Raw genomic sequence first — 54,266 nt, forward strand, 5'->3', positions numbered from 1 at the left:
CAGGCAGGAGCACATGCGCGTGTCGCCGACGGCGACCGCCGACGCGGGCAGGTCGACCGGCACGTCGAGGTCGACGCGGCGGAAGACGATCCCGGTATCGGGCGCGGCAGGACGCAGCACCATGTTCACGCGCTCGCCGGAATGGAGGCCGACGCCGGTCGCGCGAATCAGGGTCTTGAGCGTTCGTTGCTTGAGCATGTGTCTGAAAAATATGGGAAAGCGGCGCATTTTAACATGCGCCACCTTCCCTTTTGCAGAGGTTTTACATCTTCGTTACAACTTGTCCACGACCGTGCGAGCGCAGCTCAGGCGAGGCGCCCCGCAGGAAGTACCCTTGGGGTGCGCGGGCGACCGCCGCATGGCAGCGCCATGCAAGGCCGGCCGCAACGACGCATGAGCAAGCGCAGCCGGTCGCTCAGTCGGCCTGCTTGCGCAGGAAGGCGGGGATGTCGTAGCGATCGACGCCGCTGTTGGCGAGCGCCTCGACCGTCGTGCTGCCGCGCTTCCTGACGATCGCCGGCACGTTGTCGAGGTCGTTGTAGTTGATCGCCGGCGACACCATGGCGGACGCGTCGTGCGTGCCGGTCGCCTGCAGCACCGGCGTGTTGATCACCTCGAAGGTCTGCCGCTTGGCCTGTGCCTGGCCGAGGCCGGTGGCGACGACGGTGACGCGGATGTTCTCGCCCATGTTCTCGTCGTAGACCGCGCCGAAGATGATGTGCGCGTCGTCGGCGGCGAACTCACGGACGGTGTTCATCACCTCGTTCACTTCCTTCATCTTCAGGCCGCGGGTGGCGGTGATGTTGACCAGCACGCCCTTGGCGCCGGACAGGTTGATGCCCTCCAGCAGCGGCGAGGCGACCGCCTGCTCGGCGGCGATGCGCGCGCGGTCGACGCCGGCGGAGGAGGCCGAGCCCATCATCGCCATGCCCATCTCGCCCATCACCGTGCGCACGTCCTCGAAGTCGACGTTGACCAAGCCGGGGAAGTTGATGATCTCGGCGATGCCGCCGACGGCGTTGCGCAGCACGTTGTCGGCGGCCTTGAAGGCATCGTCCATCGACACGTCGTCGCCGAGCACTTCCATCAGCTTGTCGTTGAGGATGACGATCAGCGAATCGACCTGCTTCTGCAGTTCGGCCAGGCCGGCCTCGGCGACCTTCATGCGCTTGCCTTCGAAGGCGAACGGCTTGGTCACGACGGCCACTGTCAGGATACCCAGTTCGCGCGCCACTTCGGCGACGATCGGCGCCGCGCCGGTGCCGGTGCCGCCGCCCATGCCGGCGGTGATGAAGGCCATGTGCGCCCCCTTCAGCGCCTCGGCGATGCGCTCGCGCTCCTCGACCGCGGCGCTGCGGCCGGCTTCCGGCTTGGCGCCGGCGCCGAGGCCGCTCTTGCCGAGTTGGACCTTGATCGAGGCACCGCTGCGCTTCAAGGCCTGCGCGTCGGTGTTGGCGGCGATGAAATCGACGCCATTCACGCCCTCGCGGATCATGTGGTCAACCGCGTTGCCGCCGGCGCCGCCGACGCCGACGACCTTGATCACGGTGCCACTGTCGTTCGTCACTTCTTCGATGTCGATGATTTCAAACATGGTGGGGCCTCCTCTGCAAAAAACCTGTTAATCAGAAATTCTTCTCGAACCAGGACTTCATCCGTCCCAGCACTTGCTTGAAATTGCGCGTCTCGTGCACCTTCTGGCCGCGCTTGTGCTGCGTCTGCGCTTCCAGCAGCAGGCCGTAGGCGGTGGCGAAGCGCGGGCTCTGCACGACGTCGGCGAGCGCGCCCGAATACTTCGGCGAGCCCAGCCGCACCGGCATGTGGAAGATCTCCTCGCCGAGCTCGATCATGCCGGGCATCACCGCGGTGCCGCCGGTGAGCACGATGCCCGACGACAGCACCTCCTCGAAGCCGGCGCGGCGCAGTTCGGCCTGGATCAGTTCGAACAGCTCCTCGACGCGCGGCTGGATGACGTCGGCGAGCGCACGCCGCGACAGCTTCCGGCTCGGCCGGTCGTCGACGCCGGCGACATCGAGCACTTCCTCGGGATCGGCCAGCTGCGACAGCGCGCAGCCATGCCGGCACTTGATGTCCTCGGCCTCGCGCGTCGGCGTCCTGAGCGCCATCGCGATGTCGTTGGTGATCTGGTCGCCGGCGATCGGGATCACCGAGGTGTGGCGGATCGCGCCCTGCGTCCACACCGCGATGTCGGTGGTGCCGCCGCCGATGTCGACCAGGCAGACGCCGAGATCCTTCTCGTCCTCGGACAGCACCGCGTAGGACGAGGCCAGCGGCTGCAGCACCAGGTCGTTCACCTCGATGCCGCAGCGACGCACGCACTTGACGATGTTCTGCGCCGCCGACACGGCGCCGGTGACGATGTGCACCTTCACTTCGAGGCGGAAGCCGCTCATCCCGATCGGCTCGCGGATGCTGTCCTGGTCGTCGATGATGAATTCCTGCGTCAGGATGTGCAGAATCTCCTGGTCGGCCGGGATCGGCATCGCGCGCGCGGTCTCGATCACGCGATCGACGTCCATCGGCGTCACTTCCTTGTCCTTGATCGCCACCATGCCGTTCGAGTTGAAGCTGCGGATGTGGCTGCCGGCGATCCCGGTATAGACGTCCTTGACCTTGCAGTCGGCCATCAGCTCGACTTCCTGCACGACGCGCGAGATCGCGCCGACGGTCTCCTCGATGTTGACCACGACCCCCTTCTTCAGCCCCTTCGATTCCTGCGACCCGATGCCGATCACGTTCAGCCGGCCCTCCGGCGTCACCTCGGCGACCAGCGCGACGATCTTCGAGGTGCCGATGTCCAGCCCGACGATCAGATCCTTGCTGTCTCTGCTCATTGCTTCCCTTTGCTCTCAGTTGCGTGCGCCGCCGCAAGCCGCAGCGCGAATCCGTTGGGGTACCGCATGTCCACGACGCTCGGCCGCGCCCTGGCCACCGTCAGCACGCTCGGGTAGTGGTCGACGAAACGCTGCAGGCGCGCGCGCAGCGGCACCTTCGCCTGCTGCCGCCCCAGTTCGACGACCATGCCGTCGTCCAGCCGCAGCTGCAGCGCCAGCCGCGGCGACATCGTCAGCATGCGCGGCGCGCGCCCGAGCGGCTGCAGCAGCTCGGCCGATTCGCGGTACCAGGCGAGCAGTTCGGCCGCCACCGCCTGCGGTCCGTGCAGCACCGGCAGCGGCTGCGGCGCCGTCATCACCGCCGCGAACACTTCGCCATGCGTGTTCACCAGCTGCCCGGTGCCCTCGCCCCAGAATGCCACCGGCCGGTGTTCCTCGATGCGCACCTCGAGCCCCGACGGCCAGCGCCGGCGCACCTCGGCATGGCGCACCCAGGCCAGCTTCTCCAGCGACTGGCGCAAGGCCTCGACGTTGACGCTGAAGAAGTTGCCGCGCAGCAGCCCGGCCATCGCGCGCTCGACGTCGCTGCGCTTCACCTCGGAAAGCTCGTGCGTGACCACTACCTGCGACAGCCGGAAGTGCGGCAGGCGCGTGAACCAGACGGCGGCCGCCACCAGCAGCGCGGCCGTCGCCGCTGCGAAGAGCAGGTCGGCGACGGCGGTCATCAGCTGCGGCTTGTTCCACATGGTTCATTCGCGCTCCCGCGTTCAGCCCTTCGTCGCCAGCGCCAGCACGCGCAGCACCAGCGCGTCGTAGTCGATGCCGGCGACGCGCGCAGCCATCGGCACCAGCGAGTGGTCGGTCATCCCCGGCGAGGTGTTCACCTCGAGGAAATGCGGGTTGCCGGCCTCGTCCATCAGGAAATCGACGCGCCCCCAGCCGCGTCCGCCGAGCACGCGGAAGGCCTCCAGCGCCTGCCCGCGGATGCGCAGCTCCTGCGCCTCGGGCAGGCCGCAGGGGCAGCGGTACTGCGTGTCGTCGCGGTTGTACTTGGCCTCGTAGTCGTAGAACTCGGTCGCCGGCTCGATCTTGATGATCGGCAGCACCTGGTCGCCGAGGATGCCGACCGTGTATTCGCCGCCGAGGATGCCGCGCTCGGCGATCACCAGCGGGTCGTACTTCGCCGCCAGCGCGTAGGCGGCGGCGAGGTCGCCGCGGCGCTTGACCATCGTGATGCCGATCGACGAGCCCTCGCAGGCCGGCTTGACGAACAGCGGCAGGCCCAGCTCCTCCTCGACCTCGGCGAAATCGCTGTCGGCGTTGAGCAGCGCGTAGTCCGGCACCGGCAGGCCGGCCGCCTTCCACAACAGCTTGGTGCGCCACTTGTCCATGCCCAGCGCCGAGGCCATCACGCCGCTGCCGGTGTAGGGGATGCCCATCAGCTCGAGCACGCCCTGGATCGTGCCGTCCTCGCCGTGCCGCCCGTGCAGCGCGATGAAGACGCGGTCGAAGCCGCGCAGCTCATCGAGCGCGCGCTCGGCGGGATCGAAGGGATGCGCATCGACGCCCTGCCGCTTCAGCGCGGCGAGCACGCGACTGCCGCTGTTCAGCGACACCGCGCGTTCGGCCGAGGTACCGCCGAAGAGCACGGCGACTTTTCCGAAATCCTTGACGTTCATGGCATTCATCTCAGTGGCTCGTCAATTTGCCGGGGACGCCGCCGATCGAGCCGGCGCCCATGGTCAGAACGACGTCGCCGTCGCGGGCGACATCCAGAATCGCTTGCGGCATCACCGCGATGTCCTCGACGAAGACCGGCTCGACCTTGCCGGCGACGCGCACCGCGCGCGCCAGCGAGCGGCCGTCGGCGGCGACGATCGGCGCCTCGCCGGCGGCATAGACCTCGGCCAGCAGCAGCGCATCGACGCCGTTCAGCACCCTCACGAAATCCTCGAAGCAGTCGCGCGTGCGCGTGTAGCGGTGCGGCTGGAAGGCCAGCAGCAGCCGGCGGCCGGGGAAGGCGCCGCGCGCCGCGGCGAGCGTCGCCGCCATCTCGGCCGGGTGGTGGCCGTAATCGTCGACCAGCGTGAAGCTGCCGCCGCCCGGGCAGGCGACTTCGCCGTAACGCTGGAAGCGGCGGCCGACGCCCTTGAACTCGGCGAGCGCCTTCCTGATCGCCGCGTCCGGCACCTGTACCTCGGTCGCCACCGCGATCGCCGCCAGCGCGTTCAACACGTTGTGCAGGCCGGGCAGGTTCAGCGTCACCGGGAAGCGGCTGGTCGTGCCGTTCACCCGCACGCAGTCGAACTGCATGCGGCCGTCGGCGGCGACGACGTTCTCGGCGCGCACGTTGGCCGACGGATCGAGGCCGTAGGTGACGATCTGCTTGGCGACCCGGGGCAGTATCTCGCGCACGTTCGCATCGTCGGCGCAGAGCACGGCGACGCCGTAGAACGGCAGGCGCTGCAGGAAGTCGACGAAGGCGCCCTTCAGCTTCTCGAAGTCGTGGCCGTAGGTCTCCATGTGGTCGGCATCGATGTTGGTGACCACCGACACCACCGGATTGAGGAACAGGAACGAGGCGTCCGACTCGTCGGCCTCGGCGACGAGGAAGTCGCCGCTGCCCAGCCGCGCGTTGGCGCCGGCGGCGTTCAGCCGGCCGCCGATGACGAAGGTCGGATCGAGTCCGCCCTCGGCGAGGATCGACGCGACCAGGCTGGTGGTCGTCGTCTTGCCGTGCGTGCCGGCGATGGCGATGCCCTGCTTCAGCCGCATCAGCTCGGCCAGCATCTGCGCGCGCGGCACCACCGGCACCTTCCTCTCGCGCGCGGCGACCACTTCCGGGTTGTCGGCCTTGACCGCCGTCGACACGACGACCGCATCGGCACCGGCGATGTTGCCGGCGGCGTGGCCGACCTTCACCGCCACGCCCTGGGCGGCCAGCCGCCGCGTCGTCGCGCTCTCGGCGAGGTCCGAGCCGGAGACCGCGAAGCCGAGATTGGCGAGGACTTCGGCGATGCCGCTCATGCCGGCGCCGCCGACGCCGACGAAGTGGATGTGCTTGACCTTGTGTTTCATTTCACCAGCTCCGCGCAGGCTTGCGCCACGATCGCCGTGGCATCGGGTTTGGCCAGCTCGCGCGCGCGCTCCGCCATCTGCAGCAGCTGCTCGCGGCCGTAGTTGCGGATCAGCGCGACCTTCTCCGGCGTCAGATCGGATTGCGGCAGCAGGATCGCGCCGCCGGCGTTGGCGAGGAACTTCGCGTTGCCGGTCTGGTGGTCATCGACCGCGTGCGGGAACGGCACCAGGATGCTGGCGACGCCGGCCGCCGCGAGTTCGGCGACGGTCAGCGCGCCGGCGCGGCAGATCACCAGGTCGGCCCATTCGTAGGCGCCGGCCATGTCCTCGATGAAGGCGACGCAGTGCGCCTGCACGCCGGCGGCGGCGTAGTTCGCCTGCAGCGCGGCGAGGTGCTTCTCGCCCGACTGGTGCACGACGGTCGGCCGCTCCTCCGCGGGGATCAGCGCCAGCCCCTTCGGCACCATCTCGTTCAGCGCCGCGGCGCCGAGGCTGCCGCCCAGCACCAGCACGCGGATCGGGCCGTCGTGCGTCGCGTAGCGCGCGGCCGGCGCGGGCAGCGCGGCGATCTCGGCGCGCACCGGGTTGCCGGCCCAGATGCCGTCCCCGAGCACGTCCGGGAAGCCGGACAGGATGCGGTCGGCGACCTTCGCCAGCACGCGGTTGGCCAGCCCGGCCACCGAGTTCTGCTCGTGCAACGCCAGCGGCCGGCCGAGCAGCGCCGCCATCATGCCGCCGGGGAAGCTGATGTAGCCGCCCATGCCGAGCACCACGTCCGGCTGCACGCGGCGGATCTGCCGCGCCGCCTGCCAGAAGCCGGAGAGCAGCGCCAGCGGCAGCAGCAGCTTCCTGAGCAGGCCCTTGCCGCGCAGCGCGCCAAAGCGCACCGGCGCCAGTTCGTAGCCGCGCGCCGGCACCAGCTTCGCCTCCATGCCGTCCGGATTGCCCATCCAGACGACGTTCCAGCCGTCTGCGCGCAGGTGGTCGGCGACCGCCAGCCCGGGGAAGACGTGGCCGCCGGTGCCGCCGGCCATCACCAGCAGCGTGCGCGATTCGTTCACGGCGGCGCTCATACCTGCCCCCCGCGCATCAGCTGCCGATTCTCCCAATCGACGCGCAACAGGATCGCCAGCGCCACGCAGTTGGCGAGGATGCCCGAGCCGCCGAAGCTCATCAGCGGCAGCGTCAGCCCCTTGGTCGGCAACAGGCCCATGTTCACGCCCATGTTGATGAAGGCCTGGACGCCGATCCAGATGCCGATGCCCATCGCCACCAGCGCCGGGTAGAGGCGGTCGAGCGCGACCGCCTGGCGGCCGATGGCGAAGGCGCGCTGGACGATCAGCGCGAACAGCGCGACGACGGCGACGACGCCGACCAGGCCGAGCTCCTCGGCGATCACCGCGAGCAGGAAGTCGGTATGCGCCTCGGGCAGGTAGAACAGCTTCTCGACCGAGGCGCCGAGGCCGACGCCGAAGATCTCGCCGCGGCCGAAGGCGATCAGCGCGTGCGACAGCTGGTAGCCGCGGCCGAAAGCGTCGGCCCACGGGTCCATGAAGCCGAAGATGCGGTCGCGGCGGTAGGGCGAGACGATGATCAGCACGGCGAAGGCGGCGAGCAGCAGCACGATCAGGATCGCGAACAGCCGCGCGCGCATGCCGCCGAGGAAGAGGATGCCCATCGCGATCGAGATGATGACGACGAAGGCGCCGAAGTCCGGCTCCTTCAAGAGCAGGATGCCGACGAAGACCATCGCCCCGGCCATCGGCAGGAAGGCCTTCTTCAGGTCGTGCATCACCGCCATCTTGCGCACCGTGTAGTCGGCGGCGTAGAGCGCGGCGAACAGCTTCATCAGCTCCGACGGCTGCAGGTTGGCGACGCCCAGCGGCAGCCAGCGGCGGGCGCCGTTCACGTCGCGGCCGATGCCGGGGATCAGCACGACGACGAGCAACGCGACGCCGGCGACGAACAGCCACGGCGCCAGCTGCTGCCAGGCGTTCAGCGGCACCTGGAAGGCGACGGCGGCGGCGACGATGCCGATGCACAGGAAGACCGCGTGCCGCACCAGGAAATACGCCGGTTGATTGCCGGTGAAGCGACCGGCCTCGGCGATCGCGATCGACGCCGAATAGACCATCACCATGCCGAAGAAGAGCAGCAGCAGCGCGCTCCACAGCAGCGTGAAGTCGACTTCGGACGGGGTGCGGCGCGGCGCGTCGAGGGCCTGCATCAGCATGCGGCGCCCTCCCTCGCCTTCACCGCGGCGATGAAGGCCTCGGCGCGGTGCGCGTAGTTGCGGTACATGTCGAGGCTGGCGCAGGCCGGCGACAGCAGCACCGCGTCGCCCGGCTGCGCCTGCGCGGCACAGAAGGCGACGGCGGCGTCCATGTCGGCGCAGCGCTGCAGCGGCAGGCCGCAGCCGGCGATGGCCGCCTCGATCGCCGGCGCGTCGCGGCCGATCAGCGCCACCGCGCGGCCGTGCGCGGCGAGCGCCGCGGCGAGCGGCGCGAAGTCCTGCCCCTTGCCGTCGCCGCCGAGGATGATCGCCAGCTTGCGGCCCATGCCCTGGATCGCCGCCAGCGTGGCGCCGACGTTGGTGCCCTTCGAGTCGTCGTAGTAGTCGACGCCATTGACGCGGGTGACGAACTCGACGCGGTGGGCGAGCCCGCGGAATTCGCGCAGCGCCGCCAGCACGCGTTGCGGCGCGATGCCGACGCCCTCGAGCAGCGCCAGCGCCGCCAGCGCGTTGGCCGCGTTGTGCAGCCCGGCCAGCTTCATCTCGGCGACCGGCAGCAGACGCTCGCTGCCGCGCATCAGCCAGCCGTCGGCCAGGCCGTAGTCGGCGGCGCGCGGCGGCCGGTCAAGGCCGAAGCTGACCAGCGCCTTGCCGCAGCGTCCCATGCCCAGGCTGCGGTCGTCGTCGCGGTTGAGCACCATCACGCGGCAACCCTTGAAGATGCGCGCCTTGGCCGCCGCGTAGTCGTCGAGGCCGGCATAGCGGTCGAGGTGGTCCTCGCAGATGTTGAGCACGGTCGCCGCGTCGGCATCGAGGCTGTGCGTCGTTTCCAGCTGGAAGCTCGACAGCTCCAGCACCCACAGCGCCGGTAGCGCGTTGCCGTCGAGCGCCGCCATCAGCGCGTCGAGCGCCGCCGGCGAGATGTTGCCGCAGGCCACCGCCGGCACGCCGGCGGCATTGGCGAGGTGGGCGGCGAGCGCGGTCGTCGTCGTCTTGCCGTTGCTGCCGGTGATGGCGACGATCCTGGCCTGCGGCGTGCGCGCATGCACCGCCCAGGCGAACAGCTCGATCTCGGACACCACCGGCACGCCGGCTGCGATCGCCGCCTGCACGTTGGCCTCCTGCACCGGCAGGCCGGGCGAGATGGCGATCAAATCGACGCCGGCGAAGGTCGCCGCGGCGAACGGGCCCGCGACCAGCTCGGCCGCCGGCACCGCCGCCCGCAACTCGGCGGCATTCGGCGGCGCGGCGCGGCTGTCGGCGACGCGCACGCGCGCGCCTTCGCGCGCGAGCCACTTCGCCATGGCCAGCCCCGTTTCGCCGAGGCCGAGCACCAGTGCCTGTTTACCCTTGACGTCCATGTCCGTCCATTTAGCGCAGCTTCAGCGTCGACAGCCCGAACAGCACGAGCATGATGGTGATGATCCAGAAGCGGACCACCACCTGCGTTTCCTTCCACCCCCCGAGTTCGTAGTGGTGGTGCAGCGGCGCCATGCGGAAGATGCGCTTGCCGCCGGTGAACTTGAAGTAGAGGACCTGCGCCGCGACCGACAGCGTCTCGGCGACGAAGACGCCGCCCATGATCGCCAGCACGATTTCCTGGCGGACGATGACGGCGACGGTGCCGAGCGCGCCGCCCAGCGCCAGCGCGCCGACGTCGCCCATGAAGACCTCGGCCGGATAGGCGTTGAACCACAGGAAGCCGAGCCCGGCCCCGGCCATCGCGCCGAGGAAGATGCACAGCTCGCCGGCCCCCGGGATGTAGGGAACGAACAGGTACTTGGCGTACACCGCGTTGCCGGCGACGTAGGCGAAGATCGCCAGCGCCGCGGCGACCATCACCGCCGGCATGATCGCCAGGCCGTCGAGGCCGTCGGTCAGGTTCACCGCGTTCGAGGTGCCGACGATGACGAAGTAGGTCAGGATCATGAAGCCGATCACGCCGAGCGGGTAGGCGACGCTCTTGAAGAAGGGCACGATCAGTTCCATCTGCGCCGGCAGCGTCGCCGTCATGCCGAGGTAGACGGCGACCGCGGCGCCGATCACCGACTGCCAGAAGTACTTCCAGCGCGAGGCAAGCCCCTTCGGGTCGCGGTACACCACCTTCTTCCAGTCGTCGTACCAGCCGATCGCGCCGAAGCCGACGGTGACGATCAGCACCACCCAGACGTAGCGGTTGGAGAGGTCGGCCCAGAGCAGCGTGGTGATCGCGATCGCGATCAGGATCAGCACGCCGCCCATCGTCGGCGTGCCGGATTTCGCGAGGTGCGTCTGCGGGCCGTCGGTGCGCACCGCCTGGCCGATCTTCTTCGCCGCCAGCCAGCGGATCACGCGCGGACCGGCGATGAAGGAGATGATCAGCGCGGTCATCGCGGCGAGCACCGTGCGCAGCGTGATGTAGCCGAAGACGTTGAAGGCGCGCACATCCTGGCCGAGCCACTGGGCGAGCATCAAGAGCATGGGGGGTTCTCCGTCGGCAGGGCGATGGCGTCGGCCACGCGCTCCATGCGCATGAAGCGCGAGCCCTTGACGAGGACGGTGGTGTTCGCCGTCAGCTCGGGCTTCAGCGCCTCGATCAGGTCTTCGATCTTCTTGTAGTGGTGGGCGCCGTCGCCGAAGTTGCGGGCGGCGATCGCGCTCGCCTCGCCGAGCGCGTAGAGCGCATCGACGCCGGCGCTCTTGGCGTAGCCGCCGACCTCGTCGTGGTACTGCGCGGCGGCGTCGCCGATCTCGCCCATGTCGCCGAGCACGAGGATCTTGCGGCCGATGGTCGAGGCCAGCACGTCGATGCCGGCGCGCATCGAATCCGGGTTGGCGTTGTAGGTGTCGTCGAGGATCACCGCACCGTTCGCGCCGGCGCGGCGCTGCAGGCGGCCCTTGACCCCCTTGAACGCGGCCAGACCGGCCGCGATCGCGGCCAGCGGGACGCCGGCGGCAAAGGTCGCGGCGACCGCCGCCAGTGCGTTGCGCGCGTTGTGCGCGCCGGGCAGCGCCAGATCGACAGCGCCTTCGCCCGCCGGCGTGATGAAGTGCAGCTCGGTCTCCAGCCCGTGCAGGCGCACGCGCCCGTGCACGTCGGCGGCGCCGTCGAGGCCGAAGCTGATGACGCGGCGGCCGACGTTCATCGCCTGCCACAGCGGCGCGTGCGGATCGTCGGCATTGATCACGGCGACGCCGTCGGCGGCGAGCCCGTCGTAGATCGTCCCCTTCTCGCGGGCGATCGCGTCGAGCGTGCCCATGCCCTGCAGGTGCGCGCGCTGGGCATTGGTGACCAGCGCCACGGTCGGTCGCGCGAGGCGCGTCAGGTAGCCGATCTCGCCGGGGTGGTTCATGCCCATCTCGACGATCGCCGCCTGGTGGTGCGCGCGCAGCTGCAACAGCGTCAGCGGCAGGCCGATGTCGTTGTTGAGGTTGCCCTGCGTCGCCAGCACGTCGCCGCCGAACGCCGCCTGCAGGATGCAGGCGATCATCTCCTTGGTCGTCGTCTTGCCGTTCGAGCCGGTCACCGCGATCAGCGGCAGGTCGAAGCCGGCGCGCCAGTGCGCGGCCAACGCGCCGAGCGCGAGCCGGGTGTCGGCGACGGCGATCAGCGGCAGCCCGACATCCTTCAGCGCTTCCGCCGCATCGGCGGCGACGACGGCGCCCACCGCGCCCTCGCTGGCGACGGTGCCGATGAAGTCGTGGCCGTCGAAGCGCTCGCCGCGCAGCGCGACGAACAGGTCGCCGGCACGGATCGCGCGGCTGTCGGTGGATACCGCGTAGAAGCCGGCGTCGGCGCCGATCAGCCGGCCGTTAAGCGCCGCCGCCGCGGCCGAGAGTTTCAGCATCGTGCTCATGCGGCCTCCTGGCGAGCGGCCAGCGCGGCCTCGGCCTCGCGCAGGTCGGAGAAGGGATGGAAGGTGCCGGCGATTTCCTGGTAGGCCTCGTGGCCCTTGCCGGCGAGCAGGATGACGTCGGTCGGCGCGGCGCCGCCGATGGTCGCCGCGATCGCCTGCCGGCGGTCGACGATCACTTCGGCCTGCGGCGCGCCGCCGCGGATCGCGTCGACGATCGCCGCCGGCGATTCGCTGCGCGGGTTGTCGCTGGTGAGGACGACGCGGTCGGCGCCGCGCGCCGCCACCTCGCCCATCAGCGGCCGCTTGCCGGGGTCGCGGTCGCCGCCGCAGCCGAAGACGCAGACCAGCCGGCCGCCGCGCGCCGCCGCTTCCTCGCGCAGCGCGGCGAGCGCGTTGTCGAGCGCGTCCGGCGAATGCGCGTAGTCGATCACCACCAGCGGCTGACCGTCGCCGCCGACGCGCTGCATCCGTCCCGGCGGCGGCTCCAGCCGCGCCAGCCGCGGCGCCAGTTCCTCGAACGGGAGGCCGCCGGCGAGCAGCACGCCGGCGACGGCGAGCAGGTTGGCGACGTTGTAGCGGCCGACCAGCCGGCTCTCGATCGCGGCCGTGCCCTGCGGCGCGCGCAGCGTGAACGCCATGCCGGACGGCTCGACGCGGATGTCGCTGGCGGCCAGCAGCAGGTCGACCGAGGCGGTGGCACCGGTCATCGTGTAGCCGACCTTCAGCCGCGCGTTGCCGACCTTGGCGAGGTGCTCGCCGAAGGGGTCGTCGAGGTTGATCACCGCGGCACGCAGGCCGGGCCAGCGGAACAGCTTTTCCTTGGCGGCGGCGTAGGCCTTCATCGTGCCGTGGTAGTCGAGGTGGTCGCGGGTCAGGTTGGTGAACGCGGCGATGTCGACATGGGCGCCGTTGAGCCGCCCTTCCTCGATGCCGATCGAGCTCGCCTCGAGCGCGCAGGCTTCCGCCCCCTGCTCGAGGAAGGCGTCCAGGCAGCGCGCCAGCGTCGTCGCCTGCGGCGTCGTGAAGCCGGTCTCGTCGAGGTCGCCGGGGAAACCGGCGCCGAGCGTGCCGACGATCGCGCAGCGGCGCGGGTGCGCACGGGCGATCCATTGCGTGCAGCTGGTCTTGCCGTTGGTGCCGGTGACGGCGATCAGCGACAGGCGCTCGCTCGGCTCGCCGAGCACTGCATGCGCGACGTTGCCGGCGAGCGCGCGCAGGTGGCGGACGGCGATCGCCGGCACCGCAGGCGCATCGAGGGACGCGCCCTCGGCCTCGTAGAGGATGGCCGCGGCGCCGCGGGCGATGGCGTCGGCGACGTAGCGGCGGCCGTCGGCGGCGTCGCCCGGGTAGGCGAGGAAGAGGTCGCCCGGACGGACCAGGCGCGAATCGTCGGTGACGCTGGCCGGCTCGACGCCGAGCGCGGCCAGGCGGCGCAGCAGTTCGGCGGCGGCGCTCATAGTTTCTCCTTGGGCGAGGACGCCTGGGCGACGGTCATCTGCGCGTCGGGCGGAACGCCCAGCGTGCGCAGCGCGCCGCCGGTGATCGCCGAGAACACCGGCGCGGCGACATCGCCGCCGTAGTGCCTGCCGCCGGACGGCTCGTCGATCATCACGGCGACGATCAGGCGCGGGTCCGACACCGGCGCGAAGCCGACGAAGGACGAGACGTACTTGTTGGCGTAGAGCCCGCCTTCGAGCTTGTGCGCGGTGCCGGTCTTGCCGGCGACGCGGTAGCCCGGCACCTGCGCCTTGGGCGCGGTGCCGCCGGGGCCGGCGGCCATCTCCAGCATCGCCCGCAGCTCGCGCGCGGTCTGCGGCGAGAACACCGGGACGCCGGTCACCGGGCCGTCGTCGATGCGCGTCAGCGACAGCGGCAGCAGCTCGCCGTCGCGCGCGAACACGGTGTAGGCGCGCGCCAGCTGCATCAGCGACACCGAGATGCCGTGGCCGTAGGACATCGTCGCCTGCTCGATCGGCCGCCAGGTCTTCCACGCACGCAGCCGCCCCGGCACCTCGCCGGGGAAGCCGAGGCGCGGCGTCTGGCCGAAGCCGACGGCGTCGAACATTTCCCACATCTCCTGCGGACTGAAGGCGGCGGCCAGCTTGGCGGCGCCGACGTTGGACGACTTCTGGATCACCTGGGCGACGGTCAGCGCGCCGTGCGGGTGCGCGTCGGAGATCGTCGCGTTGCCGATCGTCAGCCGGCCCGGGGCGCAGTTGATCACGCTGTCGAAGCGGAACTTGTTCGATTCGAGCGCCAGCGCCGCGGTGAAGGGTTTCAGCGTCGAGCCCGGCTCGAAGGTGTCGGTCACCGCGCGGTTCCTGAGCTGGGCCCCGGACAGGTGCTCCCGGTTGTTCGGGTTATAGGTCGGCCAGTTCGCCAGCGCCAGGATTTCGCCGCTCTTGGCGTCGATCACGACGGCGCCGCCGGCTTTCGCCTTGTTGTCGGCGATCGCCTGCTTCAGCTGGCTGTAGGCGAGGTACTGGATCTTCGAGTCGAGCGCCAGCCGGATTTCCCTGCCGTCCTGCGGCGGCCGGATCGAGCCGACGTCCTCGACGATCTGCCCGCGCCGGTCGCGGATCACGCTGCGGCTGCCGGGGTGGCCGACCAGACTCTTCTCGAAGGCGAGCTCGACGCCCTCCAGTCCCTTGTCGTCGACACCGGTGAAGCCGACCAGGTGCGCGCTCATGTCGCCGGTCGGGTAGTAGCGGCGGTATTCCTTGTTCTGGTAGATGCCGGGCAGCTTCAGCGCGGCGATGCGGTCGGCGACTTCCGGCGCCACCTGCCGCTGCAGGTAAACGAAGCCCTTGTCGCCGGCGAGCTTGCGCGCCAGCTCCTTCGGGTCGGCGTCGAGCGCCTTCGCCAGCTGCCGCAGCTGCTCGCCGTCGAGGCGGGCATCGGCGGGAATCGCCCAGATCGACTTCATCGGCGTCGAGATCGCCAGCACGTCGCCGTTGCGGTCGGTGACCTTGCCGCGCGACGCCGAGATCTCGATGTCGCGGCGGTAGCGCGACTCGCCCTTCTCCTGCAGGAAATCGTTGTTGATGATCTGCAGGTAGAAGGCGCGGCCGAGCAGCACGCCGAAGGCGCCGAGCAGGCACAACCCGACCAGGCGCGAGCGCCAGGCCGGCAAGGCCAGCTGCAGCACCGGGCTCTCGGCGAAACGGTGGGCGCCGCGGCCGCGGATCATTGCCCGCCCTCCTTCGGTGCCGCGACGAGCACCCGCTTCGCTTCCGGCGCCTGCATCTTCAGCCGCTCGCGGGCGATCTTCTCGATCCGCGGATGGGTCGCCCAGGTCGACAGCTCGAGCTGCAGCTGCCCGAACTCGACCTCGAGCTGCTTGGCGCGCTCCTGCTCGCCCTCGAGCTCCTGGAAGAGCTTCCGCGCCTTGTGCTGCGAGGTGACGACGCCGAGCGCGCAGAACACGACGAAGAAGAGGAGGAGCATATTGCTGCGCAGCATCAGCACTTCTCCGCCACGCGCATCACCGCGCTGCGCGCGCGGGGATTGGCCGCGATCTCCGCGGCGGAGGCTTTCACCGGTTTGCCGACGAGACGCAGCTTCGGTTGCGGAAGCTGCGACGCCATCAGCGGCAGGTTCTTGGGCAGGGAAGCATCCGGGGCCGCCGCGTCGCGCAGGAAGCGCTTGACGATGCGGTCTTCGAGCGAGTGAAAGCTGATTACCACCAGCCGCCCTCCCGGATTGAGCATGTCGACAGCCTGCGGCAGGGCTAGCGCAAGTTGCTCGAGCTCTTGATTGATATGAATCCGTAAAGCCTGAAAGGTGCGCGTCGCCGGGTCCTGGCCGGGCTCGCGGGTCCGCACGGCCTCGCGTACAAGCGCGGCGAGCTGCCCTGTGGTTGCAACAGGCCGCTCGTTCCGAGCAGCCACAATCTTCTTTGCAATCTGGAAAGCAAACCGTTCTTCGCCATAGTCCCTCACCACCTGTGTAATTTCCCGTTCGTCGGCCCGCGCCAGCCATTCCGCGGCCGTCTCGCCCTGCGTCGTGTCCATCCGCATGTCGAGCGGCGCATCGAAACGGAAGCTGAACCCCCGCTCCCCCTCATCCAGCTGCGGCGAGGACACCCCGATGTCCATCAGCACCCCGTCCGCCCTGCCGAATCCCGCTTCGCCCATCGCCGCCGCCATTTCGGCGAACGGACGATGCACGACCCTCAGCCTTTCGTCGCCGATCGCGGCCGCCGCCGCGATCGCCCGCGGATCGCGGTCGAGCGCGAGCAGCCGCCCCGACGGCCCGAGCCGTTCGAGGATCGCCCGGCTGTGGCCGCCACGGCCGAAGGTGGCGTCCACATAGACACCGGCCGGCTTGATTGCCAGCGCTTCGACCGCTTCCCGCAGCAGAACCGTCAGGTGCTGCGCGGGCGCGCTCACAAGGCCAAATCCTCGAGGCCGGGCGGCAGCAGCTGATCGCCGAGGGCGAAGATCGCCTCCTGCTGTTTCTGCCAGCCGGCATCGGACCAGATTTCGAAATGATTGCCCTGGCCGACCAGCCACACCTGCTTCTCGAGCTGCGCGAACTGGCGCAGCTCCGGCGCGACGAGCAGGCGGCCGGCGGAATCGAGCTCCTCCTCGCGGGCAAAGCCGACGAGCAGGCGCTTGAGGAGGGCGGAATGCTGTTCGAGACCGGGCGCCGCCAACACCTTGTCGCGGATCGGCTCCCAGGCAGGGCTCGGGTAGAGCAGCAGGCAGCGGTGCGGATGGGCGGTGAGGACCAGGGTGCCGTTGGCGGCGGCCACGAGCGCGTCGCGGTGGCGGGCCGGAATGGCCAGCCGCCCCTTGGCGTCGAGACTGAGTGCAGCCGCTCCGAAAAACATGAACCCCTACCCTTGTCCTCTCTCGGGGCTCGCCCCGTTTTTACCCTTCAACCCACTTCACACCACTTTTTCCCACTTTAAGACATCGAAATGCACCGGGTCAAGGGGTTTTTTCGGTTTTTTTCAATGGCGACAAGGACTTAGGCGCGTTTTTGGAGGATTTTTTGCAAAAAATTATCCTTACAAAACAACGTTCGTGAAACGTAACTTAAAGTGCTTTGTGAGAAGTGGGAGAGCGCCCGCAGGGAACCCCGGGGGGCCGGCGGCGGTCTTCCCAGTTCCCTCACCACAGGAGACATGAATGAAGCTCTACTACAGCCCCGGCGCCTGCTCCCTCTCGCCGCACATCGTGCTCTGCGAGGCGAGCCTGGCGCACGAGCTGGTCAAGGTGGACCTGAAGACGAAGAAGACCGAGTTCGGCGACGACTTCGCGGCGATCAGCCCCAAGAGCTACGTGCCGACGCTGGTGCTCGACGACGGCGAGGTGCTGACCGAAGGGCCGGCGATCGTCCAGTACCTGGCCGACCTGGCCCCGGCGAGCCGGCTGGCACCGGCCGCCGGCAGCTTCGCCCGGGTCCGCCTGCAGGAGTGGCTGAACTTCATCGCGAGCGAGCTGCACAAGGGCTTCGGCCAGCTCTTCCGGAAGCCGCCGGCGGAATGGCAGGAGATCGTCCGCGGCGGGCTGGCCGGCCGCCTCGCCTACGTCGCCGAAACGCTCGACCGCCAGCCGTATCTGCTGGGGGCGAACTTCAGCGTCGCCGACGCCTACCTGTTTACGATCCTCAACTGGGCGAAGTGGGTGAAGTTCGACCTGGCACCGTGGCCGGTGCTCGACGCCTACCTCGGCCGCGTCGCCGCGCGGCCGGGCGTACAGAAGGCGCTGAAGACGGAGGGGCTGCTCTGAGCGCCCGCTGAAAGCAGGAACCGGCGGCGGGCGAGGCGCCGCCGCCGGACTGCGGATGTGGAGTGAAGCTGGCCGATAAGCCGGGTTCTGTCGTGGGCAACCATTCCTCTAGGCGACGCGTTGCCGCGCCGCTCAAGCAGCCTACCCGGAAGCAGCGCGAGCCACGCCGTACGCTTCCCTATTTGGCCTTGCTCCAGATGGGGTTTGCCGTGCCGTCCGTGTTACCACGTCCGCGGTGAGCTCTTACCTCGCCGTTTCACCCTTGCCTGTGCCTTGCGGCCATCGGCGGTCTATTCTCTGTTGCACTTTCCGTCGCCTTGGGGCTTGCGCCTTATAGCGCCCGGTCGTTAGCCGGCATCCTGCTCTGCGGAGCCCGGACTTTCCTCCCGGCGCTTGCGCGCCCGGCGGTTGCCTGGCCAGCTTCAGGATCCATTATACGCGCTGCCGGCGTCCCGGCCGGAATTGCCAGGCGTCGTCGTAGTAGGCGGGATCCTCATTCTCCGGCACGACGCCGGGCAGCCCGAGCAGCGGCAGCGGCTGCAGCGCGCGCGGGTCGCCGTGGCGGCCGGCGGCGAGATCGCCGGCCAGCCGGGCGTCGAGGTCGGCCAGCTGCGCCGCGAGCGGCTGCCGCAGCCAGCCGGCACCGACCGGCGTCAGCACGCACTTCGCCGTCAGCCCGCGGAACGGCGCCAGCAGCGCCTCGTAGGTGGCGTGGCCGAAGACGAAGACGCGCAGGCCGGCGGCCGCCTCGGCGCGACGGGCGACGAACAGTTCGCGCCAGCGGAACGCGGCGAGCAACTCGAGCAGCGACGCGTCCTCGGCGACGACGACGGCGCCGCACTCGTCGAAGTGCGTCATCGCGTCGCGGACGCCGCCGCGCGCGGCCGGGCCGGCGACCGCACCGCCGGTGCGCGCCAGTTCCGCCGCGTGCCGCGCCGACAGCGCCGCCTTGGCCTGCGGGAAGCTCAGCCAGACGAGGCCGTTGAACCAGTCGTGCCAGTTGTCCGGCCGCGTCTCGACCTCGCCGCGCAGCGCGATGCGCGCCTCGTAGCCGAGGCCGTCGCCCGCCGGCGGCACGAAGCGCAGCGGCAATCCGGCGGCGGTGGCGACCGACATCCGCGCGGCGAGCGACGCCAACGCCGCGACATCCGGCCGCGGCGGCAGCTGCGCAAGCAGCGGCGCCAGCGGAAAGTACAGCGGATTGGAAAACGGCGAACGCGGCGCCATGCCCGGCAACGACGGCACGACCGGCCGCGGGTCCGCGCCTACGGCTTGGCGGTGGGCGCCGCCGGCTGGGCGGCGACGAAGGCCAGCCGGCCGCGCTCCTCGCGGAAGACGCCGAGCAGCTCGCCCTTGCCCTCCGGCGGCGGCACGTCGAGCTTCTGGAAGCCCTTGCAGGTCTCGGTCTCGGTCAGGTAGAGGTGGCGCCCCTGTTCGAGCAGGAAGGTGTTCGGCGCGGTCGTATAGACGGTGACCTTGAAGTCGCTGCTGACCGGTGCCGGCTGCAGTGCATAGCGGCGCTGGCAGGTCGGCAGCCGGGCGACGACGATCTCCAGGTCCATCCGCTTGTCCCAGAAGCGCGGCTGCGCGCGCATCAGCGAGATCGCGTGATCCGGCCCGTCGATGACCATCGCGATGCCGTCGTTGACGCAGCCGGACAGCGCGGGCACGAGCAGGGCAAGCAGGGCTAGGCGTTTCATCGTCGATTCCTCGGCGCGTTGTTCAGTCGACCAGGCTCCAGGCCAGCGTTTCGCCGGCGCGCAGCGGCACCAGCGCCTCGCCGGCGAGGTAGGGATAGGCTTCCGGCACCGCCTGCGGGCGCTTTTCCAGCGTGATCGTGCCGGCGTTGCGCGGCAGCCGGTAGAAATCCGGCCCGAAATGGCTGGCGAAGGCTTCCAGCCGGTCGAGTGCGCCCGCCGCTTCGAAGGCCTCGGCGTAGAGCTCCATCGCGGCATAGGCCGTGTAGCAGCCGGCGCAGCCGCAGGCCGCCTCCTTCGCACCACGCGCGTGCGGCGCCGAGTCGGTGCCGAGGAAGAACTTCGGGTTGCCCGAGGTCGCCGCGCGCACCAGCGCCAGGCGGTGCGTCTCGCGCTTCAGCACCGGCAGGCAGTACCAGTGCGGGCGGACGCCGCCCTGGAAGATCGCGTTGCGGTTGTAGAGCAGGTGGTGCGCGGTGATGGTCGCGCCGACGTTGGCGCCGGACGCGGCGACGAAGTCGGCGGCGTCCTTGGTGGTGATGTGCTCCATCACCGTGCGCAGCCCCGGATGGCGCCTGAGCAGCGGCGCCAGCACCTGGTCGATGAACACCGCCTCGCGGTCGAACAGGTCGACCGCCGGGTCGGTCACCTCGCCATGGACCAGCAGCGGCAGGCCGAGCTTTTCCATCTCGGCGAGCGCCGCGTCGCAGCGCGCGAGGTCGGTGACCCCGGCATCCGAGTTGGTCGTCGCGCCGGCCGGATAGAGCTTGACCGCCTTGACGAAGCCGGACGCGACGGCGGCGCGGATTTCGCTGGCCGGCGTGTTGTCGGTCAGGTACAGCGTCATCAGCGGCTCGAAGGCCATGCCGGCCGGCAGCGCGGCAAGGATCCGTTCACGGTAGGCGGCGGCCTGGGCGACGGTGGTCACCGGCGGCTTCAGGTTGGGCATGACGATGGCGCGCGCGAACTGGCGCGCGGTGTGCGGCAGCACGGTCGACAGCGCGGCGCCGTCGCGCAGGTGCAGATGCCAATCGTCGGGGCGGGTGAGGATGAGTTTCATGGATCGTCGAAAGAGCCGGGAATCCCGATTTTAAGCGATTCCCGCCCCGATCAGGGCACGTCGTCGCCGGCGCCGTCGCCCACCGTCGATAGACAAGGACGGAAGGAGGCCTGCCTACTCCGCCGCCAGGACAGACGTGTCGGCGGCCGCCGACCGGGAAGCGTGCCCGTCCGCAGCGCCGAGCCAGCGGGCGAAAACCCGCGCCAGCGCTTGCGCGGCCGGAGGCTTGGCTAGGCAGTCGTCGATCCCCAGCTCGCGACGGATGGCGTCGTCGACGCGGATCGCCTCGGCGGTAACGGCGATCACCGGCAGCGGCGGCCCGCCGTTCCGTCGTTCGCGGGCACGGACCGCATGCGCGAGTTGGAAGCCGTCCATCACCGGCATCCGGCAGTCGGTCAGAAGCAGGCGATAGCGCCGCTCGGCCAGCAGGGCCAGCGCCTCGGCACCGTTCTCCGCGGTCTCCGCAGCCCAGCCGAGGTATTCGACCTGGCAGCGCAGTACCTCGCGGAAGACCGGGTCATCGTCGACGATCAGGATCGCCGGCGGGGCGTCGCCGCCGGCATTGCGGCGCACGAGATCGACCAGCCATTTGTGGCAGGAAACGCCGGCCGCATGCGCCGCGTCGCCCAGCGCAGCCTCGGTCGCGTCATCGAGAACGATCGTCACCTGTCCCATGCTCTCCCCTCCCCGTGCCCCCCGCCGCCCGCAGCAACTCCTGGCGTCCGCGGCCGCTTTGCGGTACACCTCGCAAATTCGACCGGCGGCATGCCGCCCCAAAACTACTGGCTCACCCTGAAAACACTATAGGCATCGCCTATGTTTATGTCAATAGGCTATTCCTATTTTTCAGCATCCGGCCCGGCCGCTAGGGTTGCCGGATGAAAATTGGACTCCGCATCAAGCAGCTTCGCGAGGAAAGCGGCTGCAGCCAGGGCGAACTGGCCCGCCGCGTCGGCGTCACCCAGCCGACCGTCTCCGACTGGGAAAACAACAAGACCGAACCGACGGTGGACAACCTGCGGCTGCTGGCGGTCGAATTCGACGTCTTCTTCGAGTGGCTGGCGACCGGCCGCGGCCCGCGGCAATTCGCTCCGGGCGTCGGCGAGCCGCCGGCGGAATACCGCGTCGGACGCCCCCTTGCCGACGACGAGGCGCAGTTGCTCGCCGCCTTCCGCCGCTTGCCTGCTGCGCGCCGGGAAGCGCTGCTGGAGTTCCTGTCGCGCTGGGCTTAGGTCTCGCCGCGCAGCGCCAGCGCCCGCGCGTAAAGCGCGTTCTTCGCGGCACCGGTGATCGCGTGCGCGAGCTTCGCCGCCTGCTTCACCGGCAGCCCGTCGGCGAGCAGCAATTTCAATACGCGCTCGCCCTCGGCATCGTTTCCCTGCACGTCGGCCGGTGCGTCGACGATCAGCACGAATTCGCCCTTCTGCCGGTTGGCGTCGGCCGCGAGCCAGCCGGACGCCTCGCCGAGCGGGCAGGCATGGATCGTCTCGAACAGCTTGCTCAGTTCGCGGGCGATGACCAGCCGGCGCGCCGGGCCGAACACCGCGGCGAGCGCGGCGACGGTATCGACGATGCGGTGCGGCGCCTCGTAGAAGACCAGCGCCGCGGGCAGCGCGGCGAGCTCGCGCAGCGCGTCGTCGCGCTGCTTCGCCTTCGCCGGCAGGAAGCCGTGGAACAGCCAGTGCGGCGCCGCGATGCCGGCGGCCGACAGCGCGGCGACGGCAGCGCACGGTCCGGGCAGCGGAATGACGCGGAAGCCGGCCTCGCGCACGCGGGCGACCAGCCGCGCGCCGGGGTCGGAGATCGCCGGCGTGCCGGCATCCGAGATCAGCGCCACCGCGTCGCCGGCGGCCAGACGCTCGATCACCTGGCGGGCGGCGGCCTCCTCGTTGTGCTCGTGCGCCGGCAGCAGCTTCGCCGGCGAGCCGAGGTGGCGCAGCAGCGGCGCCGAGTGGCGGGTGTCCTCGGCAGCGACCCAGGGTACCGCGCGCAGCACCTCGGCGGCGCGGACGGTGAGGTCGCCGAGGTTTCCGAGTGGCGTGGCGACCACATACAATGCAGGATATTCTATCGTCATGGAAAGGATGGCTTTGGCGAAGCCCAACGATACCACGCCCGGCGCCCGCGCCGAGGCGCTCGCGGCGGCCTATCTGGCGCGCCGCGGCCTGGTCGTTGCCGCGCGCAACTACCGCGTGCGCGGCGGCGAGATCGACCTCGTCTGCCGCGACGGGCGGACGCTGGTCTTCGTCGAGGTCCGCCTGCGCCGCAACGCGGCCTTCGGCGGCGCCGCGGCCAGCATCGGCGCCGGCAAGCGCCGGCGCCTGCTGCTCGCCGCCCGGCACTATCTGGCGCAGCGGGCGGGAACGGCGGACGTGCCGTGCCGCTTCGACTGCGTGCTGCTCGATGCGCTCGCCGCCGACGGCATCGAATGGATCAGGGATGCCTTTTCGGCGGACGATTGCTAGCCTGCTGCTGGCCGCATTCGCCGCCGGCGCCGGCGCTGCCGAGCGCGTGCAGGTCCTGGTGCAGCGCTCGCCGCTCGCCGGCAGCCAGTACTACGCGCTGTCCGCGGTCTGGCAGCAGATCCGTCCCGGTGACAAATTGTTACTGACGCGCGAACCCGACAACCGGCACGATGGCAACGCCATCCGCGTCGAGTGGAACGGCCGCCGGCTCGGCTACGTGCCGCGCGCCGAGAACCGCGCACTGGCGGCGGCGATGGACCGCGGCGAACGCGTCGAAGCGCGCGTCGCGCGGCTGAGGGAGCACCGCGACCCGTGGCAGCGGGTCGAATTCGAGGTGTATCTGCTCCTCTGATAGAATCGGCCGCACTTCAGCCACCGTTTTCAGCCTTTTCAGCCCGATCCCGCATGGACCTCATCGAACGCATCAGCCAGCAGTTCCAGGACAGCGCCCAGACCAAGCTCGAGGCGATGGAATTCCTCGCCGCCCCTCTTGCCGACGCCGTGCAGACGATGGTCGCCTGCCTGGTCAACAACGGCAAGATCCTCGCCTGCGGCAACGGCGGCTCGGCCGCCGACGCGCAGCACTTCGCCGCCGAGCTGGTCGGCCGCTTCGAGGCCGAACGCCAGGAACTCGCCGCGATCGCGCTGACCACCGACAGCTCGATCCTGACCGCGATCGCCAACGACTACAGCTACAACGTCGTCTTCGCCAAGCAGGTGCGCGCGCTCGGCCAGCCCGGCGACGTGCTGCTGGCGATCTCGACCTCGGGCAACTCGGCGAACGTGATCGAGGCGATCCGCGCCGCGCACGACAACGACCTCACCGTCGTCGCGCTGACCGGCAAGGGCGGCGGCCAGATCGGCCAGCTGCTGCGCGAGGGCGACATCCACCTCTGCGTGCCGGCCGAGCGCACTGCGCGCATCCAGGAAACCCACCTCCTCGCCATCCACTGCCTGTGCGATGGCATCGACTGTCTGCTGCTGGGAGTTGACGAATGATGAAACGCACGCTGATCGCCGCCCTGCTCGCCGCGCTGCTCGCGCCGGCCCTTTCCGGCTGCGTCGCCGCCGTCGCCACCGGTGCCACCGCCGGCGCGCTGGCGGTGATCGACCGCCGCAGCTTCGGCACGCAGACCGACGACGAGGGCATCGAGTGGAAGATCCTCGGCAACCTGATGAACAAGTACGGCGACAAGGTGCACGTCAACCAGACCAGCTACAACCGCAAGGTGCTGCTCACCGGCGAGGTGCCGGACGAGCAGACGAAGGGCGAGATCGAGCGCCTGGTACGCGGCATCGCCGGCGTCCAGGACGTCTGGAACGAGCTGCAGGTCGGCCCGGCGCGCTCGTTCCAGGACCGCAGCAACGACGCCTTCATCACCTCCAAGGTCAAGGGCCGCTTCGTCGACGGCGGCAAGTTCCGCGCCAACCTGGTCAAGGTCGTCACCGAGGCCGGCACGGTGCACCTGCTCGGCCTGGTCACCCGCGCCGAGGCCGACGCCGCGATCGAGATCGCGCGCACCACCAGCGGCGTGAAGAAGGTCGTGAACCTGATGGAGGTCATCCCCCCGGAGAAGGCGAAGTCGCTCGACGTGCCGCCGCCGGGCAGCGGCGGCACGCAGCAGCCGGCGCCGGTGCAGAACTGACCCCCGCCCGGCGGCGGCGCGCGCAGCGCTGCGCGGGCCGCCGCCGCTGCCGCCTCAGGCGAGGCGGTTCTCCAGTACGCCGATCCCCTCGACCTCGATCCGCATGCGGTCGCCGGCGGCGAGGAAGCGCGGCGGCGTGAAGCCGATGCCGACGCCGGCCGGCGTGCCGGTGGCGATCACGTCCCCGGGATGCAGCTCGATGCCGGCCGACAGCGTTTCGATCAGCGCCGGGATGTCGAAGATAAGGTCGGCAGTCGACGCGTCCTGGCGCAGTTCGTCGTTGATCCAGCAGCGCACGCGCAGGCGGCTGCCGTCGACCTCGTCGGCGGTGACGATCCACGGCCCCATCGGGCAGAAGGTGTCGAGCGACTTGCCGAGGAACCACTGGCGGTGCTGCCGCTGCAGGTCGCGCGCGGTGACGTCGTTTACGATCGTGTAGCCCCACACGTGCGCCATCGCGTCGGCGCGCCGGATGTGGTGTCCGCCCCGGCCGATCACGACCGCCAACTCGGCCTCGTAGTCCAGCTCGCGCGTCACGCCGGGATGGCAGGACACCGCCCCGCCGGGGCCGACGATCGTGCTCGGAGGCTTGGAGAAGAACACCGGCGCCGGCGGCGCCTCCTCGCCGGCCGCGGCGCTGGCGTCGAAGCCGGAGCGGCTGAACTCGCGCGCATGCTCGCGGTAGTTCTTGCCGACGCAGAACAGGTTGCGCCGCGGCACCAGCGGTGCCAGCAGCTGCGCCTCGGCCAGCGGCCGGCCGGCGCCGCGCGGCGCGAGCCGGCGGCGCAGCGTCGCGTACTGCGCGGCGAGTTCGGCCATGTCGCCGGCGAAGCCGGCCAGCTCCGCCAGCGGCCAGTAGCGGCCGGCGGCGTCATCGACGACGGCGACAGTGACGCCGCGCGGCGTCGACAGGCGTGCGAACTTCATCCGTGCATCCTCCGCCGCACCGGCTCAACTCGCATACTGCGCGACGCCGTGGCCGAAGGACCAGTTCTCCTTGGCGACCTCGACCAGGTTGATGAACACGTCCTCGCCGCGGACCCCCAGTTCGCTGCCCAGCAGTTCGGCGACGCGGGCGTAGAAGGCCTTCTTCAGCTCGACCGTGCGGCCGGCGTTGAGCGTGACCTGGATGAAGATCACCCGATCGCTGCGCTTGATTCCCAGATACGACGGATCGTAGATCAGGCTGCCGGGCTCGCGCTCGGCGATCACCTGGAAGCGGTCGTTCTCCGGCACGTTCATGGTCTCGACCATCGCGCGGTACACCGCGCTGCCGAGACGGGCACGAAATTCGGGGGTGCTTCCCCGGTTCAGATCGATACGGACCAAGGGCATGGATAGCCTCCTTCAAAGGGACGGGAAAAAGACCGGCCCGCACGCGGGCCGGCGTCGAAACGGCCGCACGGGGCTCATGCGGCGTCGCCGAGAACGAAGCCGACGACCAGCTCGATCGGCGCGTCCTGCGGCAATTGGGGAACGGCGAAAACGGTGCGCGCATGGGCGCCGCGCTCGCCGAGGACATCGACGAACAGCTCCGAGGCGCCGTCGAGCACCCCCGGCTGGCCGAGGAAATCAGGCGCCGACGCGATGTAGCCGTCGACCCGCGTCAGCAGCACGCGCGCGTAGTCAGCCCCCAGCGCGCGGCGCAGCTGACCGAGCGCGTTCAGCGCGCACAGCGCCGCCGCCTCGCGCCCCTGCTCGGGGGAGAGGCCGGCGCCGACCTTGCCGCGATAGGCGAGAACGCCCTCCCGGTACGGAAACTGCCCCGAAACGAAACCGAGCTCGCCGCGCACGATCACCGCGCGATAGGCACCAAGGGGTACCGGCACCCGGTCGGGAATCCGGAAGCGTTCCCGGACGGCGTCTTGTGTCATCGAAATCTCCTTGTCGTGACGAAGTACGGTGGCGACTCAGGCCGCCGCTGCGATCGGCGCGAACGCCGGCAGGACGTGCTCGGCCAGCTCGTCGAGCACCGCCACCGCCGGCCGCCGGCCATATTTCAGGTTGAGCGCGACGTGATTGGCACCGGCGTCGCGCAGCGCCGCCAACAGCTCGACCAGCGGCCGCCGGCCGACCCGGTAGCCGAGGTGGATCGGCTGCGGCGGCAGCCCCGGGTCGTCGGCGAGGTCGAGGTAGAGCGACTGCGCGAAGGGCAGGAACTCGCCGGGGCGGACGCGCGCCGCGGTCTCCCGCCAGCCGGCGATCGTCCGCTGCTGCGCCTCCAGGCTGCGCGGATAGGTGACCCAGCCGTCGGCGTGCGCGGCGATCCAGTCGAGGCTCTGCCGGCTGTGGCCGGTGACCAGCAGCGGGATGCCGTCGGCGCGCGGCTTGGGCACCAGGTCGAGGCCGCGCAGCACGCCGTAGGCGCTGTCCACCGCCGGAAAGGATTCGCCGAGCAGCCGCCGCAGCACGTGCAGGTGCTCGCGGAACAGATCGCCGCGCGCCTCCAGTGCGCGGCCGAAGGCGGGAAACTCGCTCGGCCGGTCGCCGGAAGCGACGCCGAGCACCAATCGGCCGCCGCTCAGCCGGTCGACCGAGGCCGCCGCCTTGGCGGTATGCACCGGATGCCGGATCGGCAGCACGATGGCGCCGGTGGCGAGCGCGATGCGGCGCGTGCCGGCGGCGATGTAGCCGAGATAGACCCAGGGGTCGAAGACCTGGCCGACGTCGCCGAAGTCCGGGTCGCGCAGCGGCACGTCACGGAACCACAGCGCGCCGAAGCCGGCCTGCTCGGCGCGGCGGGCGAGCGCGACCTGGCCGCCCATGCTCGGCCGGTCGCCGGCGAAGGACTCGATCGGGAAGAACAGGCCGAGGCTCAGCCGGCCCGGCGCGAACATCTGCGCGAAGCCGGGGTTGTCGGTCGGCCGCTGCTGCCGGTTGCAGGTAAACATGTCGTCGGCCGCGTCCATCGTCGGCTCCCGGCTGTTCAGCGCGCGATCAGCGCGCCGATGCGGTCCTGCGCGCCGGGCGTCCACGGCTCGCCGAGCAGGCGCCAGTTCATGCGCGGGAAGTAGCGGTAGCGCAGCCCCAGTTCGCCCGACAGCAGCGTCATGCGCTCGACGGTGCGCGCGTTCTGCAGCGCGCCGGCGTCGATGTAGCGGAACGGCGTGCCCGCGGCGAACGCGAACAGCGCCTGCTTGGCCGCGTCGTCGTCGCCGACGACGAGGACGTCGCTGACGCCGCCGGCGAACTGCGGCTGGTCGAACACCTCCCACCAGACGTTCTTGAACGCGCCGACCACCCGCGCGCGCGGGAAGCGCTTCTGCAGCTCCTCGGCGCCGCTGGTGTTCCACGGCAGGATGAAGTCGGTATAGGTGTCGTTGAACGGGTTGGTGATGTCGATCAGGATCTTGCCGTCGAGCTGGGCGCGGTAGGCCTCGAGCAGGTCGAACAGGCCGTCGCGGATGAAGGCGGCGGGCAGCACCGCCGGCGCCGCCGCCGCGTCCTCGTAGCTGCCGGCGACGAGGCCGGGCAGCTGCAGGCCGTCGACGATGCGTGCGGCGCGCCGGCGGTCGCGCGAGCCGAGCACGACGCGGCGGCCGGCGCGGGCGAACATCGCGGCGAGGCGGACGCCCATGCGCCCGGTGCCGAGGATGCCGATCGATTGCGGGGTTGCGGAAGCGGGGGAAGAGGTCGTCATGGCAGTTTCCAATCCTTAGGTTTGTTCACTAAAATCGTTGATCTGGCCGCGCTGCGAAATACGCTGCGGTGATGCGAAATCTAGTCGTACATGGCGGTGCCGACAAACGAGGATTCGGCACATATATTTGTGAGGAAAACTAAATCATGAGATCGATGCCGCCGCTCAACGCGCTGCGCGCGTTCGAGGCCGCCGGCCGGCTGCTCAGCTTCAGCCAGGCGGCCGCAGAGCTGCACGTGACGCCGGCGGCGATCAGCCACCAGATCAAGGGACTGGAGGAATACCTCGGCGTGCCGCTGTTCCGCCGCACGACGCGGCGGCTGTTCCTGACCGAGCAGGGGGTGCTGGCGCTGGCGCATTTCCGCGACGGCTTCGACCGGCTGGCGAAGGGCGTCGAACTGCTGCGCTCGCGCGGCGAGCGCGGCGTGCTGACCGTCAGCACGACGCCGTCGTTCGCCGCCAAGTGGCTGGTGCCGCGGCTCGGCGGCTTCGCCCAGCAGTACCCGGAGATCGACCTGCGCATCGCCGCCGGCACCGCGCTGGTCGACTTCGACCGCGACCACGTCGACGCCGCGATCCGCTTCGGCCGCGGCCTCTATCCCCGCCTCGCCGCGTTCCGGCTGTTCGGCGAAGCGCTGACGCCGATGCTCAACCGCAAGCTGCTCGGCCGCCGACGGACGCTGAAGGACCCCGCCGAGCTGGCCGCGCTGCCGCTGCTGCACGACGATTCGCTGCGCATGATCGGGCGCATGCCGGGCTGGGCGGAATGGTTCAGGCTCGCCGGCGTGGACGGCGCCGACACCTCGCGCGGTACGCACTTCGACGACGGCCACCTGGTCCTGCAGGCCGCCGCCGAGGGCCGCGGCGTCGCCCTCGGGCGGGTCGTGCTGGCCGCCGGCGAACTGGCCTCCGGTGGCCTGCTGGCGCCGTTCGCGCAGCGCATCGCGCTCGACATCGGCTACCACCTGGTGGTGCCGGAAACGCGCGCCGAGCAGCCGATGATCGCTGCCTTCCGCCGCTGGATCGAGGAGGAGGCAGCCGCCTTCCGGGCGACGCTGCCCGGCGTCTGACACCGCGGGCTCAGGCGGCCCGGCGGTCGCCGCGCGCCGGCGTCAGCGGCGGGCGAGGAATTCCTCGATCTTCGCCAGCAGCTTCCTGTCGTCGGGGTCGGTGAAGCTCGAGTAGGCCACCACTTCCTTGCCGCTGCGGTCGATCAGGTACTTGTAGAAGTTCCACTTCGGCGTCGTTCCCGAGGCGGCGATCAGCTGCGCATAGAAGGGATTCTTCCGCTCGCCCTTGACCGTGGTCTTGGCGAACATCGGAAACTCGACGCCGTAGGTCAGCCGGCAGAACTCGGCGATTTCCTGGTTGCTGCCGGGCTCCTGCTCGCCGAAGTCGTTGGTCGGGAAGCCGACGACGACGAGGCCACGGTCCTTCAGCCGCGCGTAGAGCTTCTCCAGTCCGTCGTACTGCTTGGTGAAGCCGCAATAGCTGGCGGTATTCACCACCAGCAGGACCTTGCCCTGCCACGCGCAGAGCGACTGCGGCTGCTCGTCCTGCAGGCGCGGGAAGGTATGGTTGAGCAGGGCCGGACAGGCCGGGTCGGCAACGGCCGGGGCGAGCGGCGCGGCCAGGCCGGCGATGAGCAGCAGCGCGCGAAGCGGTCGGAACAGCAACATGGGTGGGCTCCTCCAGGGGTTCGCCGGGTTGGACCGCCGGCCGGCAATTTAGCTCCCCGCCGCCGGACGCAGTAGAATCGCCGTTCCCGAGCCAACGACACGCCGCATGACCGCCTACCCCGCCCCCGCCTTCGAAGCCAAGATCTGCCCGCCGGAGCGCCTCGCCGAGGCGGTCGCCCGCCTGCCGCGGCCGCTGGTGTTCACCAACGGCTGCTTCGACATCCTGCACCGCGGCCACGCCACCTACCTGGCGCAGGCGCGCGCGCTCGGCGCCGCGCTGGTCGTCGCGCTGAACAGCGACGCGTCGGTGAAACGGCTGGGCAAGGGCGACGACCGCCCGGTGAACGCGCTGGAGGACCGGCTGGCGGTGATGGCGTCCCTCGGCTGCGTGGACCTGGTGACCTGGTTCGACGAGGACACGCCGCTCGCACGCATCCTCGACTGCCGCCCGGACGTGCTGGTCAAGGGCGGCGACTGGCCGGTGGCGCGCATCGTCGGCGCGCCGGAGGTGCTGGGCTGGGGCGGCCGCGTGCATTCGATCCCGTTCATCCACGAGAAATCGACGACGGCGCTGCTGGAGAAGATCCGCCGGCTGTAGCCGGGCGCCGTCCCGCGCGCCTTCAGGGCGGCGTCAGGAAAGGCGCGCAGACTGTCCCGGTGACGACCCGTCTGCGCCGCCTCGCCCTCGCCCTCCCGCTGCTGCTGGCGACCGCCGCCTTCTCGCCGGCGCCGGCGGAGGGGCCGGCGCAGCCGCCGCCGGGCGGCATCGACGACATCCGCGTCAGCCGTCGCGGCGACCTCTTCCGCATCGAGGTCGACCTGCACACCGCCGCCCCGCCGGCGATCGCCTGGGAGGTGCTGACCGACTTCGAGCGCATGGCGAGCTTCATCCCCAACCTCGAACGCAGCCGGGTCGTCGCGCGCGACGGCCGGCAGCTGCGCGTCGAGCAGCAGGGGCGCGCGTGGTTCGGACCGTTTTCGCTGACTTTCGGCTCGACGCGCGAGATCGAGCTGGTGCCGCAGCAGGAGATCCGCGCCCGCCAGCTGGCGGGGACGGCGCGCGCGCTGAACAGCACGATGCGGCTGCAGGCGGACGGCAGCGGCACCCGGCTCGAATACCGGGCGGAGGTGACGCCCGACGGCGGATTGCTGACCGCGTTGCTGGGGCCGGCGGCGATCCGCCACGAACTGGCCGAGCAGTTCGCCGCGATCCTCTGGGAGATCGCCCGCCGCGACGGGCTGGCGAAGGGGATCGCCGGGCGCTCCGGCGCACCGCCGTCAGACGGTGGTCAGCGGCCGCCGCTATAAAGGAGGGGTGATGCCCTCGCGAACCCCCGGCACTCTCCTCCAGACGGGTCCCGGCCCAAGGCCGCGCCAGGGTGTCACACCCCTCCCCCCGCCCCGCCGCATCAGAGCACGATCTGCGTGCCCAGTTCGACCACCCGGTTCGACGGAATCTTGAAGAAGGCGGTGGCGCTGCCGGCGTTGCGGAACATCGCGACGAACAGCTTCTCGCGCCACAGCGCCATCTCCGAGCCGAGGCGCGGGATCAGCGTCTCGCGGCCGAGGAAGAACGAGGTGTCCATCATCTCGACGGCGAGCCCGGCCTCGGCGCACAGGGACAGCGCCGCCGGGATGTCCGGCTCGTCCTTGAAGCCGTACTGGACGATCACGCGGTAGAAGTCGCCTTTCAGCTTGTGCACCTCGACGCGGTCGATCTCCGGCACGTAGGGCACGTCGTAGACCTGCACCGAGACGAGCACGACGCGCTCGTGCAGCACCTTGTTGTGCATCAGGTTGTGCATCAACGCATGCGGCACGCCGTTCGGGTCGGCGTTCATGAACACCGCGGTTCCCGGCACGCGCGTCGGCATACCGGCGAGCAGCGCATCGATGAAGGCGTCGAGATGGATCGCCTCGCCCTGCAGGCGGTCGTTGAGCAGCTGGCGGCCGCGCTTCCAGGTGGTCATCAGCACGAACACGGCGGCACCGGCGACCAGCGGGAACCAGCCGCCGTCGGGAATCTTCAGGATGTTGGCGGCGAGGAACACCAGCTCGACCGAGAGGAAGGCGGCGAACAGCGCGATCGCCTTGTTCCAGCCCCAGCCCCAGACCTTGGCGACGACTACGGTGGCCAGCAGCGAGGTGATCACCATGTCGCCGGTGACGGCGATGCCGTAGGCGGCGGCAAGGTTGTTCGACGACTTGAAGCCGAGCACCAGGATCGCCACTGCGAGCAGCAGCCCCCAGTTCACCGCCGGCAGGTAGATCTGTCCCTGTTCCTTCTCCGAGGTGTGCTGAATTTCCATGCGCGGCATGAAGCCGAGCTGCATCGCCTGGCGCGAGATCGAGAAGGCGCCCGAGATCACCGCCTGCGAGGCGATGATCGTCGCCGCCGTCGCCAGCACGACCAGCGGCACCAGCGCCCAGCCCGGCGCCGACAGGTAGAACGGATTCGACACCGCTTCCGGGTTGGCCAGGATCAGCGCCCCCTGGCCGAAGTAGTTGAGCACCAGCGCGGGCAGCACGAGGCCGTACCACGCGAGCTGGATCGGCTTGCGCCCGAAGTGCCCCATGTCGGCGTAGAGCGCCTCGGCGCCGGTTACCGCGAGCACCACGCTGCCCATCGCCACCAGTGCCATGGCCTTGTTGGCGAAGATGAAGCCGAGCGCGTAGAGCGGGTTCAGCGCCAGCAGCACATGCGGGTTATCGGCGATGTTGTAGAGGCCGAGACCGGCCAGCGTCGCGAACCAGACGATCATGACCGGCCCGAACATCCCGCCGACGCGCGCGGTGCCGCGCTTCTGCATGGCGAACAGCGCGACCAGCACGAGCAGCGTCACCGGGATGATGAAGGGATGCAGGTCGGGGGCGATGATCTCCAGCCCCTCGACCGCGGACAGCACCGAGATCGCCGGCGTGATCATGCCGTCGCCGTAGAACATCGCGGCACCGAGGATGCCGATGATCGAGATGATCTTCAGCCGCCGCGGGTTGCCCTGCGCGTCGTGCAGCGCCAGCGCGATCAGCGCCATGATGCCGCCCTCGCCGCGGTTGTCGGCGCGCGTGATGATCATCACGTACTTCAGCGAGACGACGACGATCAGCGCCCAGAAGAACGCCGACAGGCTGCCGAGCACGTTGTCGTCGGTGAGCGGGATCGGGTGGTTGCCGGCGAAGACTTCCTTCATCGCATAGAGCGGGCTGGTGCCGATGTCGCCATAGACGATGCCGAGAGCCGCCAGCGCCAGCACGGGAACGGCGGTCTGTGCGGGAGAATGGGTTGACATGGGAAACGCGGTTCTGCCGGCGGCCGCTCAGGCGGCGCGGCGCACGGCGGCGGCCGGCACGGCAAGGGGACTGCTGCTGGGACTGTTCACTCGACTACCTCCGCCCTTGTCTGGGTCTGTTTTGTTGCGCTGCGGCAATTCTGCATCAAATCGCGTCCGAGGTGGACCCCCGCCGCCGGCGGGCGGCAAAACCCGACATATGCACTGGCAGCGCGCAGGCATTCCTTTTAGTATGTGCGGATTGTCGCCGCTCCGGTCCGCCGGCCCGGCATTTCCCGACCTGCCGAGCGCCGCCGCCCCCGACACGAGCCGATGCAACTGACGCGAATCCGCCACAAGATGCTGGCCGTCGTCGGGCTCACCGCCGCGCTCGGTTTCGTCACCTCCGCCTACTATTACGTCTCGCACCAGGAACAGGCGCTGCTCGCGCAGAACGAACAGACCATGGTGCGCCTCGCCGAAAGCGTCAGCCAGGGCCTGCAGAGCGTGATGCTGGCGGGCTCCGCGGACATCGCGCAGGCCTTCGCCGACAACCTGAAGAAGATCGCCGAAGTCTCCGAGTTCCGCATCATGCGCAGCAACGGCGAGGAAGCCTTCCGCGACAACGCGACCATCGACGACGTCAACCGGCGGCGCGGCGAGGAGCTGTTCTGGCCGCGCGACGAGGAAAAACGCGTGCCGATCCTGACCGCCGACGACGCCCGGCTGCAGCAGGTAGTGAACACGCGACAGCCGCTGATGCTCTACGACCGCGCCAACCCCGAACGCTCGACGCTGACCTTCATGCTGCCGGTACCCAACGCCGAGCAGTGCTACAAGTGCCACGGCAGCAAGAGCCCGGTGCGCGGCGTGGTGATGCTCACCACCTCGCTCGCGCGCGTCGAGCGCGACATCCTGAAGACCCGCCAGAACGTGGTCGTGCTGCTCGGCGGCGCGCTGATGCTGACCATGCTGCTCACCGGCTACACGCTGGGGCGCGCGGTGATCCGCCCGATCGAGAAGGCGCGCACGGCGATGGCCGCGGTCTCCGGCGGCGACCTCGAATCGCAGATGAAGATCGGCAGCAGCGACGAGATCGGGCAGATGGCGTCCTCCTTCAACCTGATGACCGACGAGCTGCGCCGCACCTACGCCGGCCTGCGCCGCGAGCAGGCCAAGCTGACGACGATCATCCAGAGCTCCGCCGAAGGCATCGTCGTCACCGACAGCGAGGACCGCATCGTGCTGGTCAATCCGGCGGCGGCGACGCTGCTCGGCAAATCCGAGGCCGACATCGTCCGCGAAGGCTTCCTCGGCCTCTTCGACGCACCGGAGGAGATCGTCGCCTGGCTCTCCGCCGGCGACCACTCCGGGCCGCACATGAAGATGCACGGCGACCGCCACCTGCGCGTCTTCGTGAACACCATCCGCCACAGCGACGGCGCCCTGCTCGGCACGGTCGCACAGATCCGCGACATGACCGAGGAACTGCAGCTGGAAGGCGAGCTGCGCCGGCTGTCGACGACCGACGGCCTGACCGGCCTCTATAACCGGCGCCACCTCGAGAACACGCTGCGCAGCGAGCTCGACCGCGCCCGCCGCACGCGGCAACCGCTGGCGATCGTGATGTTCGACGTCGACCACTTCAAGCGCTTCAACGACACGCACGGCCACGACCAGGGCGACCGCGTGCTGCAGGCGGTGGCCGCAGCAATGCGCGCCGGCCTGCGCGGCACCGACGTTCCCTGCCGCTACGGCGGCGAGGAGTTCCTCGGCATCCTGCCGGCCACCCCGCTGGCGGCCGCCGCCGAGCTCGCCGAAGGGCTGCGCACCGCGGTCGAGGCGATGGAAGTCGACGGCCTGCGGGTGACGATCAGCCTCGGCGTCGCCGCCCTGCCCGAGATCGACACGGCCATCCCGGACACGCTGATCGCCGCCGCCGACGCGGCGCTCTACCGCGCCAAGGAAGGCGGCCGCAACCGCGTCGCGATCGCCGGCACATCGGCCGCCGACGGCAGCGGAGGACCGGCATGACCATCCGCCGCCTGCGCCACAAGGTGCCGATCCTGCTGATGCTGACGCTGTCGCTGGGCTTCACCGCGACCGCGTTCTACTACATGGCGTCGGCGGAGCGCGCGATCCGTGCCGAGAACGAGCGCTCGCTGCACAAGCTGACCGAGTCGATCGTCACCGTCATCAACACGGTGATGCTCGACGACCACGCCGAGATCATGCGCGAATACACCCAGCGCATGCGCTCGGTCGAGGGCCTGGCCGACTTCCGCATCCTGCGCCGCGACGGCAGCGAGGCCTTCGTCGACAACCGCACGATCGACGCGGTCAACGCCACGCTCGGCGAGGAGGCCTTCGCGCGCCGGCGCAGCAGCCAAACCAATCCGCCGCTGCTCGATCCGGCACAGCCGGCCTTCGCCCGTGCGCTCGGCGGCGAGGAAGCGGTGAGCGAAATCGAAAGCGGCCGGGACGGCGAACGGATGCTGCGCTTCTTCGACCCGATCGCCACCTCGCCCAAGTGCTTCCGCTGCCACGGCCGCGCCGGCGAGCCGCGCGGCGTGGTCATGGTCGCCACCTCGCTGGCGGCGATGGAGCGCAGCGTCCAGCAGGTCCGCTTCGAATCGTTCTCGCTGCTCGCGCTGACGCTGGTGGCGACGATGCTGCTCACCGGCTACATGCTCGGCCGCACCATCGTCCGCCCGATCGAGACGGTGACCGAGGCGCTCAGCCGCATTTCCTCCGGCGACTTCACGCACAACGTCGCGGTACAGGGCAACGACGAGATCGGCCACCTCGCCGCCGGCTTCAACGCGATGACCAGCGAGCTGCGCTCGACCTACGACCACATGCAGCGCGAGGGCGACAAGCTGCGCACGATCGTCGAGGGCGCGCAGACCGCGGTGATCGCCACCGACGCCAGCGGTAAGGTGGTGATCGTCAACCAGGCGGCGACCGAGTACCTCGGCAAGAGCGCCGAGCAGATCGTCGCCGGCGGCATCGAGAACGTCTTCGACAACCCGGCGACGATGCAGCACCTGCTCGCCCAGGACGACCAGTGGGAGAAGCCGCCGGAGCGCACCGTCACCTACAACGGCCGCGTCTTCCTGGTGTCGGCGGCGACGATCAGCGACGAGGAGGGCGCCGTGCTCGGCTCGGCGGCGCTGCTGCAGGACGTCACCGAGGAGAAGCGCCTGCTCGACGAGCTGCGCCGGCTGTCGACCACCGACGCGCTGACCGGCCTCTACAACCGCCGCCACCTCGACAACACGCTGAAGCGCGAGGTCGAGCGCAGCAAGCTGTCGCAGGTGCCGCTGTCGGTGGTGCTGTTCGACGTCGACCACTTCAAGCGCTTCAACGACGAGCACGGCCACGACCAGGGCGACCGCGTGCTGCAAGCGGTCGGCCAGTGGATGCACCAGGTCACGCGCCAGTACGACACGCCGTGCCGCTACGGCGGCGAGGAGTTCGTGCTGATCCTGCCGGCGACGACGACGGAGACGGCAGTCCTCGTCGCCGAACGGCTGCGCAAGCTGGTCGAGGCCTCGACCGTCGACGGCCTCGCCGTCACCATCAGCCTCGGTGTCGCCAGCACCACCAGCCCCGGCCTGATCGCCCCGGAAGCACTGATCGAGGCCGCCGACAGCGCGCTCTACCGCTCCAAGCACGGCGGCCGCAACCGCACCACGGCCTACGGCGAGACCGGGGCAGCAGCGGACTCGGCGCCGGCCTGAGCGGCGGCGCCGCGGAGCGCCTCAGCGCAGCGCGGAAAAGTCGAAGAGCAGCGGCTCGGAAACGCTCTTGTGCTCGTCGCCGGCGCGGTTGAAGACGGCGATCTGGCCGGTGACCTTGCCGCCGGCCGCGAAGGCGCGGTCGTCGGCGTTGCCGGTGTCGAGCTTGCGCGCCAGTTCGAGCTGCCAGAAGCCGCCCTTCCAGCCGCCCTTGGCCTGCACGTCGGCGCTGCTGCCGGCGGCCTTCGCGTTCAGTTCGACCGATTCGATGCGCTCGGCGCCCTGCGTCTTCGGCGGCCGCACCGCCTTGTACAGCGGGTCGCCGGCATCGCGGTGCTTCTTGATGTAGACGGTGCCGACGCCCTGCACCGCGTACTCGGCGGCGTTGTCGATGCTGCGCGTCGAGATCTCGTGCACCATGTCCTCGGCCAGCCCGAGCGCGTTCGAGCGGCCGGCCGACCACAGCCAGACGTCGACGCGGTAGCCGTTGCCGGACAGCATGCTGCGGTCGAAGTCGCCGTCGAGGTGCCAGCGCAGCGCGAACATGTCGTCGCGCGCCTTGCCCTCGACGTAGCGGCTGCCGGACCATTCCCAGCCGCGGTAGGCGGTGTCGGCTGCATCGTCCGGCCAGCGCGCGGCGACGAACAGGCGGCCACCGGCAACGCCAGCCTTGAGCTCGACGGTGATCGCGCCGGTGTGGTTGCGGTCCTCGCCGTCGAGGCCATACTTGGCGCGCTCGTTGGCCGCCACCGCCGGCTTCACCGGCACCTTGACCCAGCCGTCGCGCCCCCAGTCGTCGAGGTTGCCGTCGACCGCCGGCGCCTTCGCCAGCACCGCCACCGGCACCGCCTGCGGCGGGGCGGCGACGGCCGGCGCGGCTGCCAGCACCGCGGCCAGCGCGGAAAAATGCGGAAGCTTCGCCATCATTCGATGATCAGCTGGCCTTCCATGCCCTTCTCGCGATGGTCGTCGATCGTGCAATAGACCGGATAGCTGCCGGCCTTGACCGGAACGAAGTAGAGGTCGAGCTGACCGCCCTTCTTCAGCACCTCGAAGGCGGTGAAGTACGGCGCCTTGGCCTCCATCTGGCCGTTGACCATGATCTTGCGCCAGGCGACGGCGCGGTTGAACTCCGGCGAGGTGAAGTAGTGGTCCTTCTCGCCGACGTTCTTCAGCTGCACCTTGTAGGCCTTGCCCGCCTGGAAGCGGATATCCTCGGGCTGGTAATGGTGTTCCGACATCTCGACGGTGACCGTGGTCATCGCCTTCCAATCGGCCTTGTCGACGTAGTCCTTGGCGTTGTCGATGTAATCGGCGGCGAGGACGGGAAACGAAACACCGGCGGCCAGGCAGGCCAGCGCGGCAAGACGAGCGAACTTCATGAAGCACCTCCGGAAAGTGGCGCCTCTCCCTAGTTTTGTTGTCGGTTGTTTCTTGTTTTGTAGGCGCCATGATGCCTGCGCGCCGGCGCCCGGGCAAGCGCCGTCGGCGACGCCGTGCCAGCACCGCCGGCTCTTGGTACAGTGGCGTCTACGCGAACCGCCGCCGGAGTTCCCCATGAAGCAGCCCACCGCCATCGTCGCCGCCTCGATCCTCGCCACGCTGTTTTGCGCCACGGCAGCCCAGGCGCAGTCGGTCATCCCCAAGCTCGACCAGGAAGGGCGCAAGGGCGACATGGCCCGCCTCGCCAAGGAGCAGGCGGTCGCCAAGTTCGACGCCGCCGACGCCGACAAGGACGGCAAGCTGTCGAAGGACGAGGCGGCCAAGGCCAGCCCCTACCTCGCCGAGAACTTCGACAAGCGCGACAGCAACAAGGACGGCTTCATCAGCTGGGAGGAGTACGTCGGCCACGACCGCTGGCCGAAGGACAAATGAGCCTTCCACAAACGGCAGACGGCCTCCGCGGAGGCCGTTCTGCTTTGCGGCGCGGGTGCGGGCGTTCGCTCAGCCGGCGCGCAGGCGCTGCAGGAAGGCGCGCGTGCGCGGGTGCGCGGGGTTGCCGAACAGCGCGGCGGGGTCGCCGGCCTCGACGACTTCGCCGCCGTCCATGAACACCACCCGCGTCGACACGTCGCGGGCAAACGCCATCTCGTGCGTGACGACGAGCATCGTCATGTGCTCCTCGGCCAGCTGGCGCATGCTGCGCAGCACCTCGCCGGTGAGCTCCGGGTCGAGCGCCGAGGTCGGCTCGTCGAAGAGCATGATGTCCGGCGCCATCGCCAGCGCGCGGGCGATCGCGACGCGCTGCTTCTGCCCGCCGGACAGGCGCGACGGGTAGCTGTCGCGCTTCTCGAACAGGCCGACCTTCCGCAGCAGCTCCTCGGCGACCGGCACGATCGCATCGCGCGTCAGGCCCTTCACCGTCATCGGCGCCTCGATCAGGTTGTGCAGCACGGTCAGATGCGGGAACAGGTTGAAGTGCTGGAAGACCATGCCCATCCTGCGGCAGATGCGGCGCGACTCGGCCTCCGGAGCGTAGCGGCAATGGCCGGACTGGTCGGTGGCGGCCAGCGTCTCGCCCGCGATGACGACCTCGCCGCGATCGATCGCCTCGAGGTGGTTGAGGCAGCGCAACAGCGTGCTCTTGCCCGAGCCGGACGGGCCGATCACCGCCACCACCTCGCCCTTGCCGACCGTCAGCGACACGCCGCGCAGCACCTCGTGCTCGCCGAAGCGCTTGCGCAGGTCGCGGGCGACGATCATCGGCTCACTCGTCGTAGACGGCATATTTCCTCTCGAGACGCAGGAAGCCCCAGGTCAGCAGCAGCGTCATGACCAGGTAGAAGGCGGCGGCGACGACGAAGGGCATCGTCGTGAAGTCGCGCTGGACGATGCCGCGCGCGGCGCGCAGCAGGTCGTTCATCGCCAGCACGTAGATCAGCGAGGTGTCCTTGACCAGCGTGATCGTCTCGTTGCTCATCGGCGGCAGGATGCGCTTGACCATCTGCGGCAGCACGATCCGGCGCATCGTCTGCGCGCGGCTCATGCCGAGCACCTGGCCGGCCTCGTACTGGCCGCGGCCGACCGACTGGATGCCGGCGCGGAAGATCTCGGCGAAGTAGGCCGCGTAGTTGAGCACGAAGGCGACGATCGCCGCCGGGAAGTCGGGCAGGCGGATGCCGACGACGGGAACGAAGGGCAGCGCGAAGTAGATGAACAGCATCTGCAGCATCAGCGGCGTGCCGCGCATCAGCCAGATGTAGCCGCTGACGGCGACGCTCGCCGTGCGGAAGCGCGAGACGCGGACCAGCGCCAGCGCCAACCCGAGCGGCAGCGACAGCAGCAGCGTCGCAACGAAGACCTGCAGCGTGACGGCGGTGCCCTCGAGCAGCGGGCCGAGGATGTTGAGGAGGTAGTCCATGGAAGATCCGCCCAGCGGCGGGCGACCGGCCCGCCGCCGACGGCGGCCGGCGGGCGGCTCAGTTGACGCTTACTTGACGATGTCCTTGCCGAACCACTGCGTCGAGATGCGCGCGGCGGCACCGTCCTTCTTCATCCCGTCCATCGCCTGCTGCAGCTTGCCGAGCAGCGCCGCGTCGTCCTTGCGCACGCCGACGCCATACTCCTCGGTGCCGAAGTGCTCGTCGAGCACGGCATACTCGCCCGGCTTCTTCGCGGTGTAGTAGCGGCCGACCACTTCGTCGACGACCAGTGCGTCGAGGCGGCCGGCGGCGAGGTCCATCAGCGCGGTGACGTTGTCGCCGAACTTCTTCAGCTGCTTGAGCGACTTGCCGGCGGCGTCCTTCTCGATGGCCTCGACGGCGCTGCTGCCTTCCTGCACGCCGACGACCTTGCCGGCCAGGTCGGCCTTGCTCTTGATCGGCGAACTGGCCGCGACGACGACGATCTGGCGGTTCTCCAGGTAGGGCGCGGTGAAGGCGATCTTCTCCTTGCGCGGCTCGGTGATGGTCAGGCCGTTCCACAGCACGTCGACGCGCTTGCCGGAGAGCTCGGCCTCCTTCGCATTCCAGTCGATCGGCTTGAACTCGACGTCGGCACCGAGGCGCTTCGCCGCCTCGCGGGCAAGGTCGATGTCGAAGCCGACCAGCACGCCCTTCTCGTCGCGGAACCCCATCGGCGGAAAGTTGTCGTCGAGGCCGACGACGATCTTCGTCGGCGCGGCCGGCGCCGGTGCGGCAGCGGCTGGCGCCTCCTCCCTCTTGCCGCAGGCGGCGATCAGCAGCGTGGACACGAGGGCGGCGGCGAGCAGGGTGCGGGAGGCTTTCATGGGCTGTTCTTTCTTGGAAATCATGAACTTCCCGAGACTCCGGCGGGCGCCGCGGGAAGACGAAAAGCGCGGATTGTCCCTCCGTTGCCGGCGCGATTCAACTGGCCACCGACGGGCCGGCTGAACAAATCGCCAGCATCTCCTGACGAAACGTCAGAAAGAAATACAAAAGCCCCGCAATGCGGGGCTTTTCTGCACACAGTGCCAGCGGATACGGCGATCAGAACGGGATGTCGTCGTCCATGTCGTCGAAGCTCGGCTTCTTCGCCGCGCTCGGCTTGGCGCCGCCGTAGGACGGGGCCGGCGCCTCGCCGCCGCCGTACGAGGACGGCTCGCCCTGGCCCTGGCGGCCACCGAGCATCTTCATCTCTTCCGCCTCGATCTCGGTCGTGTAGCGCTCCTGGCCGTCCTTGTCCTGCCACTTGCGGGTGCGGATGCGGCCCTCGATATAGACCTGCGAGCCCTTCTTCAGGTACTGGCCGGCGATCTCGGCGAGGCGGCGGAAGAGCACGACGCGGTGCCATTCGGTGGCCTCCTTGCGCTCGCCGCTCTGCTTGTCCTTCCAGGTTTCGGTCGTCGCCAGGCGGATGTTGGTCACCGGGTCGCCGCTCGGCAGGTAGCGGGTTTCGGGGTCGGCGCCGAGGTTGCCGACGAGGATCACTTTGTTGACCGAAGCCATTTGTCTGTCTCCCTCCAGAGGGGTTGCGTTTAATCGGGTAGCGGGGCGGGTTGCTTCTTCGCGCGTACCGGCAGCGGCGCCATGGTCAGGCCGAGGCCCAGCCAGACCAGCGTCAGCAGGCCGCAGGCGGCATAGACCGCGTCGGCGCCGAAGCGCTGCGCGAGGAAACCGCCGAGCGCGCCGCCGGCGGCGAGCCCCAGCGCCTGCGTCGTATTATATATGCCGAGCGCCAGCCCCTTCGCCTGCGCCGGCGCGATGCGCGAGATCATCGACGGCAGCGAGGCCTCGAGGATGTTGAAGCCGACGAAGAAGAGGAACAGGAAGAAGGCCAGCGACCAGACGCCGTCGCCGAACAGCGCGAAGCCGGCCTGGGTGGCGAGGACGACCAGGATGGCGCCGTTGAACACCGCCTTGGTCTTGTTCCTGCGCTCGGCGGCGACGATCGCCGGGATCATCAGCACGAAGGAGAGCAGCAGCGCCGGCAGGTAGACCTTCCAGTGCTCCGGCAGCGGCAGGCCGCCGGCCTTGACCAGCGCCAACGGGATGACCACGAACATCGCCATCTGCGCCAGGTGCAGCGTGAAGATGCCGAAATTCAGCCGCAGCAGTTCCGGGTCGAAGGCGACGCGGGCGAACGGGACCGGCCCGTCCGCGTGGTGCTCGGGCGGCGGCGGCTCGGGCACGACGTAGAGCACGAGCAGGATCGCCGCCAGCGCCAGCGCGCCGGTCATGCCGAACAGCCCGCCCATGCCGATCGCGCGGTAGAGCACCGGCGCCAGCACCAGCGACAGCGCGAAGACGAGGCCGATCGACGAGCCGATCATGGCCATCACCTTGGTCCGGTGCTGCTCGCGCGTGAGGTCGGCGGCGAGCGCGGTGACCGCGGCCGAAATGGCGCCGGCGCCCTGCAGCACGCGGCCGGCGATCACCCACCAGATGTCGGGCGCGAAGGCGGCGACGAAGCTGCCGAGCGCGAAGATGACGAGACCGAGGATGATCACCCGCTTGCGGCCGAACTTGTCGGAGGCGGCGCCGAAGGCGATCTGCAAGAGCGACTGCGTCAGGCCGTAGGCGCCGATGGCGAGGCCGACCAGCGTCAGGTCGTCGCCGCCCGGGATGCCCTGGGCGTGCACGGCGAACACCGGCAGGATCAGGAACAGGCCGAGCATGCGCAGCGCAAAAATGGCGGCGAGGCTGGCGCCGGCGCGCTTTTCGTCGCGCGTCATCGGGTCGGCCGAAGGGGAAAACATGGGAGTCTGGCGAGATTGGTTCATGCTGGGAAGGGGCGTATATTAGCAGGTTTGCTTTAACCTCCCCGACCCCTCCGATGGAAGAAATCCGCATCCGCGGCGCGCGCACCCACAACCTCAAGAACATCAGCCTCGACCTGCCGCGCGACAAACTGATCGTCATCACCGGCCTGTCCGGTTCCGGCAAGTCCTCGCTCGCCTTCGACACGCTCTACGCCGAGGGCCAGCGGCGCTACGTCGAGTCGCTGTCGGCCTACGCCCGCCAGTTCCTGCAGCTGATGGAGAAGCCGGACGTGGATTTGATCGAGGGCCTCTCCCCGGCGATCTCGATCGAACAGAAGGCGACCAGCCACAACCCGCGCTCGACCGTCGGCACCGTCACCGAGATCCACGACTACCTGCGCCTGCTGTTCGCCCGCGCCGGCACGCCGTTCTGCCCGGAACACAACCTGGCGCTGGAAGCGCAGACCGTATCGCAGATGGTCGACCACGTGCTGGCGCTGCCCGAGGACAGCAAGCTGATGATCCTGGCGCCGGTCGTCGCCAACCGCAAGGGCGAGCAGCTCGACCTGTTCGCCGAGCTGCGCGCGCAGGGCTTCGTCCGCCTGCGCGTCGATGGAAAAATCTACGAGATCGACGCCCTGCCGAAGCTCGCCAAGTCGCAGAAGCACAGCATCGACGTGGTGGTGGATCGGCTGAAGGTGCGCGAGGACATGCGCCAGCGGCTGGCCGAGTCGTTCGAGACCGCGCTCCGGCACGCCGAGGGCCGCGCCATCGCGCTCGAGATGGACTCCAACGTCGAGCACCTGTTCTCGGCCAAGTTCGCCTGCCCGGTCTGCGCGTACGCGCTGCAGGAGCTGGAGCCGCGGCTCTTTTCGTTCAACAACCCGATGGGCGCCTGCCCGAAGTGCGACGGCCTCGGCGTCATCCAGTTCTTCGACCCGAAGCGCGTCGTCGCCCACCCCGACCTGTCGCTCGCCGCCGGCGCGATCCGCGGCTGGGACCGGCGCAACCAGTTCTACTTCCAGCTGCTCGGCTCGCTCGCCGCGCACTTCAAGTTCGACATCGACACGCCGTGGAACGAGCTGCCCGACGAGATCCAGCAGCTGGTGCTGTTCGGCTCCGGCCGGCAGACGATCCCCTTCGCCTACCTCAACGAGCGCGGCCGGCCGACGATCCGCGAGCACAGCTTCGAGGGCATCGTGCACAACCTCGAACGGCGCTACAAGGAAACCGACTCGGTCGCCGTGCGCGAGGAACTGTCCAAGTTCATCAGCGACTCGACCTGTCCGAGCTGCGAAGGCACCCGGCTGCGCCTGGAGGCGCGCCATGTGCGCATCGGCGGCGCGACGCTGCACCAGATCAGCCGCATGCCGCTCGGCGAGGCGCGCGACTTCTTCCTGAAGCTGACGATGACCGGGCACAAGGCGCAGGTCGCCGAGAAGATCCTCAAGGAGATCACCAGCCGCCTGCAGTTCCTGATCAACGTCGGCCTCGACTACCTGTCGCTCGACCGCTCGGCGGAGACGCTGTCGGGCGGCGAGGCGCAGCGCATCCGGCTGGCCTCGCAGATCGGCTCCGGGCTGACCGGCGTCATGTATGTGCTCGACGAGCCGTCGATCGGCCTGCACCAGCGCGACAACGACCGCCTGCTGAAGACGCTGGCCCAGCTGCGCGACATCGGCAACACGGTGATCGTCGTCGAGCACGACGAGGACGCGATCCGCAGCGCCGACTACGTCGTCGACATCGGCCCCGGCGCCGGCGTCCATGGTGGCGCGATCGTCGCCCAAGGCACGCCGCAGCAGGTCGAGAACAACCCGGCGTCGATGACCGGCGACTACCTCGCCGGCCGGCGCAAGATCGCCGTGCCGGAGGCGCGCCGCAAGCCGGACCGGAAGAAGACGCTGCAGGTCATCGGCGCCGCCGGCAACAACCTGAAGGAAGTCTCGCTGGAGCTGCCGGTCGGCCTGTTCACCTGCATCACCGGCGTCTCCGGCTCGGGCAAGTCGACGCTGATCAACGACACGCTCTACGCCGCCGCCGCCAAGCACCTCTACGGCTCGACCACCGAGCCGGCGGCGCACGACGAGATCGTCGGCCTCGACCACTTCGACAAGGTGATCAACGTCGACCAGAGCCCGATCGGCCGCACGCCGCGCTCCAACCCGGCCACCTACACCGGCCTCTTGACGCCGATCCGCGAGCTGTTCTCCGGCGTACCGGAATCGCGCACGCGCGGCTACGGCCCGGGGCGCTTCTCGTTCAACGTCAAGGGCGGCCGCTGCGAAGCCTGCCAGGGCGACGGCGTGATCAAGGTCGAGATGCACTTCCTGCCGGACATCTACGTCCCGTGCGACGTCTGCCACGGCAAGCGCTACAACCGCGAGACGCTGGAGATCCAGTACAAAGGGAAGAACATCCACGACATCCTGCAGATGACGGTCGAGCAGGCGCGCGAGTTCTTCGACGCGGTGCCGGTCGTCGCGCGTAAATTGCAGACGCTGGTCGACGTCGGCCTCTCCTACATCACGCTCGGCCAGAGCGCGACGACGCTCTCCGGCGGCGAGGCGCAGCGCGTGAAGCTGGCGCTGGAGCTCTCCAAGCGTGACACCGGCCGCACGCTGTACATCCTCGACGAGCCGACCACCGGCCTGCACTTCCAGGACATCGAGCTGCTGCTGTCGGTGCTGCACCGGCTGGCCGACCACGGCAACACCGTGGTGGTGATCGAGCACAACCTCGACGTGATCAAGACCGCCGACTGGCTGGTCGACCTCGGCCCCGAGGGCGGCGGCGGCGGCGGCCGCATCATCGCCGCCGGCACGCCGGAGGCGGTGGTCAAGGTCGCCGAGAGCCACACCGGGCACTTCCTGAAGCCGCTGCTGAAGAAACAGAAGGCCAAGGCATGAGCGCCATCGAACAGTTCAAGGGCAAGCAGGGTCTGCGCCGCCTGATCAACGCGCTCGGCTACTCGCGCGACGGCCTCGCCGCGGCCTGGAAGCACGAGGCCGCGTTCCGCGAGGAGGTGATGCTCGCCGCCGCGACCATCCCGCTCGGCCTGTGGCTCGGCCAGGGCGGCATCGAGAAGGCGCTGCTGGTCGGCAGCATCCTGCTCGTGCTCGTCGTCGAACTGCTGAACTCCGCCGTCGAAGCGGTGGTCGACCGGGTGTCGGACGAGCATCACGACCTCTCCAAGCGCGCCAAGGACATCGGCAGCGCCGCCGTGCTGCTGACGCTGGCGCTGGCCGCTGCCGTCTGGGCACTGGTGCTCGTCCCGCACACCCTGTAACCCCGTTTCCGCGAAGAGACACCCCATGCGCACCGACACGCCGCAGACCATCCGTCGCGCCGACTACCAGCCGCTGGCCTGGACCGTCACCGACGTCGACCTCCACTTCGCGCTCGACCCGGCGGCGACGCTGGTGCGCAGCCGGCTGACGCTGAAACGCAACCCGCGGGCGCCGGCCGGGCCGCTGGTGCTGCTCGGCGACGAACTGGAACTGGTCTCGCTGCAGATCGACGGCCGGACGCCCGCCGCCGCGCGCATCACCGACACGCGAATCGAGGTCGACCTCGACGGCGACACGGCGACCGCCGACATCGTCACCCGCATCGCGCCGGCGAAGAACACCGCGCTGTCCGGCCTGTACACCTCGCGCGGCGGTTTCTTCACGCAGTGCGAGGCGGAAGGCTTCCGCCGCATCACCTGGTTCCCCGACCGCCCCGACGCGATGGCCCGCTACACGGTGACGCTGGAGGCGGACAAGGCGAGCTACCCGGTGCTGCTCTCCAACGGCAACCTGGTCGGCCACGGCGAGCTCGCCGACGGCCGCCACTTCGCGCGCTGGCAGGACCCGTTCCCGAAGCCCTCGTACCTGTTCGCGCTGGTCGCCGCCGACCTCGCCGTGAACGAGCGCCGGATCACGACGATGTCCGGCCGCGAGGTGCTGCTGCAGATCTGGACCGAAACCGCCGCGCTCGAGCGCACCGGGCACGCGATGGAGTCGCTGGTGCGCGCGATCCGCTGGGACGAGGAGCGCTTCGGGCTGGAGCTCGACCTCGAGCGCTTCATGATCGTCGCCGTCTCCGACTTCAACATGGGGGCGATGGAAAACAAGGGGCTCAACATCTTCAACTCGAAGCTGCTGCTGGCCACCCCCGACACCGCGACCGACGTCGACTACGAGAGCATCGAGGCGGTCGTCGCGCACGAGTATTTCCACAACTGGACCGGCAACCGCGTCACCTGCCGCGACTGGTTCCAGCTGACGCTGAAGGAAGGCCTGACCGTCTTCCGCGACCAGGAATTCACCGCCGACATGCTCGCCGCCGAAGGCGGCGACAGCGCGCGCGCGGTGAAGCGCATCGACGACGTGCGCGTGCTGCGCGCCGCGCAGTTCCCGGAAGATGCAGGCCCGATGGCGCACCCGATCCGCCCGGACAGCTACCAGGAGATCAACAACTTCTACACGGCGACGGTGTACGAAAAGGGCGCCGAGGTCATCCGCATGCTGCAGACCCTGCTCGGCCGCGACGGCTTCCGCAAGGGGATGGACCTCTACTTCGCGCGCCACGACGGACAGGCGGTGACCTGCGACGACTTCGTCGCGGCGATGGCCGACGCCAACGGCCGCGACCTGACGCAGTTCCTGCGCTGGTATTCGCGCCCGGGCACGCCGCGGCTGTCGGCGAGCGGCCGCTACGACGCGGCGGCGCAGACCTACACGCTGACGCTGGCGCAGCGCTCCGCCGGCGCCGCCGACGAGGCGCTGCTGATCCCGGTCGCCGTCGGCCTGCTCGGCGCCGACGGCCGCGACCTGCCGCTGACGCTGGCCGGCGCGACGGCGCCCGGCACCCGCCTGCTCGAGCTCGACGCCGCCGAGCAGACCTGGACCTTCACCGGCGTCGCCGAACGCCCGGTGCTGTCGCTCTTGCGCGGCTTCTCGGCGCCGGTGATCGCCGACCTCGACGAGGACGACGCGACGCTCGCCTTCCGCATGGCGCACGACGGCGACCCGTTCAACCGCTGGGACGCGGCGCAGCGCTTCATGGAGCGCACCGTCCTCGGCCTCGCCGCCGACGCCGCCGCCGGCCGCCCGCTGGCGACGCCGGAAGCCTTCGTCGCCGCCTTCGGCGCGCTGCTCGCCGACGACGCGCTGGACCCCGCCTTCCACGCGCAGGCGCTGGCGCTGCCGGGCGAGAGCTACCTGCTCGAACGGATGACGCCAGCCGACCCGGCGGCGCTGCGCACGGCGCTGATGCACCTGCTGCGCGACCTCGGCAAGCGCTTCGCCGCCGACTGGCTGGACCGCCACCTGGACTGCCGGGTCGCCGGCGACTACCGCTACCACCCGCGCGACGTCGGGCTGCGTGCGCTCGGCAACCTGTGCCTGCGCTACCTGTGCGCCGCCGGCGAGCTGGCCGGCTTCGCCGCCGCCGAACGGCAGTTCGCGCAGGCCGGCAACATGAGCGAGCGCCTCGGCGCGCTCGGCGCGCTGGTGCACAGCGCGGCGCCGCAGCGCGACAGCGCGCTCGCCGCGTTCCACGCGCATTACGCGACCGACACGCTGGTGCTCGACAAGTGGTTCGCGCTGCAGGCCGGCGCCTGGCGCTGGGACCCGGCGGCGGCGCCGACGCTCGCCCGCGTGCGCCAGCTGCTCGCCCACCCGGCCTTCGCCGCGACCAACCCGAACAAGGTCTATGCGCTGCTCGGCGGCTATTTCCGCGCCAACCCGGGCGAGTTCCATTCGCCCGACGGCCACGCCTTCTGGGCCGAGCAGATCGTCGCGCTGAACGCGATCAACCCGCAGGTGGCGGCGCGCATGGCGCGCGCGCTGGAGCGCTGGCGCAGCTTCACGCCGGCGCTGCAGGCGTCGATGCGGCGGGCGCTGGAAACGGTCGCCGCCAGCGAAGGCCTGTCGCCGGACGTCGCCGAGATCGTCGGCAAGGCGCTCGCCTGAGCAAGTGCGTCAGCACTTGCGAAGAAGTACTCTTGGGGTGCGCCTGAGCAAGTGCGCCAGCACTTGCGAAGAAGTACTCCCGGGGTGCGCCTGAGCACCTTCGCGGAGGCCTGAACTACAGCCCGCGCGCCCAGTCCGGGCGCAGCGGCGCCGTCTCCGGGTGCGCGATCGCCTGACGCAGCTCGCCGAGCAGCCGCGCCTTGTCGGCGCCGAGCGTGCCCTTCAGCGCCAGCCAGTTCGACGCATGGTCGCTGCGGAACACCGTCCGCTTCAGTTCCAGCCCGGCGATGAAGCGTTCCAGCTCGACGAACAGCCCGTGCCGGTCGAGCGGCTGCCAGCCGGGGAAGCCGGCGCGGAAGCGCGCCTCGCCCAGCGGGAAGCTGACCACCAGCGTCGACAGGTATTCCGGCTGCGTCGCGTTGACCAGCCGCGCCGAATTGTCGGCGTGCTGCGCGGACAGCGCCTGCCCGCCGAGGCCGTTGAGGATCATCAGCGAGCGGGTGATGCCGGCCGCGGCGAGCTTGTCGAGCGCGTCGCGCGTCGAGTCGAAGGTCTCGCCCTTGTTTACCGCCGCCAGCACCGCGTCGTCGCCGGACTCGGCACCGACATAGACCAGCGACAGGCCGGCGGCGGCGAGCGCGTTCACTTCCTCCTGCGACTTCTTCTTCAGGTTGCGCGGCAGGCAGTAGCTGGCAATGCGGCGCACGCCCGGCAGCTGCTCGCGGATCGCCGCCAGCACGGCGAGCAGGCGCCGCGTCGGCAACACGGTCGCGTCGCCGTCGGCGAGGAAGACGCGCTTCACGTCGCCGCCGAAGCGCTCGCCGCAGCGGCGGATCGTCGCCATCACCTCGTCCTCGTCGCGCGCGCGGAAGGCCTTCTGCGGCGCGGTGTACATCTCGCAGAACGTGCACCGGTTCCACGAGCAGCCGTCGGTGACCGGCAGGATCAGCGACTGTGCCTCGCTCGGCGGGCGGAAGACGGGTTCGACGTAGCGGACGGGAGCGGAAAACATCGGGCGGCGGCAGAGCGGCAAAGCCGCCATTGTCGGCGCTGGCCGGGCAAAGCGGAAGCGGGCGAACTTTTTCCGCGCGACACTGCCCAACCACGGTCCCGATCGGGGACGATCGCTCACCCACACCACAAGAAAAGGATCCTACGATGACCCGCAGCGTTACCCTCGGCGGCAACCCCGTCCCGGTGGAAGGCAACTTCCCGCAACCCGGCCAGCAGGCGCCGGCCTTCTCCCTCGTCGGCAAGGACCTGGCCGACGTCACCCTCGCCAAGTTCGCCGGCAAGCGCAAGGTGCTCAACATCTTCCCGAGCATCGACACGCCGACCTGCGCGACCTCGGTGCGCAAGTTCAACCAGAGCGCGACCGCGCTGGCCAACACCGTCGTCCTCTGCATCTCGGCCGACCTGCCGTTCGCGCAGGCGCGCTTCTGCGGTGCCGAGGGGCTGGACAACGTGGTCACGCTGTCGACGATGCGCGGCCGCGAATTCATGCGCGACTACGGCGTCGCCTTCGCCGGCGGTCCGCTCACCGGCGTCACCGCGCGTGCGGTGGTCGTCCTCGACGAGAACGACAAGGTCCTGCACGCCGAACTGGTGCCGGAGATCAAGCAGGAACCGAACTACGACGCGGCGCTGAAGGCGCTCGCCTGAGCGATGCGCACAGCGCATCGCGAGGAAGTGCTCGCGGGGCGCGCCTGAGCGTCGCCTCCCCGGCCGCAGCGGCGCCGCGAGGCGCCGCTGCCTTTTCCGCCATCCGGCACGCGCACCGCGTCCGCCGGCGCATGGTATTTTCCGTTTCCCATCCGGAAACCCGAAACCGGCTGCGGCCACAAGCCGCGCCCCAGAATTCGTATGCACACCTTCTATTCGCCCAGTTTCCGCGCCGGCGCGCGCGAGGGCTTCCGCACCTTCCTGCCGCTCTCGGTCGGCCTGATCCCGTGGGCGCTGGTCACCGGCATGTCGATGGTCGGCACCGGCTTCACGCCGCTGCAGGCGATGGGCATGAACGTCATCGTCTTCGCCGGTACCGCGCAACTCGGCACGCTGCCGCTGATCGCCGCCGGCGCGCCGGTGTGGCTGATCGTCGCCACCGCGCTGGCGCTGAACCTGCGCTTCGTGATCTTCAGCGCCGCCATCGCGCAGGGATTCCGCGGCCTCGGCGCCGCTCCGCGCTGGCTGTGCGGCCACCTGCTCACCGACGGCGTCTTCGCCACCTGCATGACCCGGATGCTGGAGACCGAGGACCGTGACTGGCGGCTCGGCTACTACCTGGCGCCGTCGCTGTGGAGCTGGCTGCTGTGGCAGGGCTTCGCGCTGGTCGGCGTGCTCGCCGCCGGCTCGATCCCGAAGACCTGGTCGCTCGAGTTCATGGCGACGATCGCACTGATGATCCTGCTCTTGCCGATGGCCAAGATGCGGCCGATGCTGGTCGCCGCCGCGGCCGGCGGCGGCACCGCCGTGCTGCTGCACGCGCTGCCGCTGAAGCTGGGGCTCTTTGCCGGCATCTTCGTCGGCATCGCCGCCGGTTTCGCCGCCGACCACTGGCCGAAGAAGCCGGAGGCCGCATGAACGCGCACGCCTTCGACGACGCCACGCTGTGGCTGGTCTTCATCCTGATCGGGCTGGCGACGACGCTGCCGCGCGCCAGCTTCATCGTCCTCGGCAGCCGCGTCGCGCTGCCCTCCGTGCTGCAGCGCGCGCTGCGCTACGCGCCGGCGGCGGCGCTCGCCGCGATCGTCGTTCCCGACGTGCTGCTCGTTGCCGGCGAACTGGCCCCGCTCAATCCGAAGCTGGCGGCGGCCGGCGCCGCGGTCGCCGCCGCCAGCCTGTGGCGCAACCCGTGGCTGCCCTTCGTCGCCGGCATGGGCGTGCTGCTCGGCCTGCGCTGGGGGCTGGGCGTTTAACCGCCGTCCGCTGCGGCCGGCGGCAACGCCGGCCGGCAGACGGCGCCCACCTCGCCCTCCGGGTGAAAAAAAAAGGGTCTGCCGCGGCAGACCCTTTTGCGTGCCGGGGCGGCCGGTCAGGTCGCCCCCAAGGGGACTTCTTCGCTGTGCGCTTCGCGCGTCGCTCAGGTCGTGAAGAACCCGACCCCGACCAGCAGCAGCAGCACCAGGCCGACCGCGATCAGCGCCAGACCGAGGGCCACCGAGCCGCCATGGAATTGCCGCGACGGCGGGTCGACCAGGTACTGGGTGATCTCGCCGGAGTCGACCAGGCGCTGGTAGTGCGCCGGGTGGTCGTGGCGGAATTCCTCGAGCGACTGGGTGCCGGTGAACATCACCACGTCCGGCGGCGGCAGCTTGTCCGGGCGGAAGTGGTTGTTGAAGAAATGCACCGTGAACAGGAACACCGCCGCCAGGAAGGCTTCCTCGCCATGCACCAGCGTGCCGACGTTGAACACCCAGCCCGGCAGGAACTGCGCGGTGACGTGCGGGAAGGCCAGCATCAGCCCGCTCCAGCCGATGATGTTCACGCCCCAGAACACCGCCCAGTAGTCGAACTTCTCGTAGTAGGCCCAGCGGTCGAACAGCGGCCGCGGCCCCTTGCCGAAGAACCACTTGAACATGCCCCAGCAGTCGGCGAAGTCCTTCCAGTTCGGGATCAGTGAATCCGGGCCGAACCAGCGGAAGGTCCGGTCGCGCAGCAGCTTCTGCATCACGTACACGAAGTGGATCATGAAGATGCCGATGAACAGGAAGGCGGCGACGCGGTGGATCAGGCCGAGCATCTTCGGCCCACCGACCGCCTTCGCCACCACCGGCGCCCACGCGCTTTCGGCGTAGAGCGCGGAGGTGCCGGTGAGCACCAGCGTCATCGTCACCAGCGCGAAGACCAGGTGGGCGATTCGCCAGCCGAGCGGGAAGCGGCGGAAATGCTTGCCCGTGTCGAGCACCAGCCCCTTGGTGTCGATGTGCGGCGGCGCCTTGCCGGCCTGGCGGTCCTTCCACTCGCGGTAGTACCAGAGGCCGGAATGCGCCCAGAAGAACGCGAAGACGAAGATCAGCAGGGCGACCATGAACTTCGACGCGATGAACATCTGCGGATATTTCTCGAAGTCGTCGGTGGTCGCATGCGGCGCGAATGAGGCGAAGCCCGGCGTCGCGTCGTGCATCCCCGGCTTCTTGTCGCTGTGGCACTTCATGCAGGTCTTCATCCGGTTCTTCGGATGCACCGTCGAATTCGGATCCTCGACCGCCTTCACGTCGTGGCTGCGGTGGCAATCGACGCAGCGCGCGGTGTAGGTGTAGCCGAGGCGGTTCACCTGGCCGTGATAGGTGTCGGTGTAGCTGTTCAGCTGTTTCTTGTGACAGTCGCCGCAGGTATTGACGTTGGCCAGCTTGAAGTTGTCGGTCGAGGTGTTCACGACGCGGTGCGCCGAGTGGCAGTCGGTGCACACCGCCGCCTTGACGTTGCCCTTGTCGACCAGTTCCTCACCGTGGACCGACTCGAGGTAGGACTCGAGCTGGTCCTCATGACACTTGGCGCCGCAGGTTTCCGGAATCTCCTTGTGCCACGCGGTGCGCCGCTCGCTGCCCTGGGGCGGCACGCGGAATTCGTGGCTGCCGTGGCAGTCCTCGCAGAAGGCCTTGGCGCGCGTCGGATCGTCGGCGTCCGGGCGCGCATGGAAGGACTTGCGGTAGTCGGCGATGTTCTGCACGACGAGCCCCAGCCGCTCCTTCTCCTGCGTCAGCTTGTCGCGCCTGGCGTCGGCCCACAGCTGCTCGTGGCAGGTGATGCAGTTCGGTGCCTGGGCCTGCGGGTTCTTCCTGTGCTGCGCCCGGCTGTCGGTGATTTCCTGATGGCAGGCGACGCAGCGCATCTCGGAGTGGATGCTCATGCCGAACTTGCGCGTATCGACGTGCGCCAGCGCACGCTTCTCGCCGTCCTTGCCCGGCACCTCGATCTTCCCCTTCTTGCCGTCATGACAGCTGAGACAGCCGGCGTTGTCCAGCTTGTTCGCCGCCGCGGCCGGCACCGCGCCGAAGACGGCCGCCGCAGCCAGCAGCAGGCCGCACAGCCAGAGGGCGCTTCGGGGTTGTCTGCTCTCTGCTCTCTTCATTCTTTTTTTGCCTTTCCGCAAGTCGATGAGCCAGAAATCGGGGAGCGACGGTCCGACGCCGCCGGCAATTTCCCTAATTTTTTTGTGGTTATTCGTTCTGCGTATTCTGCCACAGCCGCCACTGCGCCTCCAACGCGGC

At 69.7% G+C, this 54,266-nt stretch carries 55 protein-coding genes and 1 other RNA gene (1 of these 56 running past the window's edge); 18 read left to right on the plus strand and 38 right to left on the minus strand.

Features of this window, described 5'->3' with window-relative positions:
- The 16 genes from lpxC to mraZ form a co-directional block, all read right to left on the minus strand.
- A protein-coding gene (gene lpxC / locus IWH25_RS18630; protein WP_203387256.1) for a UDP-3-O-acyl-N-acetylglucosamine deacetylase crosses the window boundary here: on the minus strand, nt 1-198 show its 5' end (the start). Its footprint begins 723 nt before the window's first position; 198 of the gene's 921 nt are visible here — the first part of the coding sequence; its start codon is at nt 196-198; the stop codon falls past the left edge of the window.
- Between the two features lie 217 nt (nt 199-415).
- A complete protein-coding gene (ftsZ, locus tag IWH25_RS18635; RefSeq protein ID WP_203387257.1) occupies nt 416-1,594 on the minus strand; it encodes a cell division protein FtsZ in 1,179 nt (392 codons plus the stop codon).
- Between the two features lie 31 nt (nt 1,595-1,625).
- Entirely contained in the window at nt 1,626-2,855 is a 1,230-nt protein-coding gene (ftsA, locus tag IWH25_RS18640) for a cell division protein FtsA (protein WP_203387258.1), read from the minus strand.
- The gene (locus tag IWH25_RS18645) at nt 2,852-3,601 is read right to left on the minus strand and encodes a cell division protein FtsQ/DivIB (protein ID WP_203387259.1); all 750 of its coding nucleotides are present in this window, start codon (nt 3,599-3,601) and stop codon (nt 2,852-2,854) included. Before IWH25_RS18645 ends, ftsA begins: the two co-directional genes overlap by 4 nt.
- A gap of 21 nt (nt 3,602-3,622) precedes the next feature.
- Nucleotides 3,623-4,543 carry a D-alanine--D-alanine ligase gene (locus IWH25_RS18650; protein WP_376990196.1) on the minus strand — a complete coding sequence of 307 codons (921 nt, stop codon included), beginning with the start codon at nt 4,541-4,543 and terminating at the stop codon, nt 3,623-3,625.
- A 1-nt stretch (nt 4,544) separates the two neighbouring features.
- The gene (gene murC / locus IWH25_RS18655) at nt 4,545-5,933 is read right to left on the minus strand and encodes a UDP-N-acetylmuramate--L-alanine ligase (RefSeq protein ID WP_203387260.1); all 1,389 of its coding nucleotides are present in this window, start codon (nt 5,931-5,933) and stop codon (nt 4,545-4,547) included.
- Nucleotides 5,930-7,006, minus strand: coding sequence for an undecaprenyldiphospho-muramoylpentapeptide beta-N-acetylglucosaminyltransferase (gene murG, locus IWH25_RS18660; protein WP_203387261.1), 1,077 nt, complete (start codon nt 7,004-7,006; stop codon nt 5,930-5,932). The genes murC and murG overlap by 4 nt, the downstream gene beginning before the upstream one ends.
- On the minus strand, nt 7,003-8,166 hold the full coding sequence (ftsW, locus tag IWH25_RS18665) for a putative lipid II flippase FtsW (protein WP_203387262.1): 1,164 nt from the start codon (nt 8,164-8,166) through the stop codon (nt 7,003-7,005). Before ftsW ends, murG begins: the two co-directional genes overlap by 4 nt.
- Nucleotides 8,160-9,527 (minus strand): UDP-N-acetylmuramoyl-L-alanine--D-glutamate ligase, encoded by a 1,368-nt coding sequence (gene murD, locus IWH25_RS18670; RefSeq protein ID WP_203387263.1) that lies wholly within the window; start codon nt 9,525-9,527, stop codon nt 8,160-8,162. Before murD ends, ftsW begins: the two co-directional genes overlap by 7 nt.
- 10 nt (nt 9,528-9,537) lie before the next feature.
- On the minus strand, nt 9,538-10,626 hold the full coding sequence (gene mraY / locus IWH25_RS18675) for a phospho-N-acetylmuramoyl-pentapeptide-transferase (RefSeq protein ID WP_203387264.1): 1,089 nt from the start codon (nt 10,624-10,626) through the stop codon (nt 9,538-9,540).
- Nucleotides 10,617-11,993, minus strand: a complete 1,377-nt coding sequence (locus IWH25_RS18680; RefSeq protein WP_203389309.1) for a UDP-N-acetylmuramoyl-tripeptide--D-alanyl-D-alanine ligase — start codon at nt 11,991-11,993, stop codon at nt 10,617-10,619. The genes mraY and IWH25_RS18680 overlap by 10 nt, the downstream gene beginning before the upstream one ends.
- Before the next feature lie 5 nt (nt 11,994-11,998).
- Nucleotides 11,999-13,459: a UDP-N-acetylmuramoyl-L-alanyl-D-glutamate--2,6-diaminopimelate ligase gene (locus tag IWH25_RS18685; protein ID WP_203387265.1), complete on the minus strand. Its 1,461-nt coding sequence runs from the start codon at nt 13,457-13,459 to the stop codon at nt 11,999-12,001.
- Complete coding sequence (locus tag IWH25_RS18690; RefSeq protein WP_203387266.1) at nt 13,456-15,192, minus strand: peptidoglycan D,D-transpeptidase FtsI family protein; 1,737 nt, start codon at nt 15,190-15,192, stop codon at nt 13,456-13,458. Before IWH25_RS18690 ends, IWH25_RS18685 begins: the two co-directional genes overlap by 4 nt.
- Nucleotides 15,189-15,464, minus strand: a complete 276-nt coding sequence (ftsL, locus tag IWH25_RS18695; RefSeq protein ID WP_203387267.1) for a cell division protein FtsL — start codon at nt 15,462-15,464, stop codon at nt 15,189-15,191. The genes IWH25_RS18690 and ftsL overlap by 4 nt, the downstream gene beginning before the upstream one ends.
- On the minus strand, nt 15,464-16,393 hold the full coding sequence (gene rsmH / locus IWH25_RS18700) for a 16S rRNA (cytosine(1402)-N(4))-methyltransferase RsmH (protein WP_203387268.1): 930 nt from the start codon (nt 16,391-16,393) through the stop codon (nt 15,464-15,466). The genes ftsL and rsmH overlap by 1 nt, the downstream gene beginning before the upstream one ends.
- Nucleotides 16,390-16,836 (minus strand): division/cell wall cluster transcriptional repressor MraZ, encoded by a 447-nt coding sequence (gene mraZ, locus IWH25_RS18705; RefSeq protein ID WP_203387269.1) that lies wholly within the window; start codon nt 16,834-16,836, stop codon nt 16,390-16,392. Before mraZ ends, rsmH begins: the two co-directional genes overlap by 4 nt.
- 301 nt (nt 16,837-17,137) lie before the next feature.
- Between mraZ and gstA the strand changes: the two genes are divergently transcribed.
- Nucleotides 17,138-17,740: a glutathione transferase GstA gene (gene gstA, locus IWH25_RS18710; RefSeq protein ID WP_203387270.1), complete on the plus strand. Its 603-nt coding sequence runs from the start codon at nt 17,138-17,140 to the stop codon at nt 17,738-17,740.
- Between the two features lie 60 nt (nt 17,741-17,800).
- Here gstA and rnpB read toward each other — a convergent pair.
- The 5 genes from rnpB to IWH25_RS18735 form a co-directional block, all read right to left on the minus strand.
- Nucleotides 17,801-18,164, minus strand: an RNA gene (gene rnpB / locus IWH25_RS18715) — RNase P RNA component class A.
- A gap of 8 nt (nt 18,165-18,172) precedes the next feature.
- The gene (locus IWH25_RS18720) at nt 18,173-18,967 is read right to left on the minus strand and encodes a DUF3025 domain-containing protein (protein ID WP_203387271.1); all 795 of its coding nucleotides are present in this window, start codon (nt 18,965-18,967) and stop codon (nt 18,173-18,175) included.
- Nucleotides 18,968-19,005: 38 nt separating this feature from the next.
- Nucleotides 19,006-19,440: a hypothetical protein gene (locus tag IWH25_RS18725; protein WP_203387272.1), complete on the minus strand. Its 435-nt coding sequence runs from the start codon at nt 19,438-19,440 to the stop codon at nt 19,006-19,008.
- Nucleotides 19,441-19,462: 22 nt separating this feature from the next.
- Complete coding sequence (gene pyrC, locus IWH25_RS18730) at nt 19,463-20,497, minus strand: dihydroorotase (protein WP_203387273.1); 1,035 nt, start codon at nt 20,495-20,497, stop codon at nt 19,463-19,465.
- A gap of 114 nt (nt 20,498-20,611) precedes the next feature.
- Nucleotides 20,612-21,172, minus strand: coding sequence for a response regulator (locus tag IWH25_RS18735; protein ID WP_203387274.1), 561 nt, complete (start codon nt 21,170-21,172; stop codon nt 20,612-20,614).
- Between the two features lie 203 nt (nt 21,173-21,375).
- On the opposite strand from IWH25_RS18735, the gene IWH25_RS18740 reads away from it, so the two are divergent.
- Nucleotides 21,376-21,729 (plus strand): helix-turn-helix transcriptional regulator, encoded by a 354-nt coding sequence (locus tag IWH25_RS18740; protein ID WP_203387275.1) that lies wholly within the window; start codon nt 21,376-21,378, stop codon nt 21,727-21,729.
- Here the strand turns inward: IWH25_RS18740 and rsmI are convergent.
- Nucleotides 21,726-22,574, minus strand: coding sequence for a 16S rRNA (cytidine(1402)-2'-O)-methyltransferase (gene rsmI, locus IWH25_RS18745; protein ID WP_203387276.1), 849 nt, complete (start codon nt 22,572-22,574; stop codon nt 21,726-21,728). The two genes, IWH25_RS18740 and rsmI, sit on opposite strands and share 4 nt — an antisense overlap.
- On the opposite strand from rsmI, the gene IWH25_RS18750 reads away from it, so the two are divergent.
- Genes IWH25_RS18750 through IWH25_RS18765 form a run of 4 tightly spaced genes read left to right on the plus strand, consistent with a single transcriptional unit; the run spans nt 22,573 to nt 24,608 of the window.
- Complete coding sequence (locus IWH25_RS18750) at nt 22,573-22,962, plus strand: YraN family protein (protein ID WP_203387277.1); 390 nt, start codon at nt 22,573-22,575, stop codon at nt 22,960-22,962. The two genes, rsmI and IWH25_RS18750, sit on opposite strands and share 2 nt — an antisense overlap.
- A complete protein-coding gene (locus tag IWH25_RS18755; protein ID WP_203387278.1) occupies nt 22,937-23,314 on the plus strand; it encodes an HIRAN domain-containing protein in 378 nt (125 codons plus the stop codon). Before IWH25_RS18750 ends, IWH25_RS18755 begins: the two co-directional genes overlap by 26 nt.
- Before the next feature lie 53 nt (nt 23,315-23,367).
- Nucleotides 23,368-23,961, plus strand: a complete 594-nt coding sequence (locus IWH25_RS18760) for a phosphoheptose isomerase (RefSeq protein ID WP_203387279.1) — start codon at nt 23,368-23,370, stop codon at nt 23,959-23,961.
- A complete protein-coding gene (locus tag IWH25_RS18765) occupies nt 23,958-24,608 on the plus strand; it encodes a BON domain-containing protein (protein ID WP_203387280.1) in 651 nt (216 codons plus the stop codon). The genes IWH25_RS18760 and IWH25_RS18765 overlap by 4 nt, the downstream gene beginning before the upstream one ends.
- A gap of 54 nt (nt 24,609-24,662) precedes the next feature.
- Here the strand turns inward: IWH25_RS18765 and IWH25_RS18770 are convergent, their stop codons facing one another.
- From IWH25_RS18770 to IWH25_RS18790, 5 genes are all read right to left on the minus strand, one after another.
- Entirely contained in the window at nt 24,663-25,535 is an 873-nt protein-coding gene (locus tag IWH25_RS18770; protein WP_203387281.1) for a fumarylacetoacetate hydrolase family protein, read from the minus strand.
- Between the two features lie 24 nt (nt 25,536-25,559).
- A complete protein-coding gene (locus IWH25_RS18775) occupies nt 25,560-25,943 on the minus strand; it encodes a tautomerase family protein (RefSeq protein ID WP_203387282.1) in 384 nt (127 codons plus the stop codon).
- A gap of 74 nt (nt 25,944-26,017) precedes the next feature.
- Nucleotides 26,018-26,482, minus strand: coding sequence for a RidA family protein (locus tag IWH25_RS18780; RefSeq protein ID WP_203387283.1), 465 nt, complete (start codon nt 26,480-26,482; stop codon nt 26,018-26,020).
- A gap of 36 nt (nt 26,483-26,518) precedes the next feature.
- A complete protein-coding gene (locus tag IWH25_RS18785; RefSeq protein WP_238998956.1) occupies nt 26,519-27,517 on the minus strand; it encodes an LLM class oxidoreductase in 999 nt (332 codons plus the stop codon).
- 17 nt (nt 27,518-27,534) lie between these two features.
- On the minus strand, nt 27,535-28,248 hold the full coding sequence (locus IWH25_RS18790) for an NADPH-dependent F420 reductase (RefSeq protein ID WP_203387284.1): 714 nt from the start codon (nt 28,246-28,248) through the stop codon (nt 27,535-27,537).
- Nucleotides 28,249-28,394: 146 nt separating this feature from the next.
- Between IWH25_RS18790 and gcvA the strand changes: the two genes are divergently transcribed.
- On the plus strand, nt 28,395-29,318 hold the full coding sequence (gcvA, locus tag IWH25_RS18795; protein ID WP_203387285.1) for a transcriptional regulator GcvA: 924 nt from the start codon (nt 28,395-28,397) through the stop codon (nt 29,316-29,318).
- 42 nt (nt 29,319-29,360) lie between these two features.
- On the opposite strand, the gene IWH25_RS18800 is transcribed toward gcvA, so the two are convergent.
- Complete coding sequence (locus IWH25_RS18800) at nt 29,361-29,927, minus strand: glutathione peroxidase (RefSeq protein ID WP_203387286.1); 567 nt, start codon at nt 29,925-29,927, stop codon at nt 29,361-29,363.
- Between the two features lie 106 nt (nt 29,928-30,033).
- On the opposite strand from IWH25_RS18800, the gene rfaE2 reads away from it, so the two are divergent.
- Nucleotides 30,034-30,525, plus strand: a complete 492-nt coding sequence (rfaE2, locus tag IWH25_RS18805) for a D-glycero-beta-D-manno-heptose 1-phosphate adenylyltransferase (RefSeq protein ID WP_203387287.1) — start codon at nt 30,034-30,036, stop codon at nt 30,523-30,525.
- Between the two features lie 59 nt (nt 30,526-30,584).
- Nucleotides 30,585-31,235 carry an SRPBCC family protein gene (locus IWH25_RS18810; protein WP_203387288.1) on the plus strand — a complete coding sequence of 217 codons (651 nt, stop codon included), beginning with the start codon at nt 30,585-30,587 and terminating at the stop codon, nt 31,233-31,235.
- A 101-nt stretch (nt 31,236-31,336) separates the two neighbouring features.
- Here IWH25_RS18810 and IWH25_RS18815 read toward each other — a convergent pair whose 3' ends face one another.
- Nucleotides 31,337-33,217 (minus strand): potassium transporter Kup, encoded by a 1,881-nt coding sequence (locus IWH25_RS18815; RefSeq protein ID WP_203387289.1) that lies wholly within the window; start codon nt 33,215-33,217, stop codon nt 31,337-31,339.
- Between the two features lie 312 nt (nt 33,218-33,529).
- On the opposite strand from IWH25_RS18815, the gene IWH25_RS18820 reads away from it, so the two are divergent.
- Nucleotides 33,530-35,230 (plus strand): diguanylate cyclase, encoded by a 1,701-nt coding sequence (locus tag IWH25_RS18820; RefSeq protein ID WP_203387290.1) that lies wholly within the window; start codon nt 33,530-33,532, stop codon nt 35,228-35,230.
- Nucleotides 35,227-36,939, plus strand: coding sequence for a sensor domain-containing diguanylate cyclase (locus IWH25_RS18825; RefSeq protein ID WP_203387291.1), 1,713 nt, complete (start codon nt 35,227-35,229; stop codon nt 36,937-36,939). Before IWH25_RS18820 ends, IWH25_RS18825 begins: the two co-directional genes overlap by 4 nt.
- 21 nt (nt 36,940-36,960) lie before the next feature.
- Here the strand turns inward: IWH25_RS18825 and IWH25_RS18830 are convergent, their stop codons facing one another.
- Nucleotides 36,961-37,863, minus strand: a complete 903-nt coding sequence (locus IWH25_RS18830; protein ID WP_238998957.1) for an ethylbenzene dehydrogenase-related protein — start codon at nt 37,861-37,863, stop codon at nt 36,961-36,963.
- The gene (locus IWH25_RS18835; protein WP_203387292.1) at nt 37,860-38,318 is read right to left on the minus strand and encodes a cupredoxin domain-containing protein; all 459 of its coding nucleotides are present in this window, start codon (nt 38,316-38,318) and stop codon (nt 37,860-37,862) included. Before IWH25_RS18835 ends, IWH25_RS18830 begins: the two co-directional genes overlap by 4 nt.
- A 175-nt stretch (nt 38,319-38,493) precedes the next feature.
- Here IWH25_RS18835 and IWH25_RS18840 point away from each other — a divergent pair, with 175 nt between their 5' ends.
- The gene (locus IWH25_RS18840; RefSeq protein ID WP_203387293.1) at nt 38,494-38,811 is read left to right on the plus strand and encodes a CREC-EF hand family protein; all 318 of its coding nucleotides are present in this window, start codon (nt 38,494-38,496) and stop codon (nt 38,809-38,811) included.
- A 69-nt stretch (nt 38,812-38,880) separates the two neighbouring features.
- Here IWH25_RS18840 and IWH25_RS18845 read toward each other — a convergent pair whose 3' ends face one another.
- The 5 genes from IWH25_RS18845 to IWH25_RS18865 all read right to left on the minus strand — a co-directional run bounded on the left by IWH25_RS18845 (nt 38,881) and on the right by IWH25_RS18865 (nt 43,093).
- Nucleotides 38,881-39,639 (minus strand): amino acid ABC transporter ATP-binding protein, encoded by a 759-nt coding sequence (locus IWH25_RS18845; protein ID WP_203387294.1) that lies wholly within the window; start codon nt 39,637-39,639, stop codon nt 38,881-38,883.
- 4 nt (nt 39,640-39,643) lie between these two features.
- Nucleotides 39,644-40,297 carry an amino acid ABC transporter permease gene (locus IWH25_RS18850; protein WP_203387295.1) on the minus strand — a complete coding sequence of 218 codons (654 nt, stop codon included), beginning with the start codon at nt 40,295-40,297 and terminating at the stop codon, nt 39,644-39,646.
- 69 nt (nt 40,298-40,366) lie between these two features.
- On the minus strand, nt 40,367-41,164 hold the full coding sequence (locus tag IWH25_RS18855; RefSeq protein WP_203387296.1) for an amino acid ABC transporter substrate-binding protein: 798 nt from the start codon (nt 41,162-41,164) through the stop codon (nt 40,367-40,369).
- Between the two features lie 220 nt (nt 41,165-41,384).
- The gene (gene ssb, locus IWH25_RS18860; RefSeq protein ID WP_203387297.1) at nt 41,385-41,843 is read right to left on the minus strand and encodes a single-stranded DNA-binding protein; all 459 of its coding nucleotides are present in this window, start codon (nt 41,841-41,843) and stop codon (nt 41,385-41,387) included.
- A gap of 29 nt (nt 41,844-41,872) precedes the next feature.
- Complete coding sequence (locus tag IWH25_RS18865) at nt 41,873-43,093, minus strand: MFS transporter (protein ID WP_238998958.1); 1,221 nt, start codon at nt 43,091-43,093, stop codon at nt 41,873-41,875.
- A 77-nt stretch (nt 43,094-43,170) separates the two neighbouring features.
- On the opposite strand from IWH25_RS18865, the gene uvrA reads away from it, so the two are divergent.
- The 3 genes from uvrA to pepN are packed head-to-tail and all read left to right on the plus strand — an operon-like array spanning nt 43,171 to nt 49,056.
- A complete protein-coding gene (gene uvrA / locus IWH25_RS18870; RefSeq protein WP_203387298.1) occupies nt 43,171-46,005 on the plus strand; it encodes an excinuclease ABC subunit UvrA in 2,835 nt (944 codons plus the stop codon).
- Entirely contained in the window at nt 46,002-46,385 is a 384-nt protein-coding gene (locus IWH25_RS18875) for a diacylglycerol kinase (protein ID WP_203387299.1), read from the plus strand. Before uvrA ends, IWH25_RS18875 begins: the two co-directional genes overlap by 4 nt.
- A gap of 25 nt (nt 46,386-46,410) precedes the next feature.
- The gene (gene pepN / locus IWH25_RS18880; protein WP_203387300.1) at nt 46,411-49,056 is read left to right on the plus strand and encodes an aminopeptidase N; all 2,646 of its coding nucleotides are present in this window, start codon (nt 46,411-46,413) and stop codon (nt 49,054-49,056) included.
- Between the two features lie 115 nt (nt 49,057-49,171).
- Here the strand turns inward: pepN and IWH25_RS18885 are convergent, their stop codons facing one another.
- Complete coding sequence (locus IWH25_RS18885; RefSeq protein ID WP_203387301.1) at nt 49,172-50,068, minus strand: radical SAM protein; 897 nt, start codon at nt 50,066-50,068, stop codon at nt 49,172-49,174.
- A 146-nt stretch (nt 50,069-50,214) separates the two neighbouring features.
- Here IWH25_RS18885 and tpx point away from each other — a divergent pair, with 146 nt between their 5' ends.
- The 3 genes from tpx to IWH25_RS18900 all read left to right on the plus strand — a co-directional run bounded on the left by tpx (nt 50,215) and on the right by IWH25_RS18900 (nt 51,971).
- On the plus strand, nt 50,215-50,718 hold the full coding sequence (tpx, locus tag IWH25_RS18890) for a thiol peroxidase (protein ID WP_203387302.1): 504 nt from the start codon (nt 50,215-50,217) through the stop codon (nt 50,716-50,718).
- 201 nt (nt 50,719-50,919) lie between these two features.
- Nucleotides 50,920-51,636 (plus strand): AzlC family ABC transporter permease, encoded by a 717-nt coding sequence (locus IWH25_RS18895; protein WP_203387303.1) that lies wholly within the window; start codon nt 50,920-50,922, stop codon nt 51,634-51,636.
- Nucleotides 51,633-51,971: an AzlD domain-containing protein gene (locus IWH25_RS18900; RefSeq protein ID WP_203387304.1), complete on the plus strand. Its 339-nt coding sequence runs from the start codon at nt 51,633-51,635 to the stop codon at nt 51,969-51,971. The genes IWH25_RS18895 and IWH25_RS18900 overlap by 4 nt, the downstream gene beginning before the upstream one ends.
- 164 nt (nt 51,972-52,135) lie before the next feature.
- On the opposite strand, the gene IWH25_RS18905 is transcribed toward IWH25_RS18900, so the two are convergent.
- Complete coding sequence (locus tag IWH25_RS18905; RefSeq protein WP_203387305.1) at nt 52,136-54,127, minus strand: cytochrome C; 1,992 nt, start codon at nt 54,125-54,127, stop codon at nt 52,136-52,138.
- Nucleotides 54,128-54,266: the final 139 nt, after the last annotated feature.

Source organism: Azospira restricta, from assembly GCF_016858125.1.
Lineage (GTDB): Bacteria > Pseudomonadota > Gammaproteobacteria > Burkholderiales > Rhodocyclaceae > Proximibacter > Proximibacter restrictus.

Excerpts from the sequence above, each read along its gene's own strand:
- ftsZ (WP_203387257.1), bottom strand. The coding sequence starts at position 1,594 with ATGTTTGAAATCATCGACATCGAAGAAGTGACGAACGACAGTGGCACC.
- ftsA (WP_203387258.1), bottom strand. The coding sequence starts at position 2,855 with ATGAGCAGAGACAGCAAGGATCTGATCGTCGGGCTGGACATCGGCACC.
- IWH25_RS18645 (WP_203387259.1), bottom strand. The coding sequence starts at position 3,601 with ATGTGGAACAAGCCGCAGCTGATGACCGCCGTCGCCGACCTGCTCTTC.
- IWH25_RS18650 (WP_376990196.1), bottom strand. The coding sequence starts at position 4,543 with ATGAATGCCATGAACGTCAAGGATTTCGGAAAAGTCGCCGTGCTCTTC.
- murC (WP_203387260.1), bottom strand. The coding sequence starts at position 5,933 with ATGAAACACAAGGTCAAGCACATCCACTTCGTCGGCGTCGGCGGCGCC.
- murG (WP_203387261.1), bottom strand. The coding sequence starts at position 7,006 with ATGAGCGCCGCCGTGAACGAATCGCGCACGCTGCTGGTGATGGCCGGC.
- ftsW (WP_203387262.1), bottom strand. The coding sequence starts at position 8,166 with ATGCTGATGCAGGCCCTCGACGCGCCGCGCCGCACCCCGTCCGAAGTC.
- murD (WP_203387263.1), bottom strand. The coding sequence starts at position 9,527 with ATGGACGTCAAGGGTAAACAGGCACTGGTGCTCGGCCTCGGCGAAACG.
- mraY (WP_203387264.1), bottom strand. The coding sequence starts at position 10,626 with ATGCTCTTGATGCTCGCCCAGTGGCTCGGCCAGGATGTGCGCGCCTTC.
- IWH25_RS18680 (WP_203389309.1), bottom strand. The coding sequence starts at position 11,993 with ATGCTGAAACTCTCGGCCGCGGCGGCGGCGCTTAACGGCCGGCTGATC.
- IWH25_RS18685 (WP_203387265.1), bottom strand. The coding sequence starts at position 13,459 with ATGAGCGCCGCCGCCGAACTGCTGCGCCGCCTGGCCGCGCTCGGCGTC.
- IWH25_RS18690 (WP_203387266.1), bottom strand. The coding sequence starts at position 15,192 with ATGATCCGCGGCCGCGGCGCCCACCGTTTCGCCGAGAGCCCGGTGCTG.
- ftsL (WP_203387267.1), bottom strand. The coding sequence starts at position 15,464 with ATGCTGCGCAGCAATATGCTCCTCCTCTTCTTCGTCGTGTTCTGCGCG.
- mraZ (WP_203387269.1), bottom strand. The coding sequence starts at position 16,836 with ATGTTTTTCGGAGCGGCTGCACTCAGTCTCGACGCCAAGGGGCGGCTG.
- gstA (WP_203387270.1), top strand. The coding sequence starts at position 17,138 with ATGAAGCTCTACTACAGCCCCGGCGCCTGCTCCCTCTCGCCGCACATC.
- IWH25_RS18720 (WP_203387271.1), bottom strand. The coding sequence starts at position 18,967 with ATGGCGCCGCGTTCGCCGTTTTCCAATCCGCTGTACTTTCCGCTGGCG.
- IWH25_RS18725 (WP_203387272.1), bottom strand. The coding sequence starts at position 19,440 with ATGAAACGCCTAGCCCTGCTTGCCCTGCTCGTGCCCGCGCTGTCCGGC.
- pyrC (WP_203387273.1), bottom strand. The coding sequence starts at position 20,497 with ATGAAACTCATCCTCACCCGCCCCGACGATTGGCATCTGCACCTGCGC.
- IWH25_RS18735 (WP_203387274.1), bottom strand. The coding sequence starts at position 21,172 with ATGGGACAGGTGACGATCGTTCTCGATGACGCGACCGAGGCTGCGCTG.
- IWH25_RS18740 (WP_203387275.1), top strand. The coding sequence starts at position 21,376 with ATGAAAATTGGACTCCGCATCAAGCAGCTTCGCGAGGAAAGCGGCTGC.
- IWH25_RS18750 (WP_203387277.1), top strand. The coding sequence starts at position 22,573 with ATGGAAAGGATGGCTTTGGCGAAGCCCAACGATACCACGCCCGGCGCC.
- rsmI (WP_203387276.1), bottom strand. The coding sequence starts at position 22,574 with ATGACGATAGAATATCCTGCATTGTATGTGGTCGCCACGCCACTCGGA.
- IWH25_RS18755 (WP_203387278.1), top strand. The coding sequence starts at position 22,937 with ATGCCTTTTCGGCGGACGATTGCTAGCCTGCTGCTGGCCGCATTCGCC.
- IWH25_RS18760 (WP_203387279.1), top strand. The coding sequence starts at position 23,368 with ATGGACCTCATCGAACGCATCAGCCAGCAGTTCCAGGACAGCGCCCAG.
- IWH25_RS18765 (WP_203387280.1), top strand. The coding sequence starts at position 23,958 with ATGATGAAACGCACGCTGATCGCCGCCCTGCTCGCCGCGCTGCTCGCG.
- IWH25_RS18770 (WP_203387281.1), bottom strand. The coding sequence starts at position 25,535 with ATGAAGTTCGCACGCCTGTCGACGCCGCGCGGCGTCACTGTCGCCGTC.
- IWH25_RS18775 (WP_203387282.1), bottom strand. The coding sequence starts at position 25,943 with ATGCCCTTGGTCCGTATCGATCTGAACCGGGGAAGCACCCCCGAATTT.
- IWH25_RS18780 (WP_203387283.1), bottom strand. The coding sequence starts at position 26,482 with ATGACACAAGACGCCGTCCGGGAACGCTTCCGGATTCCCGACCGGGTG.
- IWH25_RS18785 (WP_238998956.1), bottom strand. The coding sequence starts at position 27,517 with ATGGACGCGGCCGACGACATGTTTACCTGCAACCGGCAGCAGCGGCCG.
- IWH25_RS18790 (WP_203387284.1), bottom strand. The coding sequence starts at position 28,248 with ATGACGACCTCTTCCCCCGCTTCCGCAACCCCGCAATCGATCGGCATC.
- gcvA (WP_203387285.1), top strand. The coding sequence starts at position 28,395 with ATGAGATCGATGCCGCCGCTCAACGCGCTGCGCGCGTTCGAGGCCGCC.
- IWH25_RS18800 (WP_203387286.1), bottom strand. The coding sequence starts at position 29,927 with ATGTTGCTGTTCCGACCGCTTCGCGCGCTGCTGCTCATCGCCGGCCTG.
- rfaE2 (WP_203387287.1), top strand. The coding sequence starts at position 30,034 with ATGACCGCCTACCCCGCCCCCGCCTTCGAAGCCAAGATCTGCCCGCCG.
- IWH25_RS18815 (WP_203387289.1), bottom strand. The coding sequence starts at position 33,217 with ATGTCAACCCATTCTCCCGCACAGACCGCCGTTCCCGTGCTGGCGCTG.
- IWH25_RS18820 (WP_203387290.1), top strand. The coding sequence starts at position 33,530 with ATGCAACTGACGCGAATCCGCCACAAGATGCTGGCCGTCGTCGGGCTC.
- IWH25_RS18825 (WP_203387291.1), top strand. The coding sequence starts at position 35,227 with ATGACCATCCGCCGCCTGCGCCACAAGGTGCCGATCCTGCTGATGCTG.
- IWH25_RS18830 (WP_238998957.1), bottom strand. The coding sequence starts at position 37,863 with ATGATGGCGAAGCTTCCGCATTTTTCCGCGCTGGCCGCGGTGCTGGCA.
- IWH25_RS18835 (WP_203387292.1), bottom strand. The coding sequence starts at position 38,318 with ATGAAGTTCGCTCGTCTTGCCGCGCTGGCCTGCCTGGCCGCCGGTGTT.
- IWH25_RS18840 (WP_203387293.1), top strand. The coding sequence starts at position 38,494 with ATGAAGCAGCCCACCGCCATCGTCGCCGCCTCGATCCTCGCCACGCTG.
- IWH25_RS18845 (WP_203387294.1), bottom strand. The coding sequence starts at position 39,639 with ATGATCGTCGCCCGCGACCTGCGCAAGCGCTTCGGCGAGCACGAGGTG.
- IWH25_RS18850 (WP_203387295.1), bottom strand. The coding sequence starts at position 40,297 with ATGGACTACCTCCTCAACATCCTCGGCCCGCTGCTCGAGGGCACCGCC.
- IWH25_RS18855 (WP_203387296.1), bottom strand. The coding sequence starts at position 41,164 with ATGAAAGCCTCCCGCACCCTGCTCGCCGCCGCCCTCGTGTCCACGCTG.
- ssb (WP_203387297.1), bottom strand. The coding sequence starts at position 41,843 with ATGGCTTCGGTCAACAAAGTGATCCTCGTCGGCAACCTCGGCGCCGAC.
- IWH25_RS18865 (WP_238998958.1), bottom strand. The coding sequence starts at position 43,093 with ATGTTTTCCCCTTCGGCCGACCCGATGACGCGCGACGAAAAGCGCGCC.
- uvrA (WP_203387298.1), top strand. The coding sequence starts at position 43,171 with ATGGAAGAAATCCGCATCCGCGGCGCGCGCACCCACAACCTCAAGAAC.
- IWH25_RS18875 (WP_203387299.1), top strand. The coding sequence starts at position 46,002 with ATGAGCGCCATCGAACAGTTCAAGGGCAAGCAGGGTCTGCGCCGCCTG.
- pepN (WP_203387300.1), top strand. The coding sequence starts at position 46,411 with ATGCGCACCGACACGCCGCAGACCATCCGTCGCGCCGACTACCAGCCG.
- IWH25_RS18885 (WP_203387301.1), bottom strand. The coding sequence starts at position 50,068 with ATGTTTTCCGCTCCCGTCCGCTACGTCGAACCCGTCTTCCGCCCGCCG.
- tpx (WP_203387302.1), top strand. The coding sequence starts at position 50,215 with ATGACCCGCAGCGTTACCCTCGGCGGCAACCCCGTCCCGGTGGAAGGC.
- IWH25_RS18895 (WP_203387303.1), top strand. The coding sequence starts at position 50,920 with ATGCACACCTTCTATTCGCCCAGTTTCCGCGCCGGCGCGCGCGAGGGC.
- IWH25_RS18900 (WP_203387304.1), top strand. The coding sequence starts at position 51,633 with ATGAACGCGCACGCCTTCGACGACGCCACGCTGTGGCTGGTCTTCATC.
- IWH25_RS18905 (WP_203387305.1), bottom strand. The coding sequence starts at position 54,127 with ATGAAGAGAGCAGAGAGCAGACAACCCCGAAGCGCCCTCTGGCTGTGC.